Consider the following 53435-nt stretch of genomic DNA (forward strand, 5'->3'; position numbering starts at 1 on the left):
CGCTGCTGGCCGAACTCGACGACGAGTGGATGACCGGCAAGGTCTATCTCAACCTCAACCCGTAACCTCGGCGTCATGACCAACACCACGAAAATTTACAGAAAAAAGGTTGCACAATCTCGGCCAGGCAGCGAGCTGGCAGGGCGTTGCTCACTCCTATACTGAATCGGTCGAGAAAGACCACGGACGCATCGAGTTGCGGCGATGCTGGGCGTTCTCGCAACTCGAGTGCCTGTCCAATCCCCAGCAATGGCCGGATCTGAAGATGTTCGGCGTCATCGAAGTCGAACGCACCCTGGAGGGTAAGACTAGCCTCGAGCGCCGCTTCTACCTCGGCAGCATCGCCGCCGAGGCCGAAACGCTCGCCCATGCGGTACGAGCACACTGGAGCATCGAGAACTGCCTGCACTGGAGCCTCGACGTCTCGCTCAACGACGACCAGATGCGCGCTCGCGCCCGCAACGCCGGCGCCAATCTCGCCCTCGTCCGCCGGCTCGTGCTCAACCTCTTTCGCCTGGACACCTCAGCCCGCAAAGGCGGTATCCGTACCCGACGCATCCTTGCCGCCTCTTCTGATGCCTACCGCCAGGCGCTCCTCGGCCTTACAGAGATTTGATGCGATTGCCCTGGAGCATGTCGTACCCCGGGGGCGAGAGTCCGTACAATGACGTCTTTGGTCGACGAAGGATGCACGACGGTGGAGGGATTTTTGCTCGTTTTGCCGGATTTCACCTTGATCGTGTTGGGAGCGATCCTGGCGCGTTGGGTGATGGTGCAGCCGGAATTCTGGAGCGGTGTGGAACGCTTGGTGTATTACGTGCTCTTCCCGGCGATGCTCTTTCGCTCGCTGGCGAATGCGCCGACCTTGGGCGCTGGTGCGCTGGCCTTGCTCGGCGCGGCCGCCGTGACGGTACTGGCCGGCTTCGCGCTGGGTTGGATGCTTCGCCGGGCGATCGATCCCAATCCGGTGCGCGCGGCCTCGCAGATCCAGTGCGCCTATCGCTTCAACACGTACATGGGAATGGCGCTCGCCGGACAATTGGCCGGGGCGAGCGGCTCGGCCCTCATGGGGGCGGTGTGTGGCACGATGGTGCCTTTGGTCAATGTCTTGGCCGTGGGGTCGATGAGCCGTGGGGGCGTGCGTGCCACTTTGCGCGCTTTGGGAACGAACCCGCTGGTGTTGGCGACGCTTGCTGGGGCAGCCTATCATCTCGCCGGGCTTCCCTTGCCGGCGGCCATGGATACCCTGCTCGGGCGCTTGGGGGCGGCGGCAGTGGCGATGGGGCTGATCGGCGTAGGAGCTGCGTTGCGGATCGATCGTTCGCTCTTGCGGCCCGCATCCTGGGGTATCGTGGCGATCAAGCTGCTGGCCTTGCCGGCCATCGCCTGGGGCATCGCCACGTGGTGGGGGATCGAGGGCTTGGCGCGCGAGATGCTGATTCTTTTCGCGGCACTTCCTTCGGCCAGCTCGGCCTATATCTTGGCGAGCCGCCTCGGGGGAGATGCGCCGGCGGTGGCGCGCCTCATCTCGCTCACCACGCTCGGTTCGGCGCTCACGCTGGGGGGGATTCTGAGCCTGCTGCGATGAATCAGCCGGTGAGCACGAAGTTGTCGCGGTGGATGAGCTCGGGCTCGGCCATATAACCCAGCCGCTCGGCGATCCGGCGCGAGGGCAGGCCGATGATGGCGCGGGCCTCGGCGGCGTCGTAGTTGATGAGACCGCGGCCAATCTCATGCCCTTCGGGGTCGAGGCAGGCGACGACGGCGCCGCGCACGAATTCTCCTTCTACCCGGGTCACGCCCACTGGCAGCAGGCTCTTGCCTTGGCGTAGCGCCCGGGCGGCGCCGGCGTCGACGTGCAGCGTGCCGGCGAGCTTGAGATGATCGGCGAGCCACTGCTTACGGGCAGCGAGTCGACTGCGTTCGGCGTAGAGGAGTGTGCCTAGCGCCTCGCCGTGGGCCAAGCGCACGATCACGTCGGGCTCGCGCCCGGAGGCGATGACGGTGTGCGCCCCGCTCTTGGCGGCACGGGCGGCGGCGCGGATCTTGGTGATCATGCCGCCCTTGGCGATCGCGGAGCCGGCACCGCCGGCCATTGCGGCGTAGCGCGGATCTTCGGCGTTGCCCTCGCGCACGAGTTCGGCTTCGGGGTGGACGCGCGGATCGGCGGTGTAGAGCCCTTGCTGGTCGGTGAGGATGAAGAGGGCGTCGGCGTCGATGAGATTGGTCACCAAGGCCCCGAGCGTGTCGTTGTCGCCGAACTTGATCTCGTCGGTGACGATGGTGTCGTTCTCGTTGATGATGGGCACCACGCCCAGATCGAGCAGGGTTTTGAGGGTACTGCGGGCGTTGAGATAGCGCGTGCGATCGGCGAGATCGGCGTGCGTAAGGAGAATCTGGGCCGTATGGCGACCGTAGGGATGGAAGGCGTACTCGTAGGTATCGACCAATGCCGCTTGGCCGACGGCGGCGGCCGCTTGCAGCAGCGCCGTCTCTTTGGGGCGCTGCGTCCAGCCCAGGCGCTGCATGCCGGCGGCGATCGCTCCCGAGGAGACGAGGCACACGCGCCGTCCTTCGTCGAAGAGGCGGGCGATCTGGGCCGCCCAGCCGCGAATCGCCTCGTGATCCAGACCACGGCCGTCGGCGGTGACGAGGGCGCTGCCGACCTTGACGACGAGCAGCTTGGCGGCGGCGAGCGCCGCGCGGCGGTCAGGATTCGTCATGCTCGGCCTCGTCGAGGTCGTCCGGAGCATTTTCCGGATCCTGGGGCGCGGGCGCTTCGGCTTTCATCGCGTCGAGCGCTTCTTGGACCGCATAGACGAGCGCCTGGCAGCCTTCGCCGGTGGCCGCGCTGATGGCGAAGTGGCGCGGCGCAGGGCCGTAGGCGTCGAGGAACGCGGCGATGCGGGCCTCGCGTTCGTCTTCCGGGATCAGGTCGATCTTGTTGAGCACGAGCCAGCGGGGTTTGGCCGCGAGCGCCTCGTCATAGCGGCGCAGCTCTTCGACGAGTGCGTGCGCATCGTGTACCGGGTCGGCCTCCGGGTCGAGGGGGGCGAGGTCGATGAGATGCAGCAGCAGGCGCGTGCGCTGCAGGTGGCGCAGGAAACGGTGACCGAGTCCGGCGCCTTCGCTCGCCCCTTCGATCAGGCCGGGGATGTCGGCGATGACGAAGCTGCGGTTGACGTCGGTGCGGACCACGCCGAGGTTGGGGTGGAGCGTGGTGAAAGGGTAGTCGGCCACTTTGGGCTTCGCGGCGGAGACGGCGCGGATGAAGGTGGATTTGCCCGCGTTGGGTAGCCCCAGCAGCCCCACGTCGGCGAGCACGCGCAGTTCGAGGCGCAGCAGACGATGTTCGCCCGGCTCGCCGAGGGTGCGCTGGCGCGGGGCACGGTTGGTGCTCGACTTGAAATGGAGGTTGCCCAGCCCGCCGCGGCCGCCTTTGGCGATGAGCGCCCGCTCGCCCGGACGGGCGAGGTCGGCGAGGAGCTCGCCGGTCTCGTCGTCGAAAATCAGGGTGCCGACCGGCACGCGCAGCGTCATGTCCTCGCCGGAGGCGCCGTAGCAGTCGCTGCCGCGGCCGTTTTCGCCCCGCTTGGCGCGAAAGAGCCGAGTGTAGCGGTAGTCGATGAGGGTGTTGAGGTTTTCGTCGGCCTCGAACCAGATGCTGCCGCCGCGTCCGCCGTCACCGCCGTCGGGCCCGCCCTTGGGGATGAACTTTTCCCGGCGAAACGAGGCACAGCCGTCGCCTCCCTTGCCGGCAATGACTTCGATGCGGACTTCGTCGATGAATTTCATGGGTCTTCCAAAGAGGGAAAGCCTCACCCGGTGCGCCGGACGAGGCTTTCCGCACAATCACGAACTTTCGGGCCGCGGTGGCGGCGCAGTGAATCAGGCTTCGAGCGGCCGGATGGTGACGTAGCGGCGCTGCTTCGGACCTTTGACGGTGAATTCGACGATACCGTCTTTCAGGGCGAAGAGCGTGTAGTCGCGCCCGACGCCGACGTTGTCGCCGGCGTGGAACTGGGTGCCGCGTTGCCGCACGATGATGTTGCCGGCGATCACGAATTGGCCGCCGTAGCGCTTCACGCCGAGCCGTTTCGATTCGGAGTCGCGGCCGTTACGGGAACTGCCGCCCGCTTTTTTGTGTGCCATGGTCGTTGTCCTCGCGCAATGGGATCAGGCTTCGATCGCCTGAATGTGCAATTCGGTGTAATTCTGCCGGTGGCCTTGGTGCTTTTGGTAGTGCTTGCGGCGACGCATCTTGAAGATGCGCACTTTGGGGTGCCGGCCGTGGGCGACGACCGTGGCCTTCACGCGCGCACCTTCGAGCACGGGCGTGCCGATTTTCACCGAATCACCTTCACCGGCCATCAGGACATGGTCCAGGGAAATTTCGGCGCCCACTTCAGCAGGTATCTGTTCTACTTTGATCTTTTCGCCGACGGTGACGCGATACTGCTTGCCGCCGGTTTTTATGACCGCGTACATGGCGCTGCTCCGAAAAAAAGAGTATGGAAGAACATGAGATTATAACGAGAGGTGGAGTCATGGTCAAGCAAAAGTCCGGTTGCGTTAGACTGTCTTCCGTCGTTACCACGTCGTCCTCGTGAGGTCTGTCCATGTGCCAGCTGCTTGGCATGAACTGCAACGTTCCCACCGATATCTGCTTTTCCTTCACCGGCTTCCGCGCGCGGGGCGGACGCACCGACCACCATCGCGACGGCTGGGGGATCGCTTTTTTCGAGGGCCGCGGCGTGCGCGTCTTCCTCGATCCACAGCCGAGCGCAGATTCGCCGATCGCCGAGCTCGTGCGCCACTACCCCATCCGTTCGCTCAACGTGATCGCCCACATCCGCAAGGCCACGCAAGGGGTGGTGCGGCTGGAGAACACGCACCCTTTCGTGCGCGAGCTGTGGGGACGCTATTGGGTCTTTGCGCACAACGGCAATCTCCTCGACTATGTGCCTCCTTTGAGCGGCCGTTTCCTGCCCGTGGGGGATACCGATTCGGAACGGGCCTTCTGCCACCTGCTCGATACCTTGGCGCGGCGTTTTCCCGATGGACCACCGGCACCGGCGGCGCTCTTCGCCACGCTGCGCGAGGTGGTGGGGAAAATCGCCGCGCACGGGGAATTCAACTTTCTGCTCTCCAACGGTGAGCGGCTCTACGCACATGCCTCGACCCGTCTGTGCCATCTCGTGCGCCAGGCGCCCTTTGCTGCGGCGCATCTGTGCGACGAGGACTTGACGATGGACTTCAGCGAGGTGACCACGCCTCGGGATCGCGTGGCGGTGATCGCCACCACGCCGCTCACCGACAACGAAACCTGGACTCCGATTCCGCCGGGGACGCTGGTGAGCTTTTGCGAGGGGGCGGTGGAGGAAGTGCAGGCTTGTACTCTGGGAAAATGATAAAGTCCGTGCTCATCGATCCCAGGCAGTAACGATGATCATCCTGCAATGACTTATAAATCTCATTTGCTCTGGGCTGTGTTGGCCGGGAGTGCCCCGTGGGCGGTGGTGCAGGTGGTGCCGCTGCCGGGTGTAGGGATCTTGGCCGTGGGAGGGTTTTCGGCTCTTCACCAACGGAGGGTTCGCCGAGACGGCCGTAAACGTGGTGGTGAACAGCGCGTCTTCCATGCCTTACGGCATCTGTATTGACCAATTCGGAGCGAAACATGGAAAACGAGGGATGCAAGACCGTGGCGGTGCTCGCGCCGCTGCCACGGCGGCTGGCTTCCGCCCTCTACGAGCTGCTGTTGTTGGGAGGCATCGTGGGGGTCGGATTCATGCTGCCGTGGATCCTGGTCGGGACGCTCTGGGGAAAGATCGCCGCCGGCGGTTGGCTTTTTCTCCACCTTTTCGTGCTGTTGGGTGCCTATTTCGTCGGCTGCTGGTGGCGCCTGGGGGCAACGCTGGCGATGCAGACCTGGCGCTTGCGCCTGGTGACCCCTGAGGGTGCGCCGCCGCGTCTGCGGCAGTGCTCGTGGCGCTATGTGCTCTGCTGGCCTTCGTGGCTGACGGGGCTTGGGGTACTGTGGGCCCTGGTCGATGCCGAGGGACAATTCTTGCATGACCGATTGGCCGGCACGCGACTCGTGCTGCTGCCGCCGAAACGATGAGGAACGAACCATGACGGAACATCTGATCCGACGCGAGGACTATCGGCCGCCGCAGTGGTCGGTGCGCGAGGTATGGCTCTCCTTTACGCTCGACGAGGAGACGACCGAGGTGCGGGCGCGGCTGCACTGCGTGCGCGGGAAGGGGGTGAGCGAAACGAAGCCGATCGTACTCGATGCCGAGGAGCTCGAGCTCGTCTCGGTGACGCTCGACGGCGAGCCGCTTTCGCCGCAGTCCGGGCCGGGGGGACGCGGGTTCGTATATGACGATTCGGGCTTGCGCCTCTATGGGGCGCGCGGGCCCGAGGCGTGGGTGGAAACGGTGGTGCGTATTCATCCGGCGCGCAACACGGCGCTCTCGGGGCTGTACCGCTCGGGCACGGGGCTGTTCACGCAGTGCGAGGCGCAGGGGTTTCGTCGCATCACGCCGTTTCCCGATCGTCCCGACGTGATGGCGCGCTTTCACGTGACGCTGGAGGCAGACGAGGCGCGCTATCCGGTGCTGCTCAGCAATGGCAATCTGCAGGAGACAGTGCGTTTGCCCGGAGGGCGGCATCGGGCGGTATGGGTCGATCCCTTCCCCAAGCCGTGCTATCTCTTCGCGCTGGTGGCGGCCGATTTGCAAGCCATCGAGCGGGAAGTGGGGCTGGCCGATGGGCGTCGTGCCTTGCTGCAGGTGTGGGTCAAGGACGAACACCTGCCGCGGGCGGATTGGGCGCTGGAGTCGCTCCAGGCGGCGCTGCGCTGGGACGAACGCCGCTTTGGCCGCGTGCTGGATCTGGACCGCTACATGATCGTGGCGGTGTCGGATTTCAACATGGGGGCGATGGAGAACAAGGGGCTCAACATCTTCAACACGAAATACGTGCTGGCGAGCCCCGAGACGGCCACCGATGCGGACTACGCCGCGGTGCAAGCCGTGGTGGGGCACGAGTATTTCCACAACTGGACGGGGAACCGCATCACCTGCCGCGACTGGTTCCAGCTCACTTTGAAAGAAGGGCTCACGGTGTTCCGCGAGCAGGAGTTCAGTGCCGACCAGCTGGCCCAGGCCGTGGGGCCCGAGCGAGCGGCGTCGGCCCGGGCGGTGAAACGCATCGAGGATGTGCAGACGCTGCGCACGGCGCAGTTCCCCGAAGACGAGGGGCCGATGGCGCATCCCATCCGTCCCCAGTCCTACCGCGCCATCGACAATTTCTACACCGCCACCGTGTATGAAAAGGGCGCCGAAGTGATCCGGCTGCTGCACACCTTGCTGGGGGAGGCCGGCTTTCGCGCCGGGATGGATCGTTACTTCGAGCGCCACGACGGCCAGGCGGTGACCTGCGAGGATTTCGTCGCGGCCATGGCCGAGGCGAATGGCGTCGACCTGACGCCGTTTTTGCGCTGGTACGAGCAGGCGGGGACGCCGCGGCTGGTGGTCGAGGAAGACTGGGACGGCGACGCTGGGCGCTACACGCTGCGCCTGCGGCAATTCACTCCGCCCACGCCGGGACAACCGGAGAAAGGGCCGGTGGTGCTGCCCATCCGCCTGGGCTTGCTTGGCGCAGATGGCCGCGACCTGCCGCTCGTGCTCGCCGACGAGCGCGATGCCGTACCCGCACCCGAAGCGCCGCCAGCCGGAGGGATGCGGCCGATCGCGCCGCGCGACACCGCGGTGGGGGCGAGGACCCGCCTCTTCACCCTGACCGGGGAGACGCTCGCGCTCGAATTCGTTGGTCTGCCGCCAGGGCCGAAGCCGTTGCCTTCGCTGCTGCGCGGGTTTTCGGCACCGGTGCGGCTGATGCTCGATGAGCCGGACGAGGCGCTGCGCCACCGCATGGCCTACGATTCGGACGCCTTCAACCGCTGGGATGCGGCGCAGAGCTGGGCGCAGCGCCAGGTGCTGCGGCTGGCGCGGGGTGAAGCCGAGACCCTGGACGAGGGGTTCGTCGCGTCCTGGAGGCAGCTCCTCGCCGACGAGTCGCTCGATGCGATGTTCCGCGTCAAGGCCGCGGCGCTTCCCAGCGAGCGCTGGTTGCTGGAGGCGATGACGCCGGCCGACCCGGTGCGCCTGCGTGCCGCCCTCGTGCGCGCCTCGCACGCGCTCGCCCGGGCTGGAGCCGAGCTGTGGCCCCGCTGGCGGGATTCCGGAGCCGCTCGTCCCTACCGCTACGATCCGCTGGAAGCCGGCCGGCGTGCGCTCGCCGCGTTTGCCTGGCGCATGGAGGCGCTGCTGGGTGAGGACGAACGCTGCTCGCGCGCGTTTGCCGCCGCGGACAATCTCACCGAGCGGCTGGCGGCACTCGATGCCGCGCTCACGCACCCGGACGAGGCCGTGGGCGAGGCGCTGCTCTCCGCCTTCGAGTCGCGTTATGCCGAAGACGATCTGGTGCTCGACAAGTGGTTCGCCCGCCAGGCGATGCGCTGGTCATGGCATGGTGCGCCGGGAAGGACGCTCGAGCGCGTGCGGCGGTTGGCGGATCATCGGGCGTTTCGCTGGACCAACCCCAACAAGGTCTACGCCCTGGTGCTCAACTTCTTCGCCAACAACCTCGCCGAAGCCTGCGCGGCCGGCGATCCGGCCTGGGCCTTCTGGCAGGAAGCGGTGCTGCGGCTCGATGCGACCAACCCCATCGTGGGATCGCGCCTTGCCCGTGCGCTCGAGCGCTGGCGGCGTTGGGCCGAACCGTATCGCGATTCCTTCGCGCCCGTGCTGGAGGCGACCCGCCGCCAGGTTCGTTCGGCCGAAGTGCGCGAGATCCTCGAGCGCATGGCCGACGAGGCGGTCGGGGCGCCTTGAGGTAGAATCGTCCCTCACGTTTCTGGTGCCGCGGCCGGGGTTCTCCCGGCGCGGTGAAACGGGAAAGCGGTGCGCCGGAGTGCTTCCGGCAAAGCCGCTGCTGCCCCCGCAACGGTAGGCGAGTGCGGGCGCGCCGAAACGCCACTGGGTTTCAGGCCTGGGAAGGCGGCGCGTCAAATCTCGCAAGCCCGGAGACCGGCCAGGAACGCAGGGCGCGGGCGAGGTGCTCGCCTGCGGTGGGCTTTCCATTTGGGCCGGCGGGGTGGCCGGCCGAGGGGAATCATGTGAATCGCTTCGTCAAATCTTTGGTGGCCGCGCTGCCGCCGAGCCTGCTTTTGTCGTCTTTTTCTTTCGAGGTCGGGGCGCAGGAAGCGCTGGAGCCGGTCGTCGTGACGGCCACGCGTCAGCAGACGCGGGTCTCCGAGATCCTCGCCGACGTCACGGTGATCGAGCGCGAGGAGATCGAGCGCGCGGGAAGCGAGACCATCATCGATCTGCTCGCGCGTCAACCCGGCATCCAGATGACGCGCAACGGGGGGCCGGGCAATGCCGCCAGCGTATACGTCCGTGGGGCTCGTCCCAATCAGACCAAGGTGCTGGTCGATGGCATCCCGATCAATTCGACCGATTCCAACGGCTCTGCATTGCGTTTCCTCTCGCTGGCCGACGTCGAGCGCATCGAGATCCTGCGCGGGCCCGCCGCGACGATGTATGGGGCGGATGCCATCGGCGGCGTGATCCAAATCTTCACCCGACGCGGTGCCCCAGGCCTGTCGGCCGAGGCGTTTGCCGGTTACGGTTCGTACGACACGGCGCAGGGCAGCGTCGGTCTGTCCGCAGGCAACGAACTCGTCCGCTTGCGGGCGGATTTCCAGCAAAGCCATAGCGGCGGCTTCTCCGCCATGAAAAACGCTTCCGGGCGCGACGCCGACGACGACGCCTACCGCAACCGCGGCGGCACCGCCTCGCTCGTGCTCACGCCGCTCGCCGGCCACGAGATGGGCTTCGTGCTGCGGCAAAACGACGGGCGGGTACATTATGACGAGAGTCCGCCCACCAGTGAAATCGATGCGTACGAAGATTTTCGCACGCAACAGTGGCAGGTCTATACGCGAAACGCATTTAATGAACATTGGACGAGTACGCTACGCATTGGCCACTCCCTGGATTGGCGTAAATACGTTTCCTCTTGGTCCAGCCGGATGCGAACCGAGAACGATCAATACGTCTGGCAGAACGATGTTCGCCTGCCTCTGGGGCGGGCCATGCTCGCGCTCGAGCGCTTCGAGCAAAAAGCGCCCCTCTTGGGCGGAATGCCCAGTGATGAATCGATCGCCATCAACTCGGCCGTGGCCGGGTGGAACGGCAACCACGGTCCGCACCGCTGGCATCTGAGCGGGCGGCGCGACGAGCATTCGACTTTTGGGGGCGAGAACTCCTATGCCGTGGCGTACGGCTATCAGATCACCCATGAATGGCGTGCGCACGCGAGCCTAGGGACAGCCTTCAAAGCGCCATCGCTCTATGAACTCTTCGACGTCTATTCGGGCAATGCCAGCTTGCAGCCGGAAAAGGCTCGTAACCGCGAAGTCGCACTCGCGTGGGAACGAGGAGGACATTCTGCCAGCCTCACGTATTTTCGTAATGAGGTGAGAAATCTGATCGACTGGGTAGCCACGGGCTCGTGGAGCGGACGCTACGTCAACGTTGGCAAAGCGCGCTTCGAAGGTGCCACGCTCGCCTATGAAGGGGCGACGGCGGGCTGGCAGTGGCGCACGAGCTACGACTGGCTGCTGGCCGTGGACGAAGTCAACGATACCCGCTTGACGCGGCGTGCTCGCCACAGTGCCACGGCGGCATTGTGGCGTACGGTGGGAGCCTTTGATTTCGGGGTGGAATGGCAAGGGGTGGGGCGTCGGCTCGAATCCCCTCACGCAGGAGGGGGTGAGCTCGGCGCCTACAGCCTCTTCAACCTCGTGGCGAGCCATCGTTTCGCGCCGGACTTGAAGCTGGAGGCGCGCATCGACAACCTCTTCGACAAGAATTACGAAAGCGTGCGAGGCTACAATACGCCCGGCTTGAGCGCCTTCGTGGGGTTGCGCTATACGCCGCGCTGAAGCGCGCGATTCAGATCTCGAGGTTGTCGATGAGCCGCGTGCTGCCCAGGCGCGCGGCGCCCAGCACGACGAGTTCCCGTTCGCCGGGCGCGGGGGGCTGCAAGTCGACGCGGCGGCGCACCGTGACGTAGTCCGGCTGCCAACCGTGGGCAGTGAGCTCGGCCATTGCTTCCTTTTCCAGCCGGGCATGGTCGGCGGCTCCGGCGCGCACCGCGTGGGCGATGCGAGTGAGGACGCGATAGAGGCGCGGCGCCTCGGCACGTTCGGCTTCTGAAAGATAGGTGTTGCGTGAGGAGAGTGCAAGACCATCAGGGGCGCGTACCGTCTCGCCCGCGACGATCGTCACCGGCAGGGCGAGCTGGCGCACCAGGTTGCGCAGCACCATGAGCTGCTGGTAATCCTTCTTGCCGAAGAGGGCGACTTCGGGCTGCACGATGCCGAAGAGCTTGGTGACCACGGTGGCTACACCGCGGAAATGCCCGGGGCGCACGGCGCCTTCGAGGATGTCGGTGTGCTCGGGCGGGGGCGTCACGGTGTAGGTCTGCGGTTCGGGATACATTTCCGCTTCGCTGGGGGCGAAGACGTGATGCACGCCCTCGGCGGCGAGCAGCTCCAGGTCGCGCGGCAGGGTGCGCGGATAGCGGTCGAAATCCTCGTTCGGACCGAATTGCAGGCGGTTGACGAAGATGCTCACCACCACCGTGTCGGCGAGCGTCTTCGCCTGACGCACCAGCGCGAGGTGCCCTTCGTGCAGGCAGCCCATGGTCGGCACCAGCGCCACGCGTCCCAGGGAGGGGCGCAGGGCACGGACTTCGGCCACGGTCGTGAGCGGCGAAATCGTGGTCATGACGAACCCTCAGTAGCAGTGTTCCGGGGCGGGAAACGTCCCTTCCTTCACTTCGCGCACGTAGGCACGCACCGCTTCTTCGACCGAATCGCGGCCGGTGAGGAAGTTCTTGACGAAACGGGCCTTGCGCCCGGGGTAGATCCCCAGCATGTCGTGCAGCACCAGCACCTGGCCGTGGCACTCGGGCCCGGCGCCGATGCCGATGGTGGCCGTGCGCGACAGTTTGGCACTGATCTCGGCACCCAGGGTGCGCGGGGCCATCTCGATGACGAGGAGTGCCGCTCCGGCTTCTTCCAGTGCCAGGGCGTCTTCGAGGAGGCGGCGCGCGTCTTCCTCGCTGCGCCCCTGTACGCGATAGCCGCCGAGCTGGTGCACGGCCTGCGGTGTGAGGCCGATGTGCCCGCACACCGGAATGCCGCGTTCGACGAGGAAACGCACCGTCTCGGCCATCACTTGCCCGCCTTCGAGCTTGACCATCTGCGCCCCGGCGGCCATGAGGGCGGCGGCGTTGCGCAGCGCCTGCTGCGGGCTTTCCTGGTAAGAGGCAAACGGCAGATCGGTGACGATGAAGGCGCGCCGGGCGCCGCGGGCCACGCATTCGGTGTGATAGACCATGTGGGCCATCGTCACCGGCAGGGTACTCTTCTGCCCTTGCACGACGTTGCCCAGCGAATCGCCCACGAGCAGGACGTCGACGCCGGCACGCTCCAGGAGCGTGGCGAAACTCGCGTCGTAGCAAGTGAGCATGGCGATCTTCTCGCCGGCGGCACGCATCTCGGCGAGCCGCGTGAGGGTGATGGGTCGGTCATCGAGGGGTTGGGCGCTCATCGCCTCCTCCGTACAACGGGAACGCGGGCGATTGTGGCGCATTTCATCGCGGCGCACAACCCGCGCCGCTCAGGCGTAGCCGAAATACTCGCGGTGGCTGCGCATTCCGCGTAGGCGCTCGAGCACCAGGGCGAAGTCGCCCGATTCGTGGATGGGGTCGAGCACTTCCGCATCCAGGATGAACAAGGGGGAGGCGCTGTAATCGTAGAAGAAACGGGCGTAGGCGGCGCAGACGTCGGTGAGGTAATCGAGCGTGATGCCGCGCTCGACCGTCCAGGCGCGACGCTCGACGCGTTCGGCCAGCGTCTCCGGGCGCGCCTGCAGGTAGATGACGAGATCGGGCTTCGGCAGATTCGCGGGTACGATCCGCTCATGGATGCGCCGATAGAGGGCGTATTCGTCCGCCTCGAGATTGAGCTCGGCGAAGAGAGGGTCTTTCTGCAGCATGAAGTCGCTTACCACGCGCTGCCCGGCGGCGAGCATCTGGGTCACGCTCGAGAGCGCTTCGAGGCGCTGGAAGAGGAAGTCGAGCTGCAAGGGCAGCGCCCATCGTTCGCGGTGTTGATAGAACCGACCGATGAAGGGATTGCGCTCGGGGGTTTCCAGCACCGCCTGCAGGGCGAGCGTTTCGGCAAGCTTCTGCGCCAGCCGCGTCTTGCCGCAGCCGATCGGTCCTTCGATGACGAGGTAGCGGGCCTTGTCGAGCATGGGCTGCGACTCCAAGAGGATCATGCAGGATGGGGAAGGAGGCGTTCGACGTCCTGGTCGCTCAGCCGCTCACGCCAGGCCGACAGCGGCCCCAGGCCCGGGGCTTCCAGGAAGGGGTCGAGTTCGAGCAGCGGTTCGAGCACGAAGGCGCGCCGATGCAGCCGCGGATGGGGCAAGGTGAGGCGGGAGGATGCGAGTACGAGTTCGCCGTAGAGCAGCAGGTCGAGATCGAGCGCGCGCGGCGCCCAGCGGTAGGGGCGGACGCGGCCGAAGCGCGCTTCCAGCGCGAGGAGTTCGTCGAGCAAGGCATGCGGCGGCAGCGTCGTGGCCACGCGCGCCACCGCGTTGATGTAATCCGGCTGCGGCTCGGGAACGCCTACCGGCGCGGTGCGGTAGAGCGAGGAGGCAGCGACGAGCTGGGTGTGGGGCAATCGTCCCAAGGCGGCGATCGCCGCGCGTACCGTGGCTTCGGCGTCACCGAGATTGGCCCCGAGCGCGACATGGGCGAGGACGGGGGTCATGGAGCGTCCGGCGTGGGGGTGATCTCGGTCATCTCGCGCACGGCCGATTGCGCTTTGCGCGGACGGCGGCGGCGCTTGCGTTTGGCCGGTGTCTCGCCGGTACTTCGCGCTTCACGCAGTAGCGCCGCCCGCTCGGCCTCATCGCCGTAGGCGAAGCGCTGCCACCAGCGCGGCAGTTCCTCGGGCACTTCGCCCGCCTTGGCGCGCAGCGAGAGAAAATCCCAGCCGGCGCGGTAACGCGGCTGCTCGATGAGGCGATAGGGGGCTTTGCCGGCGCGCCGCTCGAAGCGCGGTTGCATCATCCACAGCTCGCGGATGTCGCCGGCGAGCTTGCGCGTGATCGCGAGCGACTCGGCTTGCGTCTCCAGCACGGTGTCCATCGCGGCTTCCATGGCAGGGAAGACCGGTTCGCCCTGAGCCTGGCGTCGGCGCCATTCTTCGAGCACCCGGGGCCATAGCAGGGCGGCGAAGCTGAAGGCGGGCGAGGCGCTCTTGCCTTCGCGGATGCGCCGGTCGCTGTCTTCCAGGGCGAGGCGCACGAAGCGCTCGCCGGAAGGGTGGTCGAAGACGAGGTCGAGCACTGGCAGCAGCCCGCCGTGCAATCCTTCCTCGCGCAGTCGTTCGAGGCAGGCGAGCGCATGGCCGGATGTAAGGATTTTTACCACTTCGTCGAAGAGCCGCGCGGGTGGGACGTTCTCCAAGAGCGGGGCGAGGCGCCGGATGGGGGCACGGGCGGCCGGATCGATCAGGAGATCGAGCTTGGCGGCGAGCCGTACGGCGCGCAGCATGCGCACCGGGTCTTCGCGATAGCGTTGCTCGGGATCACCGATCACGCGCAGGGTACGCGCCTCGATGTCGCCCACGCCATGGTGAAAGTCGTGCAGCACGCCCGCCACCGGATCGTAATAGAGGGCATTGATGGTGAAGTCGCGCCGCTGGGCGTCCTCGGCGTGCGTGCCGAACACATTGTCGTCGAGGAGCCTGCCGTGTGCATCCACGGGGGCGCGGTCGGGATCGAGCAGGCCGCGGAAGGTGGTGACTTCCACCGTTTCCCTGCCGTGATAGACGTGCACGATCTTGAAGCGGCGCCCGATGATGTGGGCGCGGCGAAAAAGGGCTCGTACCTGCTCGGGGTGGGCGTCGGTGGCGACGTCGAAGTCTTTGGGCGTGCGCGACAAGAGCAGGTCGCGCACCGCGCCGCCCACGACATAGGCTTGATGGCCATGACGATGTAGCGTCTCGCACACGAGGCGGGCGCCGGGGGAAATGTGCTCGGGAGTGATGCCATAGCGCGCGGCCGGTAAAACGGCCGGGGTCGAGGCGCTCGGCTTGGTGACTTTGGCGATGACTTTTTTGATGAGTTTGCGGATCATGGATGTCTCGTGACCGAGGAAGGCTCGGCTTGGCGTAGCGACAGGATGCGCCAGCCGTGGCGGAGTGCGTGCGAGCGCAGCCGTTCGTCCGGATCGACGGCCACGGGTTCGGCGACGCGTTCGAGCAAGGGGAGGTCGTTGTGCGAGTCGCTGTAGAAGGTAGTGCAGGAAAAATTCGTCCACCACAGCCCCAGCGATTCGAGCCAGGATTCGACGCGCTCGATCTTGCCCGCCTGGAAGGCCGGCGTGCCACGGCAGCGGCCGGTAAACCGTCCGTCGCGCTGCTCGGGGATGGTGGCAATGAGGTGGCAGACACCGAAAGCGCGCGCAATCGGCCCCGTGACGAAGGCGTTGGTGGCGGTGACGATCGCCACCACGTCGCCAGCGGCCAAGTGATCGCGTACCAGGGCTTTGGCCGCCGGCGTCATCATGGGTTCGATCACTTCGCGCATGAATTCGGCGTGCAGCGCCTCCAGCTCACGGCGTTCGTGGCGCGCGAGCGGGGCGAGTTGGAAATCGAGGAAGGCGTGGATGTCGAGTGTGCCGGCCTGATACTGGGCATAGAACTCGGCGTTCTTCGCTTCGTAGAGCTCGGCATCGACCAGACCTCGGCGGATCAGGAACTGTGCCCACTCGAAGTCGGAATCGCCGGCGAGCAGGGTGTTGTCGAGATCGAAGAGGGTGAGGTTCACTTTCATTCCTTTGCCATTGTACCGGGTTCGCCGCCTTGGGGTTGCCCGCCCAGTTCGGCGAGCACTTCGCGGGCGAGCGCCACGGTCACGGGGCGCTGCCGCTCGAGCGAGCGACGATCGAGCGCCGCGACGAAGGCGGCGAGCCGCCGTGGGTCGCGTTCGATGCGATGCAGCACGTAAGTCGCCACGTCGCGCTCGAGCTGCATGCCGCGCGCCTGGGCCCATTGTTGCAGGAAACCGAGCCGCTGGGCATCGTCGAGCGGCTCGACGTGGAACACCAGGCTCTGGCCGATGCGGGTGCGAAGATCCTCGCGCAACCCGAGATTGCGTGGTGGGGTGTCGCCAGTGACCACGAGGCGCTGCTCGAGTTCCCGCGCACGATTGTAGGCGTTGAAGAGCGCATGTTGCAGGACGGAATCGGCGCGCTGTACGTCGTCGATGAGCAGGATCGCTCCGGGCGTCTCCGGCAGCGCTTCGCCAAGAAAATGTTCGGCGGCGACATAATGCACCGGGCGGGCGTTGCGTTGGGCGAATTCGGCGGTGGCGATCAAAAGGTGGGTGCGACCACAGCCCGAGGCTCCCCAGAGGTAGAGGTGCGAGGGGGGCAGCGGGCCGCTGTCTCGCTCCAGTACCAGGGTTTGCAGCCTCGCCACCAGCTCCTCATTGCGGCCGATCACGGTACGTTCGAAAGTCGGCGCCGCGTCGTCGAAGAAGTCGAACACGAGCTGGGTGCTCACGTGCCTCCTCCGGGGCGACCGCGGTAGAGGCTGCTGCGCTTCCATGCTGCGAGTAGATCGCGCAGGACGACGAGTAGCACTGCGCCGGTGGGCAGCGCGATGAGCATGCCGACGAAACCGAACCAGTGGGCGAAGGCCATCAGCACGAAGATCACCGCGAGTGGGTGAAGCCCGATGCGTTCGCCCACGAGATGAGGCGTGAGGACATAGGTTTCCAGGACTTGACCCAACGTAAAGACGAGAATGACGGGCACCACGAGCATGGGTTCCGGCCCCTGAATCAGGGTAGCCAATGCCGCCAAGACCACGCCCGTGCCGTAGCCCACGTAGGGGATGAAGGCGATCAACCCCGTGATGATTCCGATGGGGAGCGCGAAATTGAGTCCGGCTAGACTCAGGCCGATGCTGTAGTAGAGTGCGAGCGAGCCCATGACCGACAGCTGTCCGCGGAGGAATTCGGAGAGCACTCGGTCGATTCCGCGCATCTTTTTCGCTGCGGGCTGTTGGCAGTGTCGAGGCAGCAGGCGCAGCAGCGTGCGACGCAGGTGCGGCGCTTCCACCAGGAGATAGAACATCGCCAGGGGAATGAGGGCGAGGTTGATGAGCGTAGCCATGAGCACGGCGCCGCCGCTCCTGAGTTTGCCCAGCAGCAGCAACAGCCAATTTTGTGCGCTGTCCCAGTGCTCTTTGAGCCATTCACGCACGAACTCGGGGTCGATGCGATCGACGTCGACCCCGATGCGCTGCCCGACGTGCTGCAGGAACGAATCGAGACGCCCCAGCAAATCGGGTAACTGTTGGACGAAGATGGCGATCTGGCGCCAGAAGAGCGGTAGCACGAGCAAGACGACGGCTACGAGCAGGAAGCCGACGATGAGGATGGTGAGCCAGGCTGCCAGGGTGCGCGGCAGACCCAGTGCCTCGAGCCGGTCGGTGATGGGGCCGCAAATGTAGGCGAGCACTGCGCCGATGATGAAGGGGGTCAGTACCGGCAACAGCGAGTAGAGGAGGAACGCGAAGAGCGCCGCCAGCCCGCCCCACAGCCAAAATTCTGTGCGGATGGAGGGTGTGCCGTTCATGCGGTGTCGTACAATTTTGGATCGTTCGCCATGAGCGAGGACTCGGTCGGAACGGCCGCCTCGTGATAGTGATATATAGGGGTCAATTATCGCCGGGGAACCGGACGCTGAGCAAGAGGAGCCGACGTGACAGGATTGACTTATCGGGATGCTGGGGTAGACATCGATGCGGGAGATGCCTTGGTCGAGCGCATCAAACCCTTGGCGGCGCGCACCATGCGCCCGGAAGTGCTCGCCGGTATCGGTGGATTCGGGGCGCTCTTCGCGCTCGGTGGGCGCTATCGCGATCCCGTGCTCGTTTCCGGCACCGATGGGGTGGGTACCAAGCTCAAACTCGCCTTTGCCTGGGGTATGCACGACGGGGTGGGGCAGGATCTTGTGGCGATGAGCGTGAACGACATCCTCGTCCAAGGGGCCGAGCCGCTCTTTTTTCTCGATTATTTCGCCTGCGGCAAGCTCGACGTCGAGGTGGCGGCGCGGGTGGTGGCCGGCATCGCGCGCGGCTGTGAGCTCGCCGGCTGCGCGTTGATCGGCGGCGAGACGGCCGAGATGCCCGACATGTACCCCGAAGGGGAGTACGACCTGGCCGGATTCGCCGTCGGGGTGGTCGAGCGGGAGGCCATCCTCGACGGTTCGCGCATCGTTGCCGGCGACGTGCTCCTGGGATTGGCTTCCAGTGGTGCGCACTCGAACGGCTATTCTCTCATCCGCCGCGTGCTCGCGAAGGCAGGCTACGGCGCGGACGCGGCGCGCGATGCCGAACTCGTGCTCGACGGCAAGCCGCTGCGCGAGGCGGTGATGGCGCCTACCCGCATCTACGTGCGCAGTGTGCTCGAGTTGCTGCGCGAGCTGCCCGGTGCGCTCAAGGGGCTTGCGCACATCACGGGCGGGGGGCTCAGGGAGAACGTGCCGCGCATCCTGGCCGAGCCGCTCGCCGCGCACATCGATCTCGGGAGTTGGCCCCGGCCGGCACTCTTTCGCTGGCTGCAGGAGCAGGGCGAGGTGGCCGAGGCGGAGATGACCCGTGTCTTCAACTGCGGCATCGGTATGGTGCTCGTGGTCGCACCCGAGCAGGCGGGGGCGGTAGAAGCCCTGCTGCGCGCGCAGGGTGAGACGGTTTATCGCATCGGCGAGGTGGTGCCGCGCGTGGGGGATGAGCCGCAGGCGCGCATCGTGGGCTCTCCTGCCTAACGCATTTCCGCCAGCGCTTCGGCCAAACGCCGTGGCGTCTCCAGGGCGAAGGGATCGAAGCGACGCAGCTCGGGCCAGTTCTCGCCGAACTGGCGCAGCCACGTGAGCTGGCGTTTGGCCAGTTGCCGCGTGGCGGCGATGCCGGCTTCGATCATCGCTTCGCGGCCCATCGTGCCTTCGAGGTACTGCCAGACCTGGCGGTAACCCACCGCGCGCATGGACGGGTGGGCGAGCGTGAGGTTTGGACGCTGCCGCAGCCGCATCACTTCCTCGATGAATCCGGCGTGCAGCATCGCGTGGAATCGCTCGGCGATGCGCTCGTGCAGCCGTGCCCGATCCGTGGGCACGAGCGCGAGCGGTAGCCAGCGGTAACCGTGGGCGGCCGGGGGGCGGCGGGCGTAGCGCGCGGCGAGCGGTTCGCCCGTGAGAAGGACGATCTCGAGCGCGCGCTGGATGCGCTGCGCATCGGTGGGAGCGAGCCGGGCGGCGGCCTGAGGGTCGAGGCGGGCGAGCTCGGCGTGGAGCGCCGGCCAGCCCTCGCGTGCGGCCCGCGCGTCGATCTCGGCGCGCAGTCGAGGGTCGGCCGGCGGCAGGTCGGAAAGACCTTCGCGCAGCGCCTTGAAGTAGAGCATGGTGCCGCCCACCAGTAGCGGCAGCCGTCCGCGGGCAAGAATTTCCCCGATCGCCGCGAGCGCATCGGCGAGAAAGCGCGCCGCCCCATAGGCTTCTTCCGGCTCGACGAGATCGAGCAGGTGGTGCGGCACGCGCGCGCGCTCCTGCACAGTCGGTTTGGCGGTGCCGATGTCCATGCCGCGATAGACCAGGGCCGAGTCGACGCTGACGATCTCGAGCGAAAAACGCTCGGCGAGCGCGAGCGCGAAGCCGGTCTTGCCGCTGGCCGTGGGGCCGAGCAGCCAGGGGATGCAGGGGATGTCGTTCCGAGTCAGCGGGGTGTACATCTTCTTTCCATGGATGGCATAGAATCCGGCCGATTGTCTTCCCGTTCTCGCTGGATTTTTGATGAAAATTTTCTCTGCACTCTTCGATCGCGTGATGCGTTGGTCGCGCCATCCGCGGGCACCATGGTACCTCGCGCTGCTGTCGTTCGCCGAATCCTCGTTTTTCCCCGTGCCGCCGGACGTGATGCTCGCGCCGATGGCCCTGGCTTCCCCGCGCCGTGCCTGGGTATTGGCGCTGATCACGACCGTGGCTTCGGTGCTGGGCGGATTGCTCGGCTACACCATCGGTTACTTCGCGTTCGCCACGATCCGGCCCTGGCTCGAGGGTTCCTCGTATTGGTCGTCTTATCTCGTGGCGCGGGCGTGGTTCGACGATTGGGGTGTATGGGCAGTGTTCGTCGCCGGCTTTTCTCCGATTCCGTACAAAGTCTTCACGATCGCCGCGGGGGTGGCGCAGATGGCGTTGCTGCCTTTTACTCTGGCTTCCCTCGTGGGGCGAGGTGGGCGTTTTTTCCTCGTCGCGGCCCTGATGCGTTGGGGGGGCGAGCGCATGGAGGCGAGGCTGCACCGCATCGTCGATCGGCTCGGCTGGGCGAGCGTGGCGCTGGCCGTGCTCGCCTTTGGCCTGTATCGCTTGGGCTGGATCTGAGTGACCGACTCGCCCGGATCAATTCACGGGTTCTACGGCGGGTGCGGGGCGTTCGGTCATGCTTCGGTACGCGGCGCTCCAGAACCATTCCCGTTCGCCGAACGCGGGTTCGAGTTCGTCTAGCCAAGTGGCGTTTTCGTCGTATCGGGCAAAGAAGGGGCGATAGGTCCATTGAGGATCGCGCGCCTGGAGAAATCTCAGGACGAAGACCCGTTCGCCGGCGACCGTGCTCACCCCTAGGATTTCCGCTTTGCCCGGCGAGGCGGACATACTGGGGCCGCGCACCGTGCGCGCCAGACCCGAGACGCGGCTCGCGGCGTCGCGATAGATCGTCCAGCAGCGTACCAACGGCACGGCGAAGTGTTGCTTGGCGCCGGTATCGCGTTCCACGAACATGTAGTAGGGAATGATGCCCAGCTCCACTTCTTTTTGCCACAGTTTCGCCCAGACGTCGGGGTCATCGTTGATGTGGCGAATCAAGGGGGCCTGGCCTCTGAGGGTCGCACCGATGCCGCGCAGTCTGGCGATGGCGCGTTGCGTCGCTTCGGGTTCGAGTTCGCGCCAATGGTTGAGGTGCGCCATGATCGCCAGGTGTTTTCCGGCGGCCAGCACGCGCTCGAAGAGCCGCATCAAGGCGTCGCCCTCATCGGGATCGAGGAAGCGGAACGGCCAGAAAGTAAGCGCCTTGGTGCCGATGCGTATGCTGCGAATGTGGGCGAATTCGGGTTCGAGCAGCGGCTCGAGATAGGCGGCGAGATGGGAGGTTTTCATCACCATCGGGTCGCCCCCGGTGAAGAGCACGTCGGTGACCTCGGGGTGACGGCGAAGGTATTCGGTGAGCTGACGCGCCTGCGAGGTGGCGATACGCAGGGTCTTGTCACCCACGAATTGGGCCCAGCGGAAGCGGAAGGTGCAGTAGCTGTGGCAGGTCTGCCCTTGAGCCGGGAAGAAGAGCACCGTTTCCGGGTATTTGTGCTGTAGCCCCCAGATGGGCTCGCCGGAGTCGTCACGGGGAATGTTGAGTTCGATCTGGCCGGCGGGGTGCGGATTGAGCGCCTGGCGAATGCGCTTTACCGCTTCTTCCAACTGCGCTTTCTCCGCGCCTCGTTCTAGGAGGGTGGCGATCGTTTCATAGTGCTCGTCGGCGAGCATGCCCCGCTGCGGAAAAGTGAGCTGGTATATGGGATCGTCGGGAACGGCGTCCCAATCGATCAGGTGCTCGACGACGTAGCGGTTGACGCGAAAGGGTAGGACGGTCGATACGACTTGCATATCGAAGCGCGCTTGCCGTGGCAGGCGCTCCAGTTGCGGAATACGTTCGAGATCCCTGGCCGTATAGACTTCGAAGGCGGGGAAGGTGTTGGAGTCGAGAAGGGTCGCATTCATGGCGTTCTCCTGCGTTGGGGACCGCGCATCGCCCGGTACGATTTCAGGGGGAGGGCGGTCGATGGTCTCTTCGTGACGGCCGATTCCGGGGAATCGACGGCCTCGCTCGGTTCGGATCACGAACCCAGACGCTTTTCTTGGCGTCACCTCCTTTTTCGTTTGATGACAATATAGTAATACTCGAATACACGAGGCGCCGAGGCGAGCGGGAATCGGCGCGGTGTAAAAGGGTGCGGCGTGTCGGATTGCCGGATCAGCGTCCGCGCAGGAACAAGCGGTCGAGCTCGGTGAGGCTCAATTGCACCCAGGTGGGGCGACCATGATTGCACTGGTCGCTGCGTTCGGTGCGCTCCATGGCACGCAGGAGCGCGTTCATCTCGGGGATCGTGAGTGGGCGGTTGGCCCGTACGGCCCCATGACAGGCCATCGTCGCCAGAATCTTATCACGGAATGATTCGACGGCAAGGCTTTGTGGAAATTCGGAAAGCTCGTGCAGCAGGGCGCGTAGCAAGGGTTCCAGCGCGCCCTGGGCGAGGAGCGCCGGCGCCGAGCGCACGGCCAATTGCCCCGGCCCGAGGGCACCGATGTCAAAGCCCAGGCGCTCGAGCGTGCTGCGCTGTTCTTCCCAGGTGGCGTATTCCCGAGCATCGACCGCGAGCACGAGTGGCACGAGCAGGCGCTGCACGTTCGGCGTGCGATCCCAGGATTCCTTCAGATGCTCGTAGAGGATGCGCTCGTGCGCGGCGTGGATGTCGACGAGCACGAGCCCGGCGGCGTTCTGCGCGAGCAGATAGACCCCGTGCAGTTGCGCGAGCGCATAGCCCAGCGGCGGCGTGGCCATGGCATCGTCGGAGGCGATCTCGGCGACAGGGGCAGGGACGTCGAATGCGCTCGACTTGGCGCGCGCCGCGACCGATGCTTCATTCATTTCCTGCACCGGAGCAAGTGCCGACCGGGCGAAAGAAAGATAGGCGGCCTCGGCGGCGGCGTCATGCAGGCGCGGCACCGGGGATGGAGCGGAAGGGGGGATCGCGCGCGAGGTCGGAGCGTCGCTCACGGAAGAGGCGGGAAGGCTTGGCTGTCGCGGTGGGGGCGATTCGCTCGGGGCAGCCGTCGATTCATCCCCATCGTTTTTCTCCTGCTCGAGGACGATGCGGCTCGGGGCGAGCGCCCGGCGTACCGCGTCGAGCACGAAACGGAACACCGCCTGCGAATCGCGGAAGCGCACCTCGATCTTGGCCGGATGGACGTTGACGTCGACGAGTGCCGGGTCGATGGCGAGGAAGAGGGCGAAGGCCTGCTGACGTGAGCCATGCAAGACGTCGGCGTAGGCTTGGCGCAGCGCCTGGTTGAGCATTCGGTCGCGCACGAAGCGGCCGTTGACGAACCAGTATTGCGGTGGACGATTCTCCCCGGCATGCCGCGGTTCGATCACCCGGCCGAAGAGCCGTACTGGCCCGGCTGCGGCTTCTACGGGGCGACTGTGCTCGACGAACTTCTCTCCCAGCAGGGCGGCGAGCCGTTCCTGGGGGGTGCCGGGTTTGAGATGCAGCACGCTGCGGGCGTTGTGGGTGAGCGCGAAAGCGACTTCCGGGCGCGCCAAGGCCACGCGCCGTAGAGCTTCCTCACAGTGCGCGTATTCGGTGGATTCACTCTTGAGGAACTTGCGTCGCGCCGGCGTGTTGTAGTAAAGGTCGGTGCAGTCGATCACCGTGCCGGATTCCAGGGCCGCCGGGGCGAGTTCGCCGCTCACGGCATCGAACCGCCAGGCGTGCTCGCTGCCCCGGGCACGGGAGGTGATCGTGAGCCGGCAGACGGAGGCGATCGCCGCGAGCGCTTCTCCGCGAAAACCCATCGTGGCGATGCGCTCTAGGTCTTCGGCGGTGTGCAGCTTGCTCGTGGCGTGGCGCATGACCGCGAGCGCGAGCTCCTCACGCGCGATGCCGTGGCCGTTGTCCTTGACCCGGACGCGGCGCACGCCGCCCTGCTCGAGCGTCACCTCCACGGCGCATGCGCCGGCATCGAGCGCATTCTCGACCAACTCTTTGACGAGAGAGGCGGGACGTTCGACGACTTCGCCGGCGGCAATCTGGTTGATGAGGGCATCGGGCAGCAGGTGGATACGGGACATGGGGCTCGGCGGTAGACGCTACAATCCAAGTTTATCGTGAAGCCGGCGTGAAAGGAGCAGGCGTGCGCAATGTGGTGATCCTCATTTCCGGCCGCGGCAGCAACATGGAGGCGATCGTGCGCGCCGCCATTCCGGGCACACGCATCGCGGCGGTCATTAGCAACCGCCCCGAGGCTGCCGGCCTCGAATTCGCCCGGCGTCACGGCATCGCCACGGCGGTGGTCGATCACAAAGCCCACCCCTCGCGCGAGGCGTTCGATACGGCGCTCGCCCAGGCGATCGACACCTTCGCGCCCGATCTGGTGGTGCTCGCCGGCTTCATGCGCGTGCTGGGAGAGGCGTTCGTGCGCCGCTACGAGGGGCGGATGTTGAACATCCATCCCTCGCTGCTACCGGCCTTTCCCGGGCTGCACACGCACGAGCGGGCGCTGCAGGAAGGGTGCCGCGTGCATGGGGCCACGGTGCATTTCGTCACCCCGGCGCTCGATCACGGGCCCATCGTCGTGCAGGCGGCGGTGCCGGTGCTGCCCGACGATACCCCCGAGACGCTGGCCGCGCGGGTGCTCGTGCAGGAACACCGTATCTATCCGCAAGCGGTGCGCTGGTTCGTCGAGGATCGCCTGCAGCTCACGCCAGAAGGGCGCGTGGTGCTGCAGGGAGCACCGGCCAGCGTGCAAGAAGCGGCCCTCGTCTGGCCACCATTGGAGTCATGATGTTGAAGAAAATTCTGGTCGTTGTTGGCATGCTCGTTGCGGCATCCGCTTTCGCTGCCGAGTCGCAGCGGTTCGTCTATCGCGTCCTGAGCGGCGAAAGGGGGCTACAGATCGGGCAAGCCGACTTGAGCTGGACGCTGGGCGATGACGGGCGCTACGCCATGACTCTGCAATTACAAACCACCGGTTTGGTCGCGCTGGTCGCCCAGGTCAATGAGAAACGCATGAGTAACGGCACTTGGGACGCGAAGACGGGTTTTCATCCGCTGCACTATGAGCGCCATCGACAAGGTAAGCCGCCCGAGCTGCTTGATTTCGATTGGAATGCCCGCATCGTGCGGACCACGCGCAAGGGGCAAACGAAGGAGCTGCCCCTCACCGATCAGGAGCAGGACTATCTTTCCTTGATGCACCAGCTCGGTTTCTTGCGCCAGAAAGGACCGCCGGAAGGCAAGATCGCCGTGGTCACGGGCAGGCGCATCAAGCAGGCGAGCTATCGCGTCGAACCACAGCCGGAGCGTTTGAAAGTGGACGGCCTGGGAGAAATCCCGGTGCAGCGCATCACGGCACGCACCGACAGCGGCGATTTCGCCATGACCGTGTGGTGGCAATCCGAGCCCGTCTCCCGACCGGTGCGCCTGCTCATCGAGTCCGAAGACGGCGTGTTCGACCATTGGCTGCAGTCATGAGCGTTTCCCGCCGCCGCAAGGCCCCATCGGGCGAAACCGCGCCGCGTGCCCCCTGGCTGAGCGAGGCGGTGGCGGCGCTCGCCGAGGCGCTGCGCTTCGAGCGACCGGCCGACGCCGTCTTGTCGCGATTCTTCCGCGAGCGGCCCCACTTGGGGCAGCGCGATCGCGGCGAGATCGCCGAGCGCGTCTATGCCGTATTGCGGCATCGACGCAGTCTGGAAACCTGGGCCGGGCGTACGAATCCGCGCGCGCTATTGCTCGCTTGGCTCGTGCGCGGCGAAGGCTGGTCGCTCGCCCGCCTCGAGCCTTGGCTGGAGAAAGGGGAGCGCGCCTGGCTCGCGGAACGCAAGGCGGCCGCGCCCGTGCTCTCACGCGCCGAGCGGCTCGATGCGCCCGACTGGCTCATCGAGCGACTCGATGCCGCCTATGGCCCACCGGAGACCGAAGCGCTGCTCGCGGCTTCGAACCGACCGGCCCCGCTCGATCTGCGCGTCAACTCGTGGCGGACGACGCGCGAGGCGGTGCTCGCGCGACTCCAGGCCGATGGCATCGACTGCGCGCCAACGCCGTTCTCGCCGCTCGGCATTCGCGTGCAGGACAAACCGGCGCTGCATGCCCATCCTTTCTTTCAGGACGGGATGTTCGAAGTGCAGGACGAGGGGAGCCAGCTCGTGACCCTGCTCGTGGCCCCCCGCCGGGGCCAGACGGTGGTGGATTTCTGCGCTGGCGCCGGGGGAAAGACACTGCAGCTCGCGGCGGCGCTGCGCAATACCGGTCAGGTCTACGCCTTCGATGTCTCCGCCGGGCGGCTCGCCAAGCTCAAACCGCGGCTCGTGCGCTCCGGGCTCACCAACGTGCAGCCCATGGTGCTCGCGCACGAGAACGACGAGCGACTCGATCGGCTCGCCGGCAAGGCCGATCGCGTGCTGGTGGATGCGCCCTGTTCCGGCCTGGGGACGTTGCGACGCAATCCGGACCTCAAGTGGCGGCAGCACCCGGCGCTCGTCGAGGAGCTCGTCGCCAAGCAGCGCGCCATCTTGCAGGCCGCGGCACGTTTGGTACGCCCCGGGGGGCATTTGGTCTACGTCACCTGCAGCCTATTGCCCGAGGAAAACGAGGCAGTGCTCGAAACTTTTCTCGAACGGGAGACGCGTTTTTCCCTGCTCGATCCCTGGCCGTCGCTCTTCAAGTCGGGCGTGCCCGAGCAGATCCCCCGCTGGGAGATTCCGACGGCCGATGCCCTGGTCGATCGCTTCAGCCCCACGGTGCTGCGCCTCGCGCCCCACGTACACGGCACTGACGGCTTTTTCGCCGCCGTGCTCGCGCGCAACGCCTCGCCCTGAGGCCCGATTTACTCACGAAGGAGGAGTCGCCATGACGCAAGAACGACAATTACCCGAAAAATTCAAATGCCTCATGATCCGCGAAGAGGATGGGGTGGTCCGCTCCGGCATCGAGGAGGTTGGCTTCGAGGTGCTCGATCCGGGCGAAGTCCTCATCCGTGTGGCCTATTCGAGCATCAACTTCAAGGATGCGCTCGCCGCCACGGGCAAGGGCAAGATCATCCGCCGCTTTCCCTGTATCGGCGGGATCGACCTCTCGGGCACGGTGGTCGAGTCGAGCGATCCGCGCTTTCGCCCCGGCGACCCCGTCATCGCCACCAGCTACGACATCGGCGTGTCGCACCACGGCGGCTATGCCGAATTCGCTCGTATCCCTGCCGGCTGGGTGATTCCGCTGCCGCAGGGGTTGGATCTGTTCGAGGCCATGGCGCTGGGCACGGCCGGTTTCACCGCCGCGCTCGGCATCCAGCGCATGGAGGACAACGGCCTCGAACCGGAGAAGGGCCCCGTGGTGGTGAGCGGCGCCACCGGCGGGGTAGGGGGCTTTGCCATCCAGATGCTGGCGGGGCGCGGCTATCGGGTCACGGCGCTCACCGGCAAGGCGCAGGAGAGCGGCTATCTGCAAGAATTGGGGGCGACCGAGATCCTGCTGCGCGACAGCATCGACTTCGCCGCCACGCGCCCCTTGGAGAAATCCCGCTGGGCCGGCGCCGTGGATAACGTCGGCGGCCCCATCCTGCACTGGATGCTCGCCACCGTGCAGCAAGCCGGTACGGTGGCTTCCATCGGCAACGCCGCCTCGCCCAAGCTCGAGACCACGGTCTTTCCTTTCATCCTGCGAGGCGTGAGCCTGCTCGGCGTGGATTCGGGCTACATCGGCTTTCCGACGCGCGGCATCGTCTGGCAGCGGCTCGCCACCGATCTCAAACCGAAAAAGCTGCGCGAGATCACGCGCGTCATCACGCTCGACGAGTTGCCCGGCGCCTTCGACGACTTCATCGCCGGCCGCGCCAAAGGGCGCACGGTGGTGCGCATCGGCGGCGAGTAAACCGTATCCTTTTTGTGTCAGAACCCTCGGTTTCGCGGTTTTCTCCGCGAGGCCGGGGATTTCCCCTTTGGTATCATGTCTTATAATAAACATCTTTCGTAAGGCCGGACGGTGTCGTTCCGGAATTTCTTTGTCATCGGGGAGAGGACATGGGCAAGTACCAGGATTTCTACCGTCGCTCGATCGAGGATCGCGACGCCTTCTGGGCCGAGCAGGCGCAGTTCATCCACTGGGAGAAAGCACCCGAGGTCATCTGCGACTACAGCAATCCCCCCTTCGTCAAATGGTTCAAGGGCGGGCTCACCAACCTCTGCTACAACGCCGTGGATCGCCACGCCGCCAAACGCCCCGACGCGCCGGCGCTCATCTACGTCTCCACCGAGACGGGTGAGGAGAAAACCTACTCCTACGGCGAGCTGCAGCGCGAAGTCGAGCGTATGGCGGCGATCTACCGCAAACTCGGTGTGGAGAAAGGCGACCGGGTGCTCATCTATATGCCGATGATCCCGCAAGCCGCGTTCGCCATGCTCGCCTGCGTGCGCCTGGGCGCCATCCATTCGGTCGTCTTCGGTGGTTTTGCCGCTGCCTCGCTCGCCACCCGTATCGACGATGCCAAACCCAAGCTCGTCGTCACCGCCGAAGCGGGCATGCGCAACGGCAACGTCATCCCCTACAAGCATCTGCTCGACGAGGCCTGCCGGATTTCTCAATCCCCTCCCGAGAAAGTGCTCATCGTCGATCGCGGGCTCGACCCCAACTTCGCTCGCGTCGAGGGGCGGGATCTCGACTATGCAACCCTGCGCGAGGAAGTGGGCGAAGCGCGCGTGCCGGTCGAATGGGTCGATGCGACGCACCCGAGCTACATCCTCTACACCTCCGGCACCACCGGCAAACCCAAAGGCGTGCAGCGCGACACCGGGGGTTACGCCGTGGCCCTCGCGAGTTCGATGAAGTACATCTTCTGCGGCGGCGAAGGCGAGACGATGTTCTGCACCTCCGACATCGGCTGGGTGGTCGGGCATGGCTACATCATCTACGGACCTCTGCTCGCCGGCATGGCCACGGTGATGTACGAAGGCACGCCGCTTCGCCCCGACCCGGGCATCTGGTGGCGCCTGGTGGAGAAATATCGCATCAACGTCATGTTCTCGGCCCCCACCGCCGTGCGGGTGCTGAAGAAGCAGGATCCTTCCTACATGAAGCGGGATCTCTCCTCGCTCAAGCATCTCTTCCTCGCCGGCGAGCCGCTCGACGAGACCACGCACCGCTGGATCCACGAAGCCCTGGGCGTGCCGGTGATCGACAACTACTGGCAAACCGAGAGCGGCTGGCCCATCCTCGCGCTGTGCCGGGGCGTGCAAGAAGATCTGCCCATCAAGTACGGCTCTCCGGGGCTGCCGGTTTATGGCTATGATCTGCACGTCTATCGCGAAGACGGCACCGAGTGCGGCCCCAACGAAAAAGGCATCGTCGGCATCGTGCCGCCGCTGCCGCCCGGCTGTCTGAGCACCGTCTGGGGGCAGGACGATCGCTTCGTGTCGACCTATTTCAGCCTCTTCCGTGAGCCGGTGGTCTATTCCACCGCCGACTGGGGCATCCGGGACGAGAACGGCTACCTCACCATTCTCGGGCGCGTCGACGACGTCATCAACGTCGCGGGGCACCGCCTCGGCACGCGCGAGATCGAGGAGGCGATCCAGTCCAATCCCGCGATCGCCGAAGTGGCGGTGGTCGGGGTGCACGACGAGGTGAAAGGGCAAGTGCCGGTGGCCTTCGCCGTGGTCAAGGATCCGTCTCGCATCGCCACGCGCGAGGGCCGTCGGGCACTCGAAGAAGAAGTCAAAAAGACGGTCGACGAGCTGCTCGGGGCGATCGCCCGTCCTCATCGCGTCTACTTCGTGCAAGGGCTGCCCAAGACGCGCTCGGGCAAGATGCTGCGCCGTTCGCTGCAGGCGCTCGCCGAAGGGCGTGACCCCGGAGATCTTCCCACCATCGAGGATCCTACGGCCCTCGAGATGGTTGCCGAGGCCATCCGCGAGAGCTGAGCGCCCTTGATCGTGCAAGAAAAACGGCGGCGCCGCGTGGCGCCGCTTTTTGCTATGGGTGCTCTTTCAAAAAAAGCGCCTTTCCCGTAAGATCATAGACTTTTCCTGATCCGGACCCCCTTCTTGCTGCACGGGAAAACCGGATTTCGCGGGAGCGTCGCACATGTCGCATCTGATGAACACCTACGCCCGTCTGCCCGTGGCTTTCGTGCGCGGAGAAGGCGTCTGGCTCTACGACGAACAAGGCAAACCCTACCTCGATGCGCTGGCCGGCATTGCCGTCTCCACGCTGGGGCACGGCCATCCGCGTCTGGTCGAGGCGATCGCGCGCCAGGCAAAAGCCGTGATCCACACGTCCAACCTCTACCGCATCCCGGCGCAGGAGCGCTTGGCCGACCGCCTGTGTGAGCTCTCCGGCATGGACGAAGTCTTCTTCGGCAACTCGGGGGCGGAGGCCAACGAATGCGCCATCAAACTGGCGCGCTTCTACGGTCACAAAGTGAAGGGGGTGGAAACGCCCAAGATCGCCGTGATGGAGCAAGCCTTCCACGGACGTACCCTCGCCACCCTCTCGGCCACCGGCAACAAGAAAACCCAAGCCGGCTTCGAGCCGCTCGTCGAGGGATTCATCCGAGTGCCGTTTGGCGATGCGGCAGCGCTGACCAAGGTGCTGGCCGAGACGCCCGACCTGGTGGCCGTGATGTTCGAAGTCGTCCAAGGCGAGGGCGGCATCCGGCTCGCCGACCCCGAATACCTGCGCGCCGTGCGCGCTCTGTGCGACGCGCATGGCCTGCTGATGATCTGCGACGAGGTGCAATGCGGCCTCGGGCGCACCGGTAAGTGGTTCGGTTGGCAGTGGAGCGAGGTGCGCCCTGACGTGATGACGCTCGCCAAGGGGCTTGGTTCGGGGGTGCCCATCGGTGCCTGTCTCGCCGCCGGGCCGGCCACGGGGCTCTTCGGTCCGGGCAACCACGGCTCCACCTTCGGCGGCAACCCGCTCGCCTGCACTGCCGGGCTCACCACGCTCGACGTGATCGAGACCGATGCCCTGCTCGACAACGCCGCCCGTGTGGGGGGGTATCTCAAGGCGACGCTCACCGCGCGCTTGGCGCATCTGCCACAGATCAAGGGGGTACGCGGCTTGGGGCTCATGCTCGGCGTCGAGCTCGACCGTCCCTGCGGGGCTTTGGTGCTCGATGCGTTGGAAGCGGGCCTGCTCATCAACGTCACCGCCGAGCGCGTCATTCGTTTGCTTCCGCCCTTGATCCTCACCATCGAGGAGGCGCAGCAGATCGTCGAGCGCCTGGTGCCGCTCGTCGAGCGTTTCGTCGCGCGTCATTGAGGGGGAACGTCATGCCGCCGAGACATTATCTCCAGTTCAAGGACTTAACTGCAGACGAATACGCCTACCTCTTCGAGCGCACGGCCTGGATCAAACGCAAGTTCAAGAACTACGAACCCTGGCACCCTCTCTTCGATCGCACCCTGGTGATGATCTTCGAAAAGGCGAGCACACGCACGCGTCTCTCGTTCGAAGCCGGTATCCAGCAGCTCGGCGGTTTCGCGGTCTATCTCAACACGCGCGATTCCCAGCTCGGACGCGGTGAGCCGGTGGAGGATGCGGCCGAGGTCATCTCGCGCATGAGCGACCTAGTGATGATCCGCACCTTTGAGCAGGCGATTCTCGAGCGATTCGCCGCCCGTTCGCGCGTACCGGTGATCAACGGGCTCACCAACGAGTTCCATCCCTGCCAGGTGCTTGCCGACGTCTATACCTACATCGAGCACCGCGGCTCGATCCACGGCAAGACCGTCGCCTGGATCGGAGATGCGAACAACATGTGCCACACCTGGCTGCAGGCGGCCGAAGTGCTCGATTTCACCGTGCACGTCTCCACGCCGCCCGGCTATACCGTCGATCCGCAGTTGGCGGGGGTCGTGCCCGGGGGGCACTATCGCTGCTTCGCCGACCCGATGGAGGCCGTGCGCGGGGCGGATCTCGTCACCACCGACGTGTGGACCTCCATGGGCTTCGAGCACGAGACCGACGACCGGCTCTCTGCGTTCGCCGATTGGCAGGTCGACGCGGCGATGATGGCCCAGGCCAAACCCGATGCGCTCTTCATGCACTGTCTGCCGGCGCACCGTGGCGAGGAAGTCACGGCCGAAGTGATCGACGGGCCGCAGTCCGTGGTCTGGGACGAGGCAGAGAACCGCCTGCACGTGCAGAAAGCGCTGATGGAATACCTCGTGCTCGGCCGGATGGAGAGTTGAGAGCCTGTGAAGCAATCTGCTACGCGGTCCGATTGCGTCGTTGCGCGGTGCTCGCTCCTCGCCTATCTGCGCGATATGTCTCGTCGCTGCGCTCCGTGTGCCTCGCATTCGAACCGCTCGCGACGATGCCTTCACAGGCTCTGAAAGATGTTTTGGGGATCCGGTGCATCTCGCATCCGGATCGTGTGCGAACGTTCGACGGGAAAGGACGATGAGCGAAGTCAAGAAAGTGGTACTGGCCTATTCCGGGGGGCTCGACACCTCCGTGATCCTGAAGTGGCTGCAAGACACCTACCGCTGCGAAGTGGTCACCTTCACCGCCGACCTGGGGCAGGGCGAGGAGCTCGAACCGGCGCGGCAAAAGGCGCTCAAACTCGGCATCAAGCCCGAGAACATCTACATCGACGATCTGCGCGAGGAATTCGTGCGTGACTTCGTCTTCCCCATGTTCCGTGCCAACACGATCTACGAAGGGGAATACCTGCTGGGTACCTCCATCGCGCGGCCTTTGATCGCCAAGCGCCAGATCGAGATCGCCAAGCTCACCGGGGCCGATGCCGTGGCCCACGGCGCCACCGGCAAGGGCAACGATCAGGTGCGTTTCGAACTCGGCTACTACGCCCTCATGCCCGAGATCAAGGTGATCGCCCCTTGGCGCGAATGGGACCTGACCTCGCGCGAGAAGCTGCTCGCCTACGCCGAGAAGGCCGGCATCCCCATCGAGATGAAACACCGCGAAGGCGGCTCGCCCTACTCGATGGATGCGAACCTGCTGCACATCAGCTACGAAGGGCGGCACCTGGAAAACCCGGCCGCCGAGCCGGAAGAATCCATGTGGCGCTGGACGACGGCTCCCGAGAAAGCGCCGGATGTACCGCAGTACGTCGAGCTGCAGTTCGAGAAGGGCGATCTCGTGGCCATCGACGGCGTGCGCCTGCGGCCGCACGAGCTCCTTACCAAGCTCAACGAACTCGGCTCCAAGCACGGCATCGGCCGGCTCGACCTGGTGGAGAACCGCTACGTCGGTATGAAGAGCCGCGGCTGCTACGAAACGCCCGGCGGCACGATCCTGCTGAAGGCGCATCGGGCCATCGAATCGATCACCCTCGACCGGGAAGTGGCGCACCTCAAAGACCAGCTCATGCCGCGCTATGCCGAGATGATCTACAACGGCTATTGGTGGAGCCCCGAGCGCCGCGCGCTCCAAGCCCTCATCGACACGACTCAGCAGACGGTCAACGGCTGGGTGCGCGTCAAGCTCTACAAGGGCAGCGTCATGGTGGTGGGGCGCGACTCTCCCACCGACTCCCTCTTCGATCCGACGATCGCCACCTTCGAGGACGACCGCGGCGCCTACAACCAAAAAGACGCCGAGGGGTTCATTCGCTTGAATGCGCTGCGCTTGCGCATCGCCGCGAAACTCGAGCAGAAACGCGGCGCCTAAAAATATATTTTATAAATTGGCCGGGTCGACGGATCCGGCCAAGCGAGCACTCCCCATGGAAGACACGATACTCTTCGGACTCACCTTCCCCCAACTCGAAGACCTGGCCTTGAAGATCCTGGTGCCGGCCTTCATTCTCTACATGATTTTCATCATCGCTAACTTGGCGTGGAAGTCCAAGGCCGGCAAGTACGGCGCGATGTGGCTCTTCCTCGCGCTGGGCGTCGGGTTCATCGGCTTCGTCGCCAAAGCGCTGATTCAGTACCTGCTCGGGATCGAGTGATCCCGAGCAGATCGAACTACACTACGCGCTCAAGAGCTGTTCGGCCGGCGCCACCGAGGGTTGCGCCTGGCCGAAATAGCCTTCGGTGTGGATCATCGAGTCTTCCGCCCCCAGGGCTTTCACCGCCGCGCTGCAATCGTCCACGAAGGCCGGGCTGCCGGCGATGAATACGTTGTAGCCCGCCAGCGTGGGGAAGAGGTCGGGCAGGATCTGCGGGATGCGCCCGTGCAGCCACTGCGGATCGCGCTCCTGTGTGAGCGTGGCCTTGAAGGTGAAGTTGCGGTGCTTCGTCTCCCAATAGCGCATCAGACCGAGATCGTAGATGTCCTCCTTCGTCTTGCCGGAGAAGAGCAGCGTGACGGGTTTGCGATAGCCCCGCCGTAGAGCCGCTTCGGTGAGCGCACGGATCGGTGCCAGGCCCGAACCGGCTGCTAAGCACAACACGGGGGTGTCCAGCGACAGGTCGCCGATGAAGGTTCCGTAGGGGCCGTTGATGCGCACGATGTCCCCGATCTGCAGATGGTCATGGATCCAGACGCTGGTCACGCCGCCCTCGATGCGCGTGATCTGGAGTGTGATCTCTCCGTCGGGTCGTGGCGCATTGGCGATCGAATAGCAGCGTGCCGGCACTTTGCCCTCCACGTCGCTCAAGGTTACGTATTGGCCGGGCCAATAGCGCATCGGTTGTCCCAATGGCCGGAGCCGGAATTCGGTGATCCGGGGCGTGCGCGGTACCCGGTCGATCACCGTATAGCGCTGGTTCTCACGCGGCGGGAAGAGCTTGGGCTTGGCATCGGCCGTACCCCATTCGATCACCAGTTCGGGCGAGAGGGGTTTGGCCATGCACATGAGACCGAAACCCTGTTTGCGTTCTTCGGCCGACAGGGCCATGTCGAGCACGACCCCCTGGTCGAAATGGCCGGAGAGAACCTTGACTTTGCATTCGCCGCAGGCCCCGGCCCGGCAGTTGTTGGGCAGTGCGTAGCCCGCCCGTTCGAGGGATTCCAGCACGGTCTCGCCGGGGCGGGATTCGATCTGGCGGCCGGAAGGATGCAGTTTGATGAGGGTGCTCATTCGGGTTCGCTCTCTTGGGGTGAGGGGTTTCCTGGTCGACGAAACCGCCGGGGTCCATGGAGGACGCCGGCGGCCAAGGCGCATCCGCGCGGCCGCCCCTGCAGGCGGCCGCCGAGGCTCAGAAGACCGGGATGATCGAGTCCATGTCGACTTCGGTCACTTCCTGGCCGTCGATACCGACTTCCGGAATGGCGGGGAAGGGGATGCCGTAGCGGGCCAGCACGCCTTCGAGGTTGAGCATGGCGTTGCGCCAGTTTTCTTTTTTCGCCTCGTAGGTGGGAATGCCGAAACCGGCGCCACGCGCGACTTCCTCGCCTTCACGCTGGTTTTTGATGAAGTCGGCGGGCAGGTCCCAGAACTCTTCCGGCGGCTCGAAGAGCACTGCCGACAGGAAGAGGTAGCCGGCGCGGATCTGCTTGGTGACGAGCGCCTTGTCCTCGGCAGCGAGCCGCGGATAGTCGCGCTCCATCAGCGCCAAGCAGATCGCCATGTGCCGCCCCTCGTCGCGACCGATGTGACGGAAAGCTTCCTTGAAGACGAGCTCGCGGCTGTTGTCGTGCATCTGCTTGAAGATGGTGGCCGCGGCGATCTCGCCCATCAGGAAGGAGGAGAAGAGCACGGCGAGGGAATACTTCGGCACGGCGTTCTTGTAACCGTTCCAGTAGCGACCGCCGTTGTAGTAGAGCCACTTGGCGTTTTTCTGCAGGCGCTTGCCCAGATCGGTCTTGGGCTGATAAGTGAGCGGATCGTCGTGCTCCAGCAACTTGGTGATCGCCAGACCGCACATCTGCTCGTGGTTTTGCTCGTCGCGCGTCACCGAGAAGAAACAGCGGCGCACCGGGTCTTCTTCGTGTTCTTCATAGGTCTTGATGAGCGCGGACGCGAAGACGGGCGGCGCGGAAGCGTCGAACACGGAGAGCAGCGTCCACCAGTAGGCGATCGCCTCGCGCTCTTCCCAGCTGTAGGATTCGACGTCGAGCGTGTCCCAGGGGAGTTTTTTCGGATCCCAGACTTCGCGTTGCGCCGCATCCCAGATTTCTTCCATTTTCTGCGTCTTGGCGTGCCAGGACAGCGGGAAGACGTTGGGTTGCTGGATTTGCGGCGGGAATTCCATTTGTTGTGCAAGTTTGTCGTGATGAGCCATGGTGTTGCCTCCTTTAGGGTGGATAAGACGTCCATCCGGATCGTTCGCGGATCGACTTCAACATGGTAGAAGTCGTTCGCGTACCGTGAATGTACTGCAGGTTTTCACGGCAGAGTTTGATCTGGATCAATGAATAATAAAATAAACCGACCGGTTGGTCAAATAATTTTTGCTGAAGTCGACGCCGAGCCTGCCGTTTTTTTGTGCCACAATGAGCCGATGCGCGATGATGAACTCTTGGATCTGCTTTCCTCACCCGAACGGCTGCGTGAGCGCATCGCCGAGCGGCTGCAGCGGACAGCGAATCGGCCTCTTGGGCTTGCTGCAGGTGACGAAGGCGCTCGCGAAGTCCGCTGGCCCGCGGCGGTGCTCGCCCCTCTGGTCGCCGGCGAAGAAGGCCCTCGGGTGTTGCTCACGCGTCGCACGCCGCATCTCGTCCATCACCCCGGTCAGATCAGTTTCCCCGGCGGACGGGTGGAACCCGAAGATCCCGGTCCAGTAGAAGCCGCTCTGCGCGAGACCGAGGAAGAGATCGGGCTTGCGCCTCAGCGGGTGCAAGTGTTGGGTGCTTTGCCACCGTACGTCACCATCACCGGTTATCGCGTCACGCCGCTCGTGGGTTGGGTGGAAGACCCGGGTGATCTGCGACCCGATCCGTTCGAGGTGGCAGAAGTCTTCACCGTGCCCTTGGAACACGTGCTCGACCCGCGCCGCTACGTTCGTCATTCCCTGATTTATGGCGATCAGCGTCGCTACTATTGGGCCGTTCCCTGGCGACAGTATTTCATCTGGGGAGCGACGGCGGCCATGCTGCGCATGTTTCTCGAGCTGCTTCGCGCCAAGGTAGACTGAGCACGACGTCCAAGGTGACAATCGTCGCATTTTCGTCGTATGATGAATCGAGCCGTATGGAACCATTTCACTGACCAGCAAGGAGAAAGGCGATGTCGAACAAGGATGTCGTAGTATTGAGTGCCGTTCGTTCCGCCATCGGGACCTTTGGCGGGACCCTGTCGCAGATCGAGCCGGCCGAACTCGCCGGGCAGGTGATGAAGGCCGCGATCGAGCGCTCGGGCGTCGATCCCAACGAAGTCGAATACGTCACGGTCGGCAACTGCATCCCCACCGATTCGCGCTATGCCTACGTGCCTCGGGTGGCGTCCATCCAGGCGGGGCTGCCGATGAGCTCGGTGGCGATGCAGGTCAACCGTCTGTGTTCTTCCGGTCTGCAGGGGATCGTGACCACGGCGCAGAACATCATGCTCGGCGACGCAGCCATGGGCGTGGGTGGCGGCGTGGAAGTGATGTCGCGCGGTGCCTACCTCTCCCCGACGATGCGCAACGGCGCGCGCATGGGCGACACGACCATGATCGACGCGATGGTGGCGGTGCTCACCGATCCCTTCGGCGTCGGTCACATGGGGATCACGGCGGAGAATCTCGCCGTCAAGTGGGGGATCACCCGGGAAGAGCAGGATGCCTTTGCGCTGGAATCGCAGCGCCGCGCCGCGCGTGCGATCGAGGAGGGGCGCTTCCGCTCCCAGATCGTGCCGGTGACGATCAAGACGCGCAAGGGCGACGTGGTGTTCGAAGTCGATGAGCATCCCAAGCCCAACACGACGATGGAGAGCCTGGCCAAGCTCAAGCCGGCGTTCAAGAAAGACGGCACGGTCACGGCTGGTAACGCCTCCGGTATCAACGATGCGGCTTCCTTCCTCGTGCTCGCCGACGCCAAGGTTGCGGAACAGAAGAATCTGAAGCCGATTGCTCGCATCGTGGCCTATGCCGTGGCGGGGGTGCCCAACGACATCATGGGCGAAGGTCCGATCCCGGCCACCAAGAAAGCCTTGGAGAAGGCTGGCCTCAAGCTCGAAGACATGGACGTGATCGAGTCGAACGAGGCCTTCGCCGCTCAGGCGCTGGCGGTGATGAAAGGGCTCGGCCTCGATCCGGCCAAGACCAACCCCAATGGTGGAGCCATCGCCCTGGGGCACCCTGTAGGCGCGACCGGTGCGATCATCGCCACCAAGGCGATCCATGAACTGCATCGCATCGGCGGGCGCTATGCGCTGGTGACCCTGTGCATCGGCGGCGGTCAGGGTCTGTCGGTGATCTTCGAACGTCTCTGATCTCGGGCATGGATTGCGGGCAAGGTGCTTACTTGCCCGCCCTGGACCGCCGCGTCAGCGCCTCGAGTTCGGTGCGAATGCGGCGGTAATGCTGCCAACGTTCGGCGCTGATCGCCCCATGCTCGGCCAGCGCGCGTAAGGCGCATCCCGGTTCGGCGTCGTGGCGACAATCACGAAACCGGCACTCACCCAAGGCCGGACGCAGTTCGGGGAAACAAGCATCCAGCGCCTCCAGCGGCACGTGCGCCAAGCCGAAGGTCTGCAGGCCGGGACTGTCGATGAGCCACCCTTCACGATAAGGGTAGAGCCGCGCGTCGGTGGTGGTATGCCGCCCCGCGTCGAGGGCGCGCGAGATTTCTCCCGTACGTGCCCGGGCTTCTGGCACCAAGGCATTGACGAGAGTCGACTTCCCCATCCCCGATTGTCCGACGAGAAGGGATTTCCTCTGGGCCAAATGGGGCTCGAGAGGGGAGACGTCCCGTTTGGCCGAGAGCTCGAGCACCCGATAGCCTGCGGCGCGAAAAGGCTCGAGCTGCGCGCGCGCCGCATCTAGGCCGTCCGCGAGATCACACTTGTTGAGTACGATGCTCGCTTCGATTCCCTGGTGTTCGGCAGCCACGAGGCAGCGCGTCACCAGCTCGGGTGAGAAGGGGGGCTCGACCGCGGTGACGATGACGACATGATCGACGTTGGCGGCGATCAGCTTCTGTCGCACCCCATCGGCCCGCCAGAAGAGCGAGGAGCGCGGCCGATGCCGTTCGATCACCGCCTGGCCGGGAGCCGTGGCACGCGCTTCGACCACGTCGCCACACGCATAGTCGTGGCGCTTGCCGCGCGTGACTGCGTGCCAGGGCGGCTCGTGCCAGGGAATCTCCCGGGCGAGCTCGTAGCTGCGGCCGTGCGCGGCGACGACGGTGGCAAGGAAGGATTCGTCCATGGGCGGAAAAATACGGAGTGATTCGCGCCATCGGGCACGCGGCCGTGGCAGTATAACGCACCCATCCCTTGGAGAAAGGAAAACCGCATGAGCGAGAAGAACGACGCGCCTTCAAGCAAATTGGTCTGGCTCGATCTGGAGATGACCGGGCTCGATCCCGACCGCGACCGTATCCTCGAGATCGCGATCGTGGTCACCGACAACGATTTGAACGTGCTCGCCGAAGCGCCGGTGATCGCGGTGCATCAAAGCGACGAGGTGCTCGCGGCGATGGACGAATGGAACCAGAAGACGCACGGGGCTTCGGGTCTGATCGAGCGGGTGCGCGCTTCGCGCATCGACGAGGCCGAGGCCGAGGAAACACTGCTCGAATTTCTACGGCCTTGGTTGCCACCGCGTTCGAGTCCCATGTGCGGCAACACCATCTGCCAGGATCGGCGTTTCCTCTATCGTTACATGCCGCGACTCGAGGCCTGGTTCCACTATCGCAATCTGGACGTTTCCACGCTCAAGGAGCTCGCGCGCCGTTGGGCGCCCGCCATCGTGCAGGGCTGGGAGAAGGAAAGCAAACACACGGCGCTCGCCGACGTCCATGAGTCGATCGAGGAGCTGCGCCGCTATCGGGCGTCTTTCCTGCGGCTCCCCGAAAACTGAGCGTTCGTTTCAGCGGTGCGCATCCAGTCGGGCGGCGAGCGCTCGCGTGGAAGGATCGAAGTCGGCGAGCGTTCCCCCGGCAGCGAGCGTGCGCGCCAGTTCTTTTCCGAGTTCCACTCCGTATTGGTCGAACGGATCGATGCCCCAGATCCAACCGCGCACGAACGTGGCATGCTCATGGGCGGCGAGCAGCTCCCCGAGCACGCCGGCATCCCAGCCGTCGGTGAGCAAGACGGAGCTCGGCCGATTGCCGGGAATCTCATGGTGCGGTGCGAGCGCCTCGATCTCGGAGGGAGGCAGCCCCTGCGCCCGTAGCGCCGCGCGCGCCTCGTCGCGCGTGCGCCCGAGGAGCAGCGCGCCGGCCTGTGCGAGGGCGTGTTGCGCCAACGCCCGCCGTCCGGCATCGAGCGGGCGGGGCAGCGGTACGATGAACTCCAACGTGATGCGTCGCGTACCCTGATAGAAGAGCTGATGGAAAGCGTGTTGCCCCAGAGTGCCGTTCATGCCCCAAACGACGGTGGCCGTCGAATAGGGCACGAGCGAGCCGTCGCGCCGGCAGCGCTTGCCGTTACTCTCCATCTCGAGTTGCTGCAACCAGGCGGGAAAGCAGGCGAGCCCTTGATCGTAGGGGAGCACGGCGCAGGAAGGAACATCGAGCAGGCTCGCGTTCCACAGGCCAAGCACGCCGAGCCACACCGGTAGGTTGCGCTCGAGCGGCGCCGTGCGGAAATGCTCGTCCATGCGGCGCGCGCCGGCGCGCAGTTCGAGGAAGCGCTCCCAGCCGAAGGCGAGCGCCACCGGTAATCCCACGGCCGACCACAGCGAATAGCGCCCCCCTACCCAGGGCGGTAGCCACAGGATGCGATCCGGACCGAACCCCAGCGCCTGCGCCTTGCCCGGATTGGAGGTGACGGCGAGGAAATGCGCCGCTGTTTCGTGCGTTCCCAGTTCCTGGGCGAGCCACGTCCGCGCGCGCTCGAGATTGGCGAGCGTCTCGGCAGTGCCGAAACTCTTGGAGGAGACGACGAAGAGCGTGCGCGCCGCTTCGAGCCCGCGCACCGTCGAGGTGAAATCGCTCGGATCGAGATTGGCGACGAATCGCACCCCATGGCGCGGCGGTTCGAGATGGGACAGCGCTTCACAGGCGAGTCGGGGTCCGAGGTCTGAACCGCCGATGCCGAGGTTGACGACGTGATCGAGCGGTGCGCTCGTGGCGCCTCGCAACGCACCGGCATGAAAGGCGGTAACGAAGGACTCCAGCCGCTCTTCCGTGGCAGTGAATTGCGCACGATCGCCGGGCGGTATCTCCGCCCCGCCGCGACAAGCCATGTGCAGCGCCGGTCTGTGTTCGGTGAAGTTGACCTCCGCGCCGCTGAAGAGCGCTTCGATTCCTTCCGGCAAACGCACCGCTCGAGCCAGCGCGAGGAGTCGTTGACATACCTCGAGATCCCAAGCCTGTTTGCTCGTGTCCAGCCACAGAGACCCTGCCTGAAGCGAGAGGGAATCGACTCGGTCGGATTGGCTCTCCAGGGCAGTGCGAATGGAGCGGACCATCCATGAATCGGCCGCCATGAGGAGGTCCAGCCACGGAGCCGTGTGCTCCGCGGGGATGAAAGGTGGCACCGTGGCGTTACTCATCGACAGACCCCGTGTTTATCCTCAGCAACCAGATTTCTTGTCGTTTCTCTTGGCCCCGGCTCATGGACCACAGAATGGAACCGTCCGGCTGGAGCGCCTGAGGCGAGCGTATCCGCTCGAAACGGATCGGGCAGCGCTCATCGAAGTGCGCCGGTACTCCAGCGAAATAGATCAATGCCGCGCGCACGTCGGGTTCGCGCCGTGGTACCGACACACAGTGGGGGGCATGGGCCTGCAGAACGGGTTGCATCCGTTCGATGATCGGACGGAGATTGCGCGTGTGTTCGAACCATGGCGCGAGCAATACGACCAACATCGACCACATGAAACTCACGCTGAGCGCCCAGTGAATGGTTGGACGAAGCGGCGATGCCGGCGTGGAAATGCTCGAGACGACCCAAGCGAACAAGAGGATGCCTGCAAGGATGAGTCGTTCGAACGAGTGGCTCATCTCGAACTCCGGCGCAACACGGGCGACGTGGCGTGCCAGACCGGGCGGCCAATCGGAATGCAGGGCGCTCCATGCGAGCCCGGTGAGCACGACGATCGTAATCGCCGTGGCGACCGAGAACCAGGAAAAGGCAGCCTGGGCGCCACGCGGCATGCGCTTGAGCCGCGTGGTGGCCAGGAGCGTCAAGGACGGGAGCAGGATGAGAAGGTCGCTCGGATTGCCGGGAGGCCAAATGGCGACGACGATCAAACCGGCCCCAAGTATCGCCCAGTTCAGCGCACTAAGGCGTGAGATACGTGGATCGGAGGCACGGCGTAGCGGCCAGAGCGCCAGTAGCCATAAAGGCCAAGTGACCCAGGTGGCGTCGTTGCCGGCGTCGAGAAGATTCCCTCGGATGAACGCCGGATCGATATGAGGCGTTTGCAGGGCGAGCCAGGTACTTCCGTTCGGTGATGCCAGTACGGCCATGAGCCACGCAACCGGAAGAGCCAGGAGGGCAACGGTGACCAGTGCCAGGGGCAGACGCTTCGCGGGTGGCACGATGCTCCAGGCGGGAAACGTCGCGAGCCATGGGATCAACGACACGGGCAGGATCGCGAACCCTTGGGCGAGGAATCCGAGCGAGAACCCTGCCGTGGCGCACAACCACGCGCGCGCTGGGTGATGGAGCGCCCATGCAGCACCGGCAAGTGTCATTCCCAGCGTGGCCGTGCTCGCCAACAAGGACTGGTGTTGATGTGCCTCGAGCATCCATCCCAAGGTTCCCAGCCCCAGCAGCACTGCCCCGGCGTGCCAGGGTTTGCCGCAGGCAGGTAGCGCCGCCATCGCGACGCAACCCAGCGAAATCAGTACGAAGAGGGGAGATGCAAGTCGGGTCGCGTCGTGCAGGGCCAACCCGAGTGGCTCGAGCGCCATTCCCAGAAGCGCGGCCACCCAGTAGTAGAGGGGGGCGGCTGCCGGCACGGTACCGTCGACGAGGGCGGTGGGTAATAGCCATTCACCCTGCAACACTTGCCAGACTGCGAAAAAATGGCGTAGGTCGGCACCACGCCAGGGGTCGTGCCCCACCGTGCCGACGAGCAGGAATGCGAGCAGCAGCCCAGCCAGGCCCCATTTTCCGTAGACTCGTTGCTGCCAAGGTGGGGTCGGGCGCGGATCGAAGAACATGCCTTTGCCAAGCGTCGTATCGAAGGATTGATTATAGACTTTCGTCGTTCGGTCGCCTTGGACACGGAGAAACGGAAGGCACAAAAAAGGCAGCACCCGGCTGCCTTTTTTCTTTCGGGAGGGACGACGCTCAGCCGCGGTTGGCGAGGTTGCCGTATTTCTGGCGGAAGCGCTCGACGCGACCCGCGGTATCGACGATCTTCTGTTTGCCGGTATAGAAGGGGTGGCATTCGGAGCACACTTCCACGTGCAACGCCGGCTTGCCGATGGTGGAACGCGTTACGAAGGAATTGCCGCAAGAGCAAGTCACTTGAACTTCGGCATAATTTGGATGAATGTTCTCTTTCATGGGGCACCTCGGGATCGGGCGGACGGCGGATTTGGCCGTCCCTTTGCTTGGAAAAACGGGAATTATCGCCGAACGATCCAGTACAGGCAAGAGGTTTTCGTTAAAATCCCCTTTTCTCTGCGATCGGGTCCCCATGAGCTACGGTATCTCTCGCATTCCCACCAGTGCCCAAGCCGACGTGCATGAGCGCCTGGACGGACTGGTGCGTCGCCATCTCGCGCAGCCCTTTCGCAAACCTTATGCGCCGTACAATCTTGCTGCCTTCGAGGAAACGCTCGCCGCTTGGGATGGGCGTTCGCCGTGGATCCTCGATTCCGGCTGCGGCGTGGGGTGGTCGACGATCCTGCTGGCGCGGCGCAACCCCGATGCCTTCGTGGTCGGCGTGGACCAATCGCAAGAGCGGCTCTCGCGGCAGAAACCCTACCCCCGCGCGAGCTGGCCCGAGAATTTGCGGTTCGTGCGGGCGGACGTGATCGACTTTTGGCGCCTGGCGGTGGAGTCCGGCGTCCCGGTGCGCGAGCATTGGTGGCTCTATCCCAACCCCTGGCCCAAGATCGGGCACCTCGGGCGGCGCTGGTATGCCCATCCAGTCTGGCCTGCCGTGCTGCAACTCGGCGGGCGTTTCGAGTGCCGCACGAATTGGTCGGTCTATGCCCGCGAGCTCACCGCCGCACTGGCACTTTCAGGGATACAGGGCGAATGCACCCCATTCGCGCCCGAGGAGCCGATGACGCCTTTCGAGCGCAAGTACCGGGATTCGGGGCAGACGCTGTGGCGCGTCACCGCCGATCTCTCAGCGTTTGCCCGAGGCGAGCTCGGCGCGAGGCCAGCCGAGGGTACATAGTCCTTCGACGAGATCGAGCGCGGCGAGCGCGCGCAGTTTTTCGGGGGAGGCGGCAAAGAGCGAGCCAGCGTAGCCCAGCGCGTTGACCGACACGCCGGCGAGCCGTTCGACTCGCCGCGGAATGAAGAACAGGCGATCGAGCCGCAGCAGGAGGTCGTAGGGCGGTAGCTGAGACGCATCGGGGCTCCACCCCATCGCGACCAGCGCAGCGCAGTAGGCACGATGGGCTGCCGCGCCCCAGTCGGCGTCTTCGGCGTGCAGGGGCAACGGCTCGTGCCAGGCCGCCCAAGGAAGTTCCGCCCAGCCGGTTTCGCCCGGTGGCAGGAACGCATGCAGTTGCTCCTTGCCCAGATGGCCGTCCGGGATCCACTGCAGATGCCGGTGCGGCTGACTTGCCCCGGCGATCTCGCCGCCGTTGTAAAACCCCAGCCCCCCTTCGGCGAGCAGCGCGTACCAGGCGAGGAAGTCGTCGCCGGAAAGCGGGGCCGTCTGCGGTTCGAAATCGCGCGTGACGATGAGCGTGTGACCAGAGAAAACGGGGTATTTGTTGAGCACCACCAAGTGTCGAGCCCCCAGCGCCCCGACCGTGAGCTCCGGTTCGGGGGGCAAGAAGGGGTTGTGCCTTTTGGATTCTTGTGTGTTTGCAGGGGGCGGCTTACGCGCGAGCGTCGAGACCCAGCGCAATACGAAGGGGAAACCGTGCTCACACCGTTCGATCGCGTCCGTGGCGATCGGCTCCAGAGCGCCACGGAGCAGCGCCCGTTGCGCAACGGCATGGATGCGCTCACTCCATCGTTCCATGTTCAGGCTCCCCGCGTGCGGCTCTCCCACCAGCGTCCCAGCCAGGTCTGCGCTCGTTCACGGCCTTCGAGCAGGTAATGGAGCGTCGGCTCATAACCGCAGATTTCTTTGAGGTCGGCCAGGGCCCCGGCAGTACCACTTAGCAGCAATACATCGCCGGGGCGCAACGGGGTCGTGGCTTCGGGCAAGGGGCGCCAATGTCCGTCGTGCGCCATCGCTAGCACGTGCAAGGCCAGAGGTTCAGGTTTCGGAGTCGGTGATCGCAGTAAACGCTCGAGGGTGATTTCTTGGCCCTCGGCCAATGCGCCCCACAACGCCGGGGTAGTCTGGGGCAAGACCGGCAACTTGAGATTGCGCAAGGGACCTTTTTGCTTCAATTTCATCAGCTGTTCCAGCAGCTTTTCGGCTTCGGCATGCGTGGCATTGGCCAGCCAGCCGAGGAAGGCGAGGAGCTCCGGAAGGCGAAGCCAGGCAAGCGCTTCGGCGGCGACGAGGTGACGGGGAACGACGCGGAGGTCGTATGCGAACGATGAAAAGAGTACCCCGTTGCGTCGCCGATTTTGCCGTACTATGGTGTAGAGGGAAGGATTGAGGTTGCGTGCAGTGGCAATGATGGCGAGGTTATCCACGTCATGAGCCGTCGCGGCGACGATGCCGACCGCTTCTTCGATGCCTGCTTCGCGCAAGACCTCCGGCTGGGTAGCATCGCCATTGATCCACTTCGAATGTTTTCCTACGGCCATGGCGGAACGATCGATCATCACCAGTTCGATGTCACTGCTGCACAGCGCCGCTTGCGCTGCTTGTCCCAGGCGGCCGGCGCCACAAATGATCCATTTGCCCCTCGGTGGTGGTCTCTCGGTGCGGATTTCGTCGAGTGGCATGTCGAGCAGGATCTGGCGAATCCGCCAAGCCGCCTGATGTTCGAGCGCAAGCGCCAGGTCTTTCTGGAAGACGTGGAAAGGATCGATGATGACCGAAGTGCCGAAAGCGGCCATTTTGGCCACCGTCGCATCATGCTCGGCGCGACACACGGCGGGCAAATGAGGCGCGAGCAAGCGTTGCGCTTCGGCTACCGTGAGGTTGGCCATATCGTCGTCGGTCATCGCCGCAACGGCTGCACATCGCGGCTGAATCAGCCCCGAGGCGAGTAGCACGTTCGGGTCGCTTGCATCTTCCACCAAGGTCAGCGGTGGGAGGATGAATTCCATCATTTCCGAGGCTTCGATTTTTTTCGGGTCGAGGTCGATTGCTACGGTCGCGATCCCTTCACGGTCCAGAGCCTGGGCGAGATGCACGCCCGTTTCACCGAAACCCGCGATCAGTACGAAGGGTTGATGCAGACGGTGTACCTTCCGCGCAAACGTGAGCGCGGCCACCGCCCGGCGCAGCGCCTCGTCCTGCATCAGCGTGATCGCTTGTTTGAGCAAGTAAGCCCATGACAGCACGCTCAAGTAAATGACGACGATCGTCCACAAGCGCTGAGCGTCGGAAAAATCGTTCGGTATTTCGCCAAAACCGATGGTGGTGGCGGTGTAACTGACGAAATAGAAAGCGTGAAAGAGACTCATGCGCGTCGGGCGCCCTTCGGCGTCGGGCAAGCCGGGAACGAGCGTCAGACCGAGTACCGACAAGGCGAAGAGGCTGACCATGAGGATCAAGGGGCCCCGCACCCGGCGCAAGACCAGCAGAATGACGCTGAAATTGCGCTCGAATCCGACGATGTTCATGGAGCGTGCGCCTCAACGCCGTTGCATCAGAGTTTCAGCCACGAGGATGGTGACCGATACCAAGTTGGCAAGCAAAGCGCCCCCCGAAAGAGAGACGATGCGCGCGAAGATCGCCGGGGTGACGCCAGTAGGAGAGACGTGCTCGGCGTAGGCCCAGACGATGGCTGCAGTGATCAGCTGCAGGTCGGCCACGAGCGAAGTAGCGAGGTGCACCGCTCCGATCTGGGTGCGATCGCCCAGTTTCAGGATGGTGGCGATCAGGCTCACGACGAGGGCGGCAAAAAGCTCATAGAGATCGTGATGTTCGGCTACGTCGATCTCACCGATGAAAAAACCGAAGTTGAGGGTGGCGGCCAACAGGATGAAGAAACCGAAGACGACTTTTTCTGGGTTCACGGCAGTTCCTACCTAAAAGGAGCCCCCACCCGAAGGCGGGGGCGGATCGATCAAACGCGCGCCAGGATCTGGCGCAGCACGTAGGGGAGGATCCCGCCGTGGCGGTAGTATTCCACCTCGATCGGTGTGTCGATGCGCGAGAGCACCGGCACGTCCTGCGTGCTGCCGTCGGCCCTGCGGATGCGCAAGCTGAGCTGCTGCTGGGGTGCGAGCCGTGCTTCATCGAGCCCCAGGATGTCGAAAGTCTCGGAGCCGTCGATGCCCAGCTTCTGCCAGGAATCCTCGCCCAGGAATTGCAAAGGCAGCACGCCCATGCCCACGAGGTTGGAGCGGTGGATGCGCTCGAAGCTGCGGGCGATCACCGCCCGAATGCCCAACAGCATCGTTCCCTTGGCTGCCCAGTCGCGCGAAGAACCTGTGCCGTATTCCTCGCCGGCGAAGACCACCGTGGGGATGCCGCGCTCGCGGTAGGCCATGGCCGCCTCATAGACGGTGGTTTGCTGGCCATCGAGCAGCGTATAGCCCCCTTCGATGCGGCTGCCGTCGGGTTTGGGCGGCAGCATCAGGTTCTTCAGTCGGACGTTGGCGAAGGTGCCGCGCACCATCACCTCATGGTTGCCGCGCCGTGCTCCATAGGAGTTGAAGTCCTTGCGCTCGACGCCGTGCGCCTTGAGCCATTGACCCGCGGGGGAATTCTCGGGGATCGAACCGGCCGGAGAAATATGGTCGGTGGTCACCGAGTCGCCCAGCAGCAGGAGGGCCTTGGCGCCCGTGATCGGCTGCACGCCCGGCGGTTGCATGGAGAAACGATCGAAGAAGGGCGGGCGGGCGATGTAGGTCGACTTCGGCCAGTCGTAGACTTCACCCGTGGGCGCCGGGATGGAATTCCATAGGTCGTGATCCTTGGTGAAATCACGATACAGACGCCGGAAGACCTCCGGATCGTTGGCGTAGGGCAGGATGGCATGGATCTCCTCGCTGCTCGGCCAGATGTCGCGCAGATAGACCGGTTTTCCATCCGACCCCATGCCCAGCGGCTCGCTCGAGAGATCGACGTTCACCCGTCCGGCGATGGCGAAGGCCACCACCAAGGGCGGCGAGGCGAGGTAGTTCGCCCGGATGTTGGGGTGGATGCGCGCCTCGAAGTTGCGGTTGCCCGAGAGCACCGCCGCCACCACGAGATCGTTCTGCGTGATCGTCTGGTTGAGCTCGGGGGCGAGATCCCCGGCGTTACCGATGCAGGTCGTGCAGCCGTAGCCGGCCAGCGCAAATCCGAGCTTGGCGAGCGGATCGAGCAGGCCCGCTTTCTGCAGATATTCGGTGACCACACGAGAACCGGGGGCGAGCGAGGTCTTGATGTGCGGCGCCACGCTCAACCCTTTTTCGACCGCTTTTTTCGCCAGCAACCCTGCGGCGATGAGCACTGCCGGGTTGCTCGTGTTGGTGCAGGAGGTGATCGCGGCGATGAGCACGTCGCCGTGTCCGAGGGTGAGCCCTTCGCGCCCCGGCACGGGGTAGCGCTTGCCGAGCTCCTGGGCTGGCTTGCCGAAGCCGTTCTCGCCCACCGGTTTGGAGAAAAGCGTCTCGAAATTCGCTTTCATCGCCTGCAGTTCGATGCGATCCTGCGGGCGTTTCGGGCCGGCGAGCGAGGCGCGTACCGTGGAGAGGTCGAGCTTCAGCGTGCGCGTATAGTCGATCTCGCCCGCGCGCGGCATCCCGAAGAGGTTCTGGGCGCGGAAGTAGGCTTCGAACGCGGCGATTTCTTCCTCGGTACGGCCAGTCGCACGCAGGTACTCCACCGTCTTTTCGTCCACCGGGAAGAATCCCATGGTCGCACCGTATTCGGGAGCCATGTTGGCGATGGTGGCACGATCGGGCACGCTCAGGCTCGCAGCCCCCTCACCGAAGAATTCAACGAACTGCCCGACCACTTTCGCCTTGCGCAGCATCTCGGTGATCGTGAGCACGAGGTCGGTGGCGGTGACCCCTTCAGGGAGCGAGCCGACCAGTTCCACTCCGACCACGTCGGGGGTGAGGAAATACATCGGCTGTCCGAGCATGGCCGCCTCGGCCTCGATTCCGCCCACGCCCCAGCCGACCACGCCCACGGCATTGATCATGGTCGTGTGGCTATCGGTGCCCACCAGCGTGTCGGGATAATAGACGGGGCCTTCGGGCGTATCCTGCCGACGAACGCCGCGGAAGAGGTATTCGAGGTTGACTTGGTGGATGATGCCGACGCCCGGCGGGATGACGCGGAAGGTGTCGAACGCCTGCATGCCCCACTTCATGAACTGATAGCGCTCGCGGTTGCGTGCGAACTCCAGCTCCATGTTTTTGCGCAGCGCATCCGGCGTGCCGTAATGATCCACCTGCACGGAATGGTCGACCACCAGATCGACGGGCACGAGCGGCTCGATCGCTTTGGGATTTTTCCCCATTTCGGCCGCCGTAGAGCGCATCGCCGCCAGGTCGCACAGTAGCGGCACGCCGGTGAAATCCTGTAGCACCACCCGGGCGACGACGAAGGGAATCTCGTCAGTGCGTTTCCCTTGCGGCTGCCAGTTGGCGAGCTCGCGCACATGGTGTTCTTCGACGCGTACCCCGTCGCAATTGCGCACGAGCGATTCCAGCACCAGACGGATCGATACCGGCAGGCGTTTCACCGAGCCGATACCGAGCGCTTCCAGCGCCTGTAAATCGTGGAATTTCCCCGTCCCGACGCCCGGGATGTGGAAGGTCTTGAGCGTAGCGGCAGCAACGGACATCGGACACCTCCTATGAAAAACGCTCGTCAAACGGTTTCGTCGTCTGGCAATAGTCTAGAACATCTTCGACCCGATTGCCATCCAAGGGGCGATCGAAGTGAATTATCGTTCCGATCGAGGGTTCTTGCGCCTTGCCCTTTGGTACAATGAGCCGGGAGACGCTTGGGTCTTATAAAAGACATATAATATCGAACCTGTCCTTTTTCGCGGTCTTTGCCCAAACCCAGATGAGGTGATCGTCGTGCTAGAAGCCTATCGTGCCCATGCCGCCGAACGCGCCGCGCTCGGCATTCCTCCCCTGCCTCTGTCGAAAGAACAAACCGAGCAGCTCGTCGAGCTGCTGCGCCATCCGCCCGCCGGCGAAGAGGCTTTCCTGCTCGAGTTGCTCGAACAGCGCGTGCCGCCCGGCGTCGACGATGCCGCCAAGGTCAAGGCCGAATTCCTCGCGCGCGTGGCCAAGGGCGAAGAGAGCAATCCGCTGCTGTCGCGCGAGCGTGCCACCGAGCTGCTCGGCACCATGCTCGGCGGCTACAACGTCCAGCCCCTGATCGACTTGCTCGACGATGCGCTCGTCGGCCCCATCGCCGCCGAAGGGCTCAAGAAGACGCTCCTGGTGTTCGACTATTTCCATGACGTGAAGGAAAAAGCCGACCAGGGCAACGCGAACGCCCAAGCCGTGCTGCGCTCCTGGGCCGAAGGCGAATGGTTCACCTCCCGACCCCCCGTGCCCGAGCGCATCAAGATCACCGTCTTCAAAGTGCCCGGCGAGACCAACACCGACGACCTCTCCCCCGCGCCGGACGCCTGGTCGCGCCCCGACATTCCGCTGCACGCGCTGGCGATGCTCAAGAATCCCCGCCCCGGCATCGAACCGGACGAACCCGGACAGCGCGGCCCGATCCGCCTCATCGAGGAACTCAAGAAGAAAGGCAACGTGGTCGCCTACGTCGGCGACGTGGTCGGCACCGGCTCCTCGCGCAAGTCCGCCACCAACTCCGTGATCTGGTGGACCGGTCAAGACATCCCCTTCGTACCCAACAAGCGCTACGGCGGTATCTGCCTTGGCGGCAAGATCGCCCCCATCTTCTTCAATACCCAGGAAGACGCTGGCGCCTTGCCCATCGAGATCGACGTCAGCAAGATGGAGATGGGTGACGAGGTCGAGCTCGTCATCGACCACGACACCGCCGAAGTCAAAGCCTACAAGAACGGTGAGCTGATCGCCGAGTCTCGCCTCAAGACCCCGGTGCTGCTCGACGAAGTACGCGCCGGCGGCCGCATCCCGCTCATCATCGGCCGTGGGCTCACCGCCAAGGCGCGCGAAGCGCTGGGCCTGCCGCCGAGCACGCTCTTCCGTCTGCCGCAGCAGCCCAAGGACACCGGCAAGGGCTTCACGCTGGCGCAGAAGATGGTCGGTCGCGCTTGCGGTCTGCCCGAAGGACAGGGCGTGCGCCCCGGAACCTACTGCGAACCGCGCATGACCACCGTCGGCTCGCAGGACACTACCGGCCCCATGACGCGCGACGAGCTCAAGGACCTCGCCTGTCTCGGATTTTCCGCCGACCTGGTGATGCAGTCCTTCTGCCATACCGCCGCCTATCCCAAGCCCGTCGACGTCAAGATGCACCGCGAGCTGCCGAAATTCATCACCGAGCGCGGCGGCGTGTCCCTGCGCCCGGGCGACGGCGTCATCCATTCCTGGCTCAACCGCATGCTGCTGCCCGACACCGTCGGCACCGGCGGCGACTCGCACACCCGCTTCCCCATCGGCATCTCCTTCCCGGCCGGTTCGGGGCTGGTAGCCTTCGCCGCCGCCACCGGCGCCATGCCGCTCGACATGCCCGAATCGGTGCTGGTCAAGTTCAAGGGCGAAATGCAGCCCGGCATCACGCTGCGCGATCTCGTCAATGCCATCCCCTACTACGCGATCCAGCAAGGGCTCCTCACCGTCGAGAAGAAGGGCAAGAAGAACATCTTCTCCGGCCGCATCCTCGAGATCGAAGGGCTGCCGCAGCTCAAGGTCGAGCAAGCCTTCGAACTCTCCGATGCCTCCGCCGAGCGCTCCGCCGCCGCCTGCACGGTCAAGCTCGACAAAGAACCGATCATCGAATACCTGCGCTCGAACATCGCGCTCCTCAAGTGGATGATCGCCGAAGGCTATCAGGATCGCCGCACCCTCGAGCGGCGCATCAAGGCGATGGAAGACTGGATCGCAAACCCGCAGCTGCTCGAGCGCGATCCGGACGCCGAATACGCCGCGGTGATCGAAATCGACCTCTCCGAGATCACCGAGCCCATCATCGCCTGCCCGAACGACCCCGACGACGTCAAACGTCTCTCGGAAGTCGCCGGAGACAAGATCGACGAGGTCTTCATCGGCTCGTGCATGACCAACATCGGCCACTTCCGCGCCGCCGCCAAGGTGCTCGAAGGCAAGACCGACCTCCCGACGCGGCTGTGGATCGCCCCGCCCACCAAGATGGACGAGATGATGCTGCGCGAGGAGGGCTATTACGGCATCCTCGGCCGCGCCGGTGCCCGCATGGAGATGCCCGGCTGCTCCCTGTGCATGGGTAACCAGGCGCAGATCAAACGCGGCGCCACCGCGATGTCGACCTCGACGCGCAACTTCCCCAACCGTCTGGGGCTGGATACGCGCGTCTATCTCGGGTCGGCCGAACTCGCGGCGGTCTGCGCGCTGCTCGGCCGCATCCCGACGGTGGAGGAATACCTCGCGCATCTGCAACCGGTCACGAGCAAGGCGAATGAGATCTACCGCTACATGAACTTCGACCAGATCCCTGAGTTCACCGAAGTCGCCGAAAGCGTTTCGGTCTGAGCAGGCACCGAATCCCTGCTCCTCGAAGCAGGGAGGCATCATCCTTGGGACGGTACCCTCATGGGTGCCGTTTTTTTATGGATCCGATCAAAATTTCTTGTTTGCGCTCATCGCTGCCATTGCCTAGAATGCGCCTCTCTCCTGCTGCGGCCCCGGTGTCGTGTGGCCGAAGTGGGGGGTGTAGGTCGATTGCCGGTGGTGTAGGTCGATTGCCGGTGGTGTAGGTCGATTGCCGGTGGTGAGAGGGTTGTGGAATCGCGCCTTGCCGGGGTTGACTGCGGTGGAGAAGTAAGGAATAATGCTGGTTCTGCCGCGCCACTGAGGTGGTGTGGTGGTTGGAAGAAGTTCTTTAAGAATTTGGGGACAGTCGAGCGGTGTGGGTGTTGGCGCGGGATGGGTGCGCTGGCACGCGCATCGCCAGATGCGTGCGAGGTTTTTTTGGATTGAACCTGAGAGTTTGATCCTGGCTCAGATTGAACGCTGGCGGCATGCCTTACACATGCAAGTCGAACGGCAGCGGGCCCTTCGGGGTGCCGGCGAGTGGCGAACGGGTGAGT

47 protein-coding genes, 1 rRNA gene and 1 riboswitch are annotated in these 53435 nt (G+C 64.8%); of the genes, 23 read left to right on the top strand and 25 right to left on the bottom strand.

Annotated features, from left to right (window positions below):
- Positions 1-109: 109 nt before the first annotated feature.
- Both EPD81_RS09650 and EPD81_RS09655 read left to right on the top strand, forming a co-directional pair.
- Positions 110-616: an ISAs1 family transposase gene (locus EPD81_RS09650; RefSeq protein WP_142805234.1), complete on the top strand. Its 507-nt coding sequence runs from the start codon at positions 110-112 to the stop codon at positions 614-616.
- Positions 617-664: 48 nt separating this feature from the next.
- The gene (locus EPD81_RS09655) at positions 665-1588 is read left to right on the top strand and encodes an AEC family transporter (protein WP_221929288.1); all 924 of its coding nucleotides are present in this window, start codon (positions 665-667) and stop codon (positions 1586-1588) included.
- 1 nt (position 1589) lies between these two features.
- Here the strand turns inward: EPD81_RS09655 and proB are convergent, their stop codons facing one another.
- The 4 genes from proB to rplU all read right to left on the bottom strand — a co-directional run bounded on the left by proB (position 1590) and on the right by rplU (position 4488).
- Complete coding sequence (gene proB, locus EPD81_RS09660) at positions 1590-2723, bottom strand: glutamate 5-kinase (protein ID WP_142805236.1); 1134 nt, start codon at positions 2721-2723, stop codon at positions 1590-1592.
- A complete protein-coding gene (gene cgtA, locus EPD81_RS09665; protein WP_142805237.1) occupies positions 2710-3795 on the bottom strand; it encodes an Obg family GTPase CgtA in 1086 nt (361 codons plus the stop codon). Before cgtA ends, proB begins: the two co-directional genes overlap by 14 nt.
- Before the next feature lie 93 nt (positions 3796-3888).
- Complete coding sequence (rpmA, locus tag EPD81_RS09670) at positions 3889-4152, bottom strand: 50S ribosomal protein L27 (protein ID WP_028874847.1); 264 nt, start codon at positions 4150-4152, stop codon at positions 3889-3891.
- Positions 4153-4176: 24 nt separating this feature from the next.
- Complete coding sequence (rplU, locus tag EPD81_RS09675) at positions 4177-4488, bottom strand: 50S ribosomal protein L21 (RefSeq protein WP_142805238.1); 312 nt, start codon at positions 4486-4488, stop codon at positions 4177-4179.
- Between the two features lie 131 nt (positions 4489-4619).
- On the opposite strand from rplU, the gene EPD81_RS09680 reads away from it, so the two are divergent.
- The 4 genes from EPD81_RS09680 (at position 4620) to EPD81_RS09695 (ending at position 11017) form a co-directional block, all read left to right on the top strand.
- Positions 4620-5411, top strand: a complete 792-nt coding sequence (locus EPD81_RS09680; RefSeq protein ID WP_142805239.1) for a class II glutamine amidotransferase — start codon at positions 4620-4622, stop codon at positions 5409-5411.
- A 266-nt stretch (positions 5412-5677) separates the two neighbouring features.
- Positions 5678-6121 carry an RDD family protein gene (locus EPD81_RS09685; RefSeq protein WP_142805240.1) on the top strand — a complete coding sequence of 148 codons (444 nt, stop codon included), beginning with the start codon at positions 5678-5680 and terminating at the stop codon, positions 6119-6121.
- A 10-nt stretch (positions 6122-6131) separates the two neighbouring features.
- Positions 6132-8900 carry an aminopeptidase N gene (gene pepN, locus EPD81_RS09690; RefSeq protein WP_142805241.1) on the top strand — a complete coding sequence of 923 codons (2769 nt, stop codon included), beginning with the start codon at positions 6132-6134 and terminating at the stop codon, positions 8898-8900.
- Positions 8901-8906: 6 nt separating this feature from the next.
- Positions 8907-9119, top strand: a riboswitch (cobalamin riboswitch).
- Between the two features lie 65 nt (positions 9120-9184).
- On the top strand, positions 9185-11017 hold the full coding sequence (locus EPD81_RS09695) for a TonB-dependent receptor domain-containing protein (protein ID WP_185955423.1): 1833 nt from the start codon (positions 9185-9187) through the stop codon (positions 11015-11017).
- 10 nt (positions 11018-11027) lie between these two features.
- Here the strand turns inward: EPD81_RS09695 and panC are convergent, their stop codons facing one another.
- From panC to EPD81_RS09735, 8 genes are all read right to left on the bottom strand, one after another.
- Positions 11028-11864, bottom strand: coding sequence for a pantoate--beta-alanine ligase (panC, locus tag EPD81_RS09700; RefSeq protein ID WP_142805243.1), 837 nt, complete (start codon positions 11862-11864; stop codon positions 11028-11030).
- 9 nt (positions 11865-11873) lie between these two features.
- A complete protein-coding gene (panB, locus tag EPD81_RS09705) occupies positions 11874-12692 on the bottom strand; it encodes a 3-methyl-2-oxobutanoate hydroxymethyltransferase (RefSeq protein ID WP_142805244.1) in 819 nt (272 codons plus the stop codon).
- A 69-nt stretch (positions 12693-12761) separates the two neighbouring features.
- Positions 12762-13400 (bottom strand): deoxynucleoside kinase, encoded by a 639-nt coding sequence (locus tag EPD81_RS09710; protein ID WP_142805245.1) that lies wholly within the window; start codon positions 13398-13400, stop codon positions 12762-12764.
- A 20-nt stretch (positions 13401-13420) separates the two neighbouring features.
- On the bottom strand, positions 13421-13921 hold the full coding sequence (folK, locus tag EPD81_RS09715) for a 2-amino-4-hydroxy-6-hydroxymethyldihydropteridine diphosphokinase (RefSeq protein WP_142805246.1): 501 nt from the start codon (positions 13919-13921) through the stop codon (positions 13421-13423).
- The gene (pcnB, locus tag EPD81_RS09720; protein WP_142805247.1) at positions 13918-15294 is read right to left on the bottom strand and encodes a polynucleotide adenylyltransferase PcnB; all 1377 of its coding nucleotides are present in this window, start codon (positions 15292-15294) and stop codon (positions 13918-13920) included. Before pcnB ends, folK begins: the two co-directional genes overlap by 4 nt.
- Positions 15291-15986: an HAD family hydrolase gene (locus EPD81_RS09725; RefSeq protein ID WP_142805248.1), complete on the bottom strand. Its 696-nt coding sequence runs from the start codon at positions 15984-15986 to the stop codon at positions 15291-15293. The genes pcnB and EPD81_RS09725 overlap by 4 nt, the downstream gene beginning before the upstream one ends.
- Positions 15987-15988: 2 nt before the next feature.
- Positions 15989-16723, bottom strand: a complete 735-nt coding sequence (hda, locus tag EPD81_RS09730) for a DnaA regulatory inactivator Hda (protein WP_169114905.1) — start codon at positions 16721-16723, stop codon at positions 15989-15991.
- Entirely contained in the window at positions 16720-17802 is a 1083-nt protein-coding gene (locus tag EPD81_RS09735) for an AI-2E family transporter (protein WP_142805250.1), read from the bottom strand. Before EPD81_RS09735 ends, hda begins: the two co-directional genes overlap by 4 nt.
- 126 nt (positions 17803-17928) lie before the next feature.
- On the opposite strand from EPD81_RS09735, the gene purM reads away from it, so the two are divergent.
- Positions 17929-18993 carry a phosphoribosylformylglycinamidine cyclo-ligase gene (gene purM, locus EPD81_RS09740; RefSeq protein WP_142805251.1) on the top strand — a complete coding sequence of 355 codons (1065 nt, stop codon included), beginning with the start codon at positions 17929-17931 and terminating at the stop codon, positions 18991-18993.
- Here the strand turns inward: purM and miaA are convergent.
- Positions 18990-19952: a tRNA (adenosine(37)-N6)-dimethylallyltransferase MiaA gene (gene miaA, locus EPD81_RS09745; protein WP_142805252.1), complete on the bottom strand. Its 963-nt coding sequence runs from the start codon at positions 19950-19952 to the stop codon at positions 18990-18992. The two genes, purM and miaA, sit on opposite strands and share 4 nt — an antisense overlap.
- Before the next feature lie 61 nt (positions 19953-20013).
- Between miaA and EPD81_RS09750 the strand changes: the two genes are divergently transcribed.
- The gene (locus EPD81_RS09750) at positions 20014-20601 is read left to right on the top strand and encodes a YqaA family protein (protein WP_142805253.1); all 588 of its coding nucleotides are present in this window, start codon (positions 20014-20016) and stop codon (positions 20599-20601) included.
- A gap of 18 nt (positions 20602-20619) precedes the next feature.
- Here EPD81_RS09750 and EPD81_RS09755 read toward each other — a convergent pair whose 3' ends face one another.
- Both EPD81_RS09755 and mutL read right to left on the bottom strand, forming a co-directional pair.
- Positions 20620-21987, bottom strand: a complete 1368-nt coding sequence (locus EPD81_RS09755; protein ID WP_142805254.1) for a KamA family radical SAM protein — start codon at positions 21985-21987, stop codon at positions 20620-20622.
- A 253-nt stretch (positions 21988-22240) separates the two neighbouring features.
- Positions 22241-24118: a DNA mismatch repair endonuclease MutL gene (gene mutL / locus EPD81_RS09760; protein WP_142805255.1), complete on the bottom strand. Its 1878-nt coding sequence runs from the start codon at positions 24116-24118 to the stop codon at positions 22241-22243.
- 62 nt (positions 24119-24180) lie between these two features.
- On the opposite strand from mutL, the gene purN reads away from it, so the two are divergent.
- From purN to EPD81_RS09805, 9 genes are all read left to right on the top strand, one after another.
- Positions 24181-24831: a phosphoribosylglycinamide formyltransferase gene (gene purN / locus EPD81_RS09765; protein WP_142805256.1), complete on the top strand. Its 651-nt coding sequence runs from the start codon at positions 24181-24183 to the stop codon at positions 24829-24831.
- On the top strand, positions 24828-25520 hold the full coding sequence (locus EPD81_RS09770) for a DUF3108 domain-containing protein (protein WP_142805257.1): 693 nt from the start codon (positions 24828-24830) through the stop codon (positions 25518-25520). The genes purN and EPD81_RS09770 overlap by 4 nt, the downstream gene beginning before the upstream one ends.
- Positions 25517-26863 (top strand): RsmB/NOP family class I SAM-dependent RNA methyltransferase, encoded by a 1347-nt coding sequence (locus tag EPD81_RS09775; RefSeq protein ID WP_142805258.1) that lies wholly within the window; start codon positions 25517-25519, stop codon positions 26861-26863. The genes EPD81_RS09770 and EPD81_RS09775 overlap by 4 nt, the downstream gene beginning before the upstream one ends.
- A 73-nt stretch (positions 26864-26936) precedes the next feature.
- Positions 26937-27911 (top strand): oxidoreductase, encoded by a 975-nt coding sequence (locus EPD81_RS09780; protein ID WP_370456506.1) that lies wholly within the window; start codon positions 26937-26939, stop codon positions 27909-27911.
- A 149-nt stretch (positions 27912-28060) separates the two neighbouring features.
- Positions 28061-29956 (top strand): propionate--CoA ligase, encoded by a 1896-nt coding sequence (locus EPD81_RS09785; RefSeq protein ID WP_142805260.1) that lies wholly within the window; start codon positions 28061-28063, stop codon positions 29954-29956.
- 163 nt (positions 29957-30119) lie between these two features.
- Positions 30120-31298, top strand: a complete 1179-nt coding sequence (locus EPD81_RS09790) for an aspartate aminotransferase family protein (RefSeq protein WP_142805261.1) — start codon at positions 30120-30122, stop codon at positions 31296-31298.
- A gap of 11 nt (positions 31299-31309) precedes the next feature.
- Positions 31310-32230 (top strand): ornithine carbamoyltransferase, encoded by a 921-nt coding sequence (gene argF / locus EPD81_RS09795; protein WP_142805262.1) that lies wholly within the window; start codon positions 31310-31312, stop codon positions 32228-32230.
- Between the two features lie 211 nt (positions 32231-32441).
- Positions 32442-33674 (top strand): argininosuccinate synthase, encoded by a 1233-nt coding sequence (locus EPD81_RS09800; RefSeq protein ID WP_142805263.1) that lies wholly within the window; start codon positions 32442-32444, stop codon positions 33672-33674.
- Positions 33675-33729: 55 nt separating this feature from the next.
- On the top strand, positions 33730-33957 hold the full coding sequence (locus tag EPD81_RS09805) for a DUF2788 domain-containing protein (RefSeq protein WP_142805264.1): 228 nt from the start codon (positions 33730-33732) through the stop codon (positions 33955-33957).
- Between the two features lie 21 nt (positions 33958-33978).
- Here EPD81_RS09805 and EPD81_RS09810 read toward each other — a convergent pair whose 3' ends face one another.
- Positions 33979-35031, bottom strand: coding sequence for a 2Fe-2S iron-sulfur cluster-binding protein (locus EPD81_RS09810; RefSeq protein ID WP_142805265.1), 1053 nt, complete (start codon positions 35029-35031; stop codon positions 33979-33981).
- Positions 35032-35149: 118 nt separating this feature from the next.
- Complete coding sequence (locus EPD81_RS09815) at positions 35150-36175, bottom strand: hypothetical protein (RefSeq protein ID WP_142805266.1); 1026 nt, start codon at positions 36173-36175, stop codon at positions 35150-35152.
- Positions 36176-36394: 219 nt separating this feature from the next.
- On the opposite strand from EPD81_RS09815, the gene EPD81_RS09820 reads away from it, so the two are divergent.
- Complete coding sequence (locus EPD81_RS09820; RefSeq protein ID WP_142805267.1) at positions 36395-37027, top strand: CoA pyrophosphatase; 633 nt, start codon at positions 36395-36397, stop codon at positions 37025-37027.
- A gap of 92 nt (positions 37028-37119) precedes the next feature.
- Complete coding sequence (locus tag EPD81_RS09825) at positions 37120-38304, top strand: acetyl-CoA C-acyltransferase family protein (protein ID WP_142805268.1); 1185 nt, start codon at positions 37120-37122, stop codon at positions 38302-38304.
- Between the two features lie 28 nt (positions 38305-38332).
- On the opposite strand, the gene rsgA is transcribed toward EPD81_RS09825, so the two are convergent.
- On the bottom strand, positions 38333-39241 hold the full coding sequence (gene rsgA, locus EPD81_RS09830) for a ribosome small subunit-dependent GTPase A (protein WP_142805269.1): 909 nt from the start codon (positions 39239-39241) through the stop codon (positions 38333-38335).
- Positions 39242-39328: 87 nt separating this feature from the next.
- Between rsgA and orn the strand changes: the two genes are divergently transcribed.
- Positions 39329-39895, top strand: coding sequence for an oligoribonuclease (gene orn / locus EPD81_RS09835; protein WP_142805270.1), 567 nt, complete (start codon positions 39329-39331; stop codon positions 39893-39895).
- 9 nt (positions 39896-39904) lie between these two features.
- Here the strand turns inward: orn and pgi are convergent, their stop codons facing one another.
- From pgi to rpmE, 3 genes are all read right to left on the bottom strand, one after another.
- Positions 39905-41533, bottom strand: coding sequence for a glucose-6-phosphate isomerase (gene pgi, locus EPD81_RS09840; protein ID WP_142805271.1), 1629 nt, complete (start codon positions 41531-41533; stop codon positions 39905-39907).
- Positions 41526-43151: a hypothetical protein gene (locus tag EPD81_RS09845; protein WP_142805272.1), complete on the bottom strand. Its 1626-nt coding sequence runs from the start codon at positions 43149-43151 to the stop codon at positions 41526-41528. The genes pgi and EPD81_RS09845 overlap by 8 nt, the downstream gene beginning before the upstream one ends.
- 130 nt (positions 43152-43281) lie before the next feature.
- A complete protein-coding gene (rpmE, locus tag EPD81_RS09850; RefSeq protein ID WP_028874876.1) occupies positions 43282-43500 on the bottom strand; it encodes a 50S ribosomal protein L31 in 219 nt (72 codons plus the stop codon).
- Between the two features lie 133 nt (positions 43501-43633).
- On the opposite strand from rpmE, the gene EPD81_RS09855 reads away from it, so the two are divergent.
- Complete coding sequence (locus EPD81_RS09855; protein WP_142805273.1) at positions 43634-44344, top strand: tRNA (guanosine(46)-N(7))-methyltransferase TrmB; 711 nt, start codon at positions 43634-43636, stop codon at positions 44342-44344.
- Here EPD81_RS09855 and EPD81_RS09860 read toward each other — a convergent pair.
- The 4 genes from EPD81_RS09860 to acnA are packed head-to-tail and all read right to left on the bottom strand — an operon-like array spanning position 44294 to position 50039.
- Positions 44294-45145, bottom strand: a complete 852-nt coding sequence (locus EPD81_RS09860; protein WP_142805274.1) for a phosphorylase — start codon at positions 45143-45145, stop codon at positions 44294-44296. The genes EPD81_RS09855 and EPD81_RS09860 overlap by 51 nt on opposite strands.
- Positions 45146-45147: 2 nt before the next feature.
- Complete coding sequence (locus tag EPD81_RS09865; RefSeq protein ID WP_142805275.1) at positions 45148-46875, bottom strand: TrkA family potassium uptake protein; 1728 nt, start codon at positions 46873-46875, stop codon at positions 45148-45150.
- Between the two features lie 12 nt (positions 46876-46887).
- Entirely contained in the window at positions 46888-47271 is a 384-nt protein-coding gene (locus EPD81_RS09870) for a DUF6394 family protein (RefSeq protein ID WP_142805276.1), read from the bottom strand.
- A 50-nt stretch (positions 47272-47321) separates the two neighbouring features.
- Positions 47322-50039, bottom strand: coding sequence for an aconitate hydratase AcnA (gene acnA, locus EPD81_RS09875; protein WP_142805277.1), 2718 nt, complete (start codon positions 50037-50039; stop codon positions 47322-47324).
- Positions 50040-50280: 241 nt separating this feature from the next.
- On the opposite strand from acnA, the gene acnB reads away from it, so the two are divergent.
- Entirely contained in the window at positions 50281-52878 is a 2598-nt protein-coding gene (gene acnB / locus EPD81_RS09880) for a bifunctional aconitate hydratase 2/2-methylisocitrate dehydratase (protein WP_142805278.1), read from the top strand.
- Between the two features lie 445 nt (positions 52879-53323).
- Positions 53324-53435: ribosomal RNA gene (locus EPD81_RS09885) — 16S ribosomal RNA — on the top strand; the annotation flags it as partial.

The sequence above is a fragment of the Tepidiphilus sp. J10 genome (genome assembly GCF_006980785.1).
GTDB classification, from domain to species: Bacteria; Pseudomonadota; Gammaproteobacteria; order Burkholderiales; family Rhodocyclaceae; genus Tepidiphilus; species Tepidiphilus olei.

Bases quoted from the DNA above. Each gene is read 5' to 3' on its own strand.
- EPD81_RS09755 (WP_142805254.1), bottom strand. From the start codon at position 21,987: ATGAATGCGACCCTTCTCGACTCCAACACCTTCCCCGCCTTCGAAGTC.
- EPD81_RS09680 (WP_142805239.1), top strand. From the start codon at position 4,620: ATGTGCCAGCTGCTTGGCATGAACTGCAACGTTCCCACCGATATCTGC.
- EPD81_RS09780 (WP_370456506.1), top strand. From the start codon at position 26,937: ATGATCCGCGAAGAGGATGGGGTGGTCCGCTCCGGCATCGAGGAGGTT.
- EPD81_RS09805 (WP_142805264.1), top strand. From the start codon at position 33,730: ATGGAAGACACGATACTCTTCGGACTCACCTTCCCCCAACTCGAAGAC.
- rpmE (WP_028874876.1), bottom strand. From the start codon at position 43,500: ATGAAAGAGAACATTCATCCAAATTATGCCGAAGTTCAAGTGACTTGC.
- EPD81_RS09810 (WP_142805265.1), bottom strand. From the start codon at position 35,031: ATGAGCACCCTCATCAAACTGCATCCTTCCGGCCGCCAGATCGAATCC.
- pcnB (WP_142805247.1), bottom strand. From the start codon at position 15,294: ATGATCCGCAAACTCATCAAAAAAGTCATCGCCAAAGTCACCAAGCCG.
- EPD81_RS09820 (WP_142805267.1), top strand. From the start codon at position 36,395: ATGCGCGATGATGAACTCTTGGATCTGCTTTCCTCACCCGAACGGCTG.
- EPD81_RS09770 (WP_142805257.1), top strand. From the start codon at position 24,828: ATGATGTTGAAGAAAATTCTGGTCGTTGTTGGCATGCTCGTTGCGGCA.
- EPD81_RS09750 (WP_142805253.1), top strand. From the start codon at position 20,014: ATGAAAATTTTCTCTGCACTCTTCGATCGCGTGATGCGTTGGTCGCGC.
- rpmA (WP_028874847.1), bottom strand. From the start codon at position 4,152: ATGGCACACAAAAAAGCGGGCGGCAGTTCCCGTAACGGCCGCGACTCC.
- EPD81_RS09655 (WP_221929288.1), top strand. From the start codon at position 665: ATGACGTCTTTGGTCGACGAAGGATGCACGACGGTGGAGGGATTTTTG.
- EPD81_RS09845 (WP_142805272.1), bottom strand. From the start codon at position 43,151: ATGTTCTTCGATCCGCGCCCGACCCCACCTTGGCAGCAACGAGTCTAC.
- rsgA (WP_142805269.1), bottom strand. From the start codon at position 39,241: ATGGACGAATCCTTCCTTGCCACCGTCGTCGCCGCGCACGGCCGCAGC.
- panC (WP_142805243.1), bottom strand. From the start codon at position 11,864: ATGACCACGATTTCGCCGCTCACGACCGTGGCCGAAGTCCGTGCCCTG.
- EPD81_RS09815 (WP_142805266.1), bottom strand. From the start codon at position 36,175: ATGGCTCATCACGACAAACTTGCACAACAAATGGAATTCCCGCCGCAA.
- proB (WP_142805236.1), bottom strand. From the start codon at position 2,723: ATGACGAATCCTGACCGCCGCGCGGCGCTCGCCGCCGCCAAGCTGCTC.
- pepN (WP_142805241.1), top strand. From the start codon at position 6,132: ATGACGGAACATCTGATCCGACGCGAGGACTATCGGCCGCCGCAGTGG.
- folK (WP_142805246.1), bottom strand. From the start codon at position 13,921: ATGACCCCCGTCCTCGCCCATGTCGCGCTCGGGGCCAATCTCGGTGAC.
- EPD81_RS09685 (WP_142805240.1), top strand. From the start codon at position 5,678: ATGGAAAACGAGGGATGCAAGACCGTGGCGGTGCTCGCGCCGCTGCCA.
- EPD81_RS09710 (WP_142805245.1), bottom strand. From the start codon at position 13,400: ATGCTCGACAAGGCCCGCTACCTCGTCATCGAAGGACCGATCGGCTGC.
- miaA (WP_142805252.1), bottom strand. From the start codon at position 19,952: ATGTACACCCCGCTGACTCGGAACGACATCCCCTGCATCCCCTGGCTG.
- panB (WP_142805244.1), bottom strand. From the start codon at position 12,692: ATGAGCGCCCAACCCCTCGATGACCGACCCATCACCCTCACGCGGCTC.
- orn (WP_142805270.1), top strand. From the start codon at position 39,329: ATGAGCGAGAAGAACGACGCGCCTTCAAGCAAATTGGTCTGGCTCGAT.
- pgi (WP_142805271.1), bottom strand. From the start codon at position 41,533: ATGAGTAACGCCACGGTGCCACCTTTCATCCCCGCGGAGCACACGGCT.
- EPD81_RS09800 (WP_142805263.1), top strand. From the start codon at position 32,442: ATGAGCGAAGTCAAGAAAGTGGTACTGGCCTATTCCGGGGGGCTCGAC.
- mutL (WP_142805255.1), bottom strand. From the start codon at position 24,118: ATGTCCCGTATCCACCTGCTGCCCGATGCCCTCATCAACCAGATTGCC.
- rplU (WP_142805238.1), bottom strand. From the start codon at position 4,488: ATGTACGCGGTCATAAAAACCGGCGGCAAGCAGTATCGCGTCACCGTC.
- EPD81_RS09855 (WP_142805273.1), top strand. From the start codon at position 43,634: ATGAGCTACGGTATCTCTCGCATTCCCACCAGTGCCCAAGCCGACGTG.
- EPD81_RS09790 (WP_142805261.1), top strand. From the start codon at position 30,120: ATGTCGCATCTGATGAACACCTACGCCCGTCTGCCCGTGGCTTTCGTG.
- EPD81_RS09785 (WP_142805260.1), top strand. From the start codon at position 28,061: ATGGGCAAGTACCAGGATTTCTACCGTCGCTCGATCGAGGATCGCGAC.
- EPD81_RS09865 (WP_142805275.1), bottom strand. From the start codon at position 46,875: ATGAACATCGTCGGATTCGAGCGCAATTTCAGCGTCATTCTGCTGGTC.
- EPD81_RS09825 (WP_142805268.1), top strand. From the start codon at position 37,120: ATGTCGAACAAGGATGTCGTAGTATTGAGTGCCGTTCGTTCCGCCATC.
- EPD81_RS09860 (WP_142805274.1), bottom strand. From the start codon at position 45,145: ATGGAACGATGGAGTGAGCGCATCCATGCCGTTGCGCAACGGGCGCTG.
- argF (WP_142805262.1), top strand. From the start codon at position 31,310: ATGCCGCCGAGACATTATCTCCAGTTCAAGGACTTAACTGCAGACGAA.
- EPD81_RS09775 (WP_142805258.1), top strand. From the start codon at position 25,517: ATGAGCGTTTCCCGCCGCCGCAAGGCCCCATCGGGCGAAACCGCGCCG.
- cgtA (WP_142805237.1), bottom strand. From the start codon at position 3,795: ATGAAATTCATCGACGAAGTCCGCATCGAAGTCATTGCCGGCAAGGGA.
- acnA (WP_142805277.1), bottom strand. From the start codon at position 50,039: ATGTCCGTTGCTGCCGCTACGCTCAAGACCTTCCACATCCCGGGCGTC.
- EPD81_RS09735 (WP_142805250.1), bottom strand. From the start codon at position 17,802: ATGAACGGCACACCCTCCATCCGCACAGAATTTTGGCTGTGGGGCGGG.